This is a genomic window from Flavobacterium johnsoniae, from assembly GCF_001879205.1.
In the GTDB taxonomy this organism is placed as follows: domain Bacteria; phylum Bacteroidota; class Bacteroidia; order Flavobacteriales; family Flavobacteriaceae; genus Flavobacterium; species Flavobacterium johnsoniae_A.
Genome location: NZ_MLFK01000009.1, coordinates 57672 through 115342 on the forward strand (window position 1 = coordinate 57672; position 57671 = coordinate 115342).

General features: G+C 34.5%; 46 protein-coding genes (2 of these 46 cut by a window edge). 15 read left to right on the forward strand and 31 right to left on the reverse strand.

Translation table 11 applies throughout. The annotated features are described in order from the left end of the window. The 3 genes from BKM63_RS16190 to BKM63_RS16200 form a co-directional block, all read left to right on the forward strand. Positions 1-3143 carry the 3' portion of a SusC/RagA family TonB-linked outer membrane protein gene (locus tag BKM63_RS16190; protein WP_071637626.1) on the forward strand. The gene continues 244 nt to the left of window position 1, outside the view, so the window shows 3143 of its 3387 coding nt (coding positions 245-3387); its start codon lies beyond the left edge, outside the window; it ends in the stop codon at positions 3141-3143. 13 nt (positions 3144-3156) lie between these two features. After that, positions 3157-5160, forward strand: coding sequence for a RagB/SusD family nutrient uptake outer membrane protein (locus BKM63_RS16195; protein WP_071637627.1), 2004 nt, complete (start codon positions 3157-3159; stop codon positions 5158-5160). A 693-nt stretch (positions 5161-5853) separates the two neighbouring features. Further along, positions 5854-6642, forward strand: coding sequence for a polysaccharide lyase (locus BKM63_RS16200; protein ID WP_071637628.1), 789 nt, complete (start codon positions 5854-5856; stop codon positions 6640-6642). Positions 6643-6724: 82 nt separating this feature from the next. Here BKM63_RS16200 and BKM63_RS16205 read toward each other — a convergent pair whose 3' ends face one another. From BKM63_RS16205 to BKM63_RS16260, 12 genes are all read right to left on the reverse strand, one after another. Beyond that, positions 6725-8332, reverse strand: coding sequence for a class I SAM-dependent methyltransferase (locus BKM63_RS16205; protein ID WP_071637629.1), 1608 nt, complete (start codon positions 8330-8332; stop codon positions 6725-6727). Between the two features lie 196 nt (positions 8333-8528). Continuing rightward, entirely contained in the window at positions 8529-9041 is a 513-nt protein-coding gene (locus BKM63_RS16210; protein ID WP_071637630.1) for a 4'-phosphopantetheinyl transferase family protein, read from the reverse strand. Further along, on the reverse strand, positions 9038-9292 hold the full coding sequence (locus BKM63_RS16215; protein ID WP_071637631.1) for an acyl carrier protein: 255 nt from the start codon (positions 9290-9292) through the stop codon (positions 9038-9040). Before BKM63_RS16215 ends, BKM63_RS16210 begins: the two co-directional genes overlap by 4 nt. 4 nt (positions 9293-9296) lie before the next feature. Continuing rightward, on the reverse strand, positions 9297-10571 hold the full coding sequence (locus BKM63_RS16220) for a beta-ketoacyl-[acyl-carrier-protein] synthase family protein (RefSeq protein WP_071637632.1): 1275 nt from the start codon (positions 10569-10571) through the stop codon (positions 9297-9299). Beyond that, positions 10568-11005, reverse strand: coding sequence for a 3-hydroxyacyl-ACP dehydratase FabZ family protein (locus tag BKM63_RS16225; RefSeq protein WP_071637633.1), 438 nt, complete (start codon positions 11003-11005; stop codon positions 10568-10570). Before BKM63_RS16225 ends, BKM63_RS16220 begins: the two co-directional genes overlap by 4 nt. Positions 11006-11022: 17 nt before the next feature. After that, a complete protein-coding gene (locus BKM63_RS16230; protein ID WP_071637634.1) occupies positions 11023-12075 on the reverse strand; it encodes a type III polyketide synthase in 1053 nt (350 codons plus the stop codon). Then, positions 12072-12782 carry a methyltransferase domain-containing protein gene (locus tag BKM63_RS16235; protein WP_242661165.1) on the reverse strand — a complete coding sequence of 237 codons (711 nt, stop codon included), beginning with the start codon at positions 12780-12782 and terminating at the stop codon, positions 12072-12074. Before BKM63_RS16235 ends, BKM63_RS16230 begins: the two co-directional genes overlap by 4 nt. Then, on the reverse strand, positions 12779-13906 hold the full coding sequence (locus tag BKM63_RS16240; protein WP_071637635.1) for an NAD(P)/FAD-dependent oxidoreductase: 1128 nt from the start codon (positions 13904-13906) through the stop codon (positions 12779-12781). Before BKM63_RS16240 ends, BKM63_RS16235 begins: the two co-directional genes overlap by 4 nt. Positions 13907-14192: 286 nt before the next feature. Then, positions 14193-14684: an acyl-CoA thioesterase gene (locus BKM63_RS16245; protein WP_071637636.1), complete on the reverse strand. Its 492-nt coding sequence runs from the start codon at positions 14682-14684 to the stop codon at positions 14193-14195. Between the two features lie 53 nt (positions 14685-14737). Continuing rightward, on the reverse strand, positions 14738-15319 hold the full coding sequence (locus tag BKM63_RS16250) for a TetR/AcrR family transcriptional regulator (protein ID WP_071637637.1): 582 nt from the start codon (positions 15317-15319) through the stop codon (positions 14738-14740). Between the two features lie 80 nt (positions 15320-15399). Beyond that, entirely contained in the window at positions 15400-15888 is a 489-nt protein-coding gene (locus BKM63_RS16255) for a hypothetical protein (protein ID WP_071637638.1), read from the reverse strand. 11 nt (positions 15889-15899) lie between these two features. Beyond that, positions 15900-16190, reverse strand: coding sequence for a hypothetical protein (locus tag BKM63_RS16260; protein ID WP_071637639.1), 291 nt, complete (start codon positions 16188-16190; stop codon positions 15900-15902). A gap of 277 nt (positions 16191-16467) precedes the next feature. Here BKM63_RS16260 and BKM63_RS16265 point away from each other — a divergent pair, with 277 nt between their 5' ends. After that, positions 16468-17490: an LLM class flavin-dependent oxidoreductase gene (locus BKM63_RS16265; RefSeq protein WP_071637640.1), complete on the forward strand. Its 1023-nt coding sequence runs from the start codon at positions 16468-16470 to the stop codon at positions 17488-17490. Between the two features lie 76 nt (positions 17491-17566). Here BKM63_RS16265 and BKM63_RS16270 read toward each other — a convergent pair whose 3' ends face one another. Beyond that, the gene (locus BKM63_RS16270; RefSeq protein ID WP_071637641.1) at positions 17567-19054 is read right to left on the reverse strand and encodes a DUF1254 domain-containing protein; all 1488 of its coding nucleotides are present in this window, start codon (positions 19052-19054) and stop codon (positions 17567-17569) included. A gap of 63 nt (positions 19055-19117) precedes the next feature. After that, positions 19118-21496 carry an arylsulfatase gene (locus tag BKM63_RS16275; protein ID WP_071637642.1) on the reverse strand — a complete coding sequence of 793 codons (2379 nt, stop codon included), beginning with the start codon at positions 21494-21496 and terminating at the stop codon, positions 19118-19120. 336 nt (positions 21497-21832) lie between these two features. Between BKM63_RS16275 and BKM63_RS23660 the strand changes: the two genes are divergently transcribed. From BKM63_RS23660 to BKM63_RS16290, 4 genes are all read left to right on the forward strand, one after another. Continuing rightward, a complete protein-coding gene (locus BKM63_RS23660) occupies positions 21833-21988 on the forward strand; it encodes a hypothetical protein (RefSeq protein WP_165608781.1) in 156 nt (51 codons plus the stop codon). A gap of 32 nt (positions 21989-22020) precedes the next feature. Then, positions 22021-22527: a PRC-barrel domain-containing protein gene (locus BKM63_RS16280; protein WP_071637643.1), complete on the forward strand. Its 507-nt coding sequence runs from the start codon at positions 22021-22023 to the stop codon at positions 22525-22527. 424 nt (positions 22528-22951) lie between these two features. After that, positions 22952-23650 carry a DUF1826 domain-containing protein gene (locus BKM63_RS16285; protein ID WP_071637644.1) on the forward strand — a complete coding sequence of 233 codons (699 nt, stop codon included), beginning with the start codon at positions 22952-22954 and terminating at the stop codon, positions 23648-23650. Between the two features lie 96 nt (positions 23651-23746). Next, complete coding sequence (locus BKM63_RS16290) at positions 23747-25108, forward strand: hypothetical protein (RefSeq protein ID WP_242661166.1); 1362 nt, start codon at positions 23747-23749, stop codon at positions 25106-25108. A 113-nt stretch (positions 25109-25221) separates the two neighbouring features. Here BKM63_RS16290 and BKM63_RS16295 read toward each other — a convergent pair whose 3' ends face one another. After that, a complete protein-coding gene (locus tag BKM63_RS16295) occupies positions 25222-25755 on the reverse strand; it encodes a sigma-70 family RNA polymerase sigma factor (protein ID WP_071637645.1) in 534 nt (177 codons plus the stop codon). A 175-nt stretch (positions 25756-25930) separates the two neighbouring features. Between BKM63_RS16295 and BKM63_RS16300 the strand changes: the two genes are divergently transcribed. The 4 genes from BKM63_RS16300 (at position 25931) to BKM63_RS16315 (ending at position 34224) form a co-directional block, all read left to right on the forward strand. Beyond that, entirely contained in the window at positions 25931-27091 is a 1161-nt protein-coding gene (locus tag BKM63_RS16300) for a FecR family protein (RefSeq protein WP_071637646.1), read from the forward strand. A 183-nt stretch (positions 27092-27274) separates the two neighbouring features. Further along, the gene (locus BKM63_RS16305) at positions 27275-30595 is read left to right on the forward strand and encodes a TonB-dependent receptor (RefSeq protein ID WP_071637647.1); all 3321 of its coding nucleotides are present in this window, start codon (positions 27275-27277) and stop codon (positions 30593-30595) included. Between the two features lie 4 nt (positions 30596-30599). Further along, the gene (locus BKM63_RS16310) at positions 30600-32213 is read left to right on the forward strand and encodes a RagB/SusD family nutrient uptake outer membrane protein (RefSeq protein WP_083572259.1); all 1614 of its coding nucleotides are present in this window, start codon (positions 30600-30602) and stop codon (positions 32211-32213) included. Positions 32214-32517: 304 nt separating this feature from the next. Next, the gene (locus tag BKM63_RS16315) at positions 32518-34224 is read left to right on the forward strand and encodes a polysaccharide lyase (RefSeq protein ID WP_071637648.1); all 1707 of its coding nucleotides are present in this window, start codon (positions 32518-32520) and stop codon (positions 34222-34224) included. Between the two features lie 94 nt (positions 34225-34318). On the opposite strand, the gene BKM63_RS16320 is transcribed toward BKM63_RS16315, so the two are convergent. From BKM63_RS16320 to BKM63_RS16345, 6 genes are all read right to left on the reverse strand, one after another. Continuing rightward, positions 34319-35143, reverse strand: a complete 825-nt coding sequence (locus BKM63_RS16320) for a hypothetical protein (RefSeq protein ID WP_071637649.1) — start codon at positions 35141-35143, stop codon at positions 34319-34321. Between the two features lie 26 nt (positions 35144-35169). Continuing rightward, positions 35170-36651, reverse strand: coding sequence for a hypothetical protein (locus tag BKM63_RS16325; RefSeq protein WP_071637650.1), 1482 nt, complete (start codon positions 36649-36651; stop codon positions 35170-35172). 5 nt (positions 36652-36656) lie between these two features. After that, positions 36657-38195: a T9SS type A sorting domain-containing protein gene (locus tag BKM63_RS16330; RefSeq protein ID WP_071637651.1), complete on the reverse strand. Its 1539-nt coding sequence runs from the start codon at positions 38193-38195 to the stop codon at positions 36657-36659. A 32-nt stretch (positions 38196-38227) separates the two neighbouring features. Further along, entirely contained in the window at positions 38228-39511 is a 1284-nt protein-coding gene (locus BKM63_RS16335; RefSeq protein WP_071637652.1) for a hypothetical protein, read from the reverse strand. Between the two features lie 79 nt (positions 39512-39590). Then, on the reverse strand, positions 39591-41105 hold the full coding sequence (locus BKM63_RS16340) for a transglutaminase-like domain-containing protein (RefSeq protein ID WP_071637653.1): 1515 nt from the start codon (positions 41103-41105) through the stop codon (positions 39591-39593). Positions 41106-41154: 49 nt separating this feature from the next. After that, positions 41155-42783, reverse strand: a complete 1629-nt coding sequence (locus tag BKM63_RS16345; protein WP_165608782.1) for an O-antigen ligase family protein — start codon at positions 42781-42783, stop codon at positions 41155-41157. 540 nt (positions 42784-43323) lie between these two features. Here BKM63_RS16345 and BKM63_RS16350 point away from each other — a divergent pair. The 3 genes from BKM63_RS16350 (at position 43324) to BKM63_RS16360 (ending at position 45914) form a co-directional block, all read left to right on the forward strand. Next, on the forward strand, positions 43324-44421 hold the full coding sequence (locus tag BKM63_RS16350; RefSeq protein WP_071637655.1) for a tetratricopeptide repeat protein: 1098 nt from the start codon (positions 43324-43326) through the stop codon (positions 44419-44421). A 109-nt stretch (positions 44422-44530) separates the two neighbouring features. Further along, positions 44531-45253 carry a hypothetical protein gene (locus tag BKM63_RS16355; RefSeq protein WP_123907084.1) on the forward strand — a complete coding sequence of 241 codons (723 nt, stop codon included), beginning with the start codon at positions 44531-44533 and terminating at the stop codon, positions 45251-45253. Positions 45254-45518: 265 nt separating this feature from the next. Beyond that, positions 45519-45914 carry a response regulator gene (locus BKM63_RS16360; RefSeq protein WP_071637657.1) on the forward strand — a complete coding sequence of 132 codons (396 nt, stop codon included), beginning with the start codon at positions 45519-45521 and terminating at the stop codon, positions 45912-45914. 497 nt (positions 45915-46411) lie between these two features. Here BKM63_RS16360 and BKM63_RS23665 read toward each other — a convergent pair whose 3' ends face one another. The 10 genes from BKM63_RS23665 to BKM63_RS16415 all read right to left on the reverse strand — a co-directional run. Further along, positions 46412-46912, reverse strand: coding sequence for a TlpA family protein disulfide reductase (locus BKM63_RS23665; protein ID WP_071637658.1), 501 nt, complete (start codon positions 46910-46912; stop codon positions 46412-46414). Between the two features lie 262 nt (positions 46913-47174). Beyond that, entirely contained in the window at positions 47175-47486 is a 312-nt protein-coding gene (locus BKM63_RS16370) for a DUF4369 domain-containing protein (protein WP_071637659.1), read from the reverse strand. A 109-nt stretch (positions 47487-47595) separates the two neighbouring features. Beyond that, positions 47596-49203, reverse strand: a complete 1608-nt coding sequence (locus BKM63_RS16375; protein WP_071637660.1) for a vitamin K epoxide reductase family protein — start codon at positions 49201-49203, stop codon at positions 47596-47598. Between the two features lie 14 nt (positions 49204-49217). After that, on the reverse strand, positions 49218-50276 hold the full coding sequence (locus tag BKM63_RS16380) for a TlpA family protein disulfide reductase (RefSeq protein ID WP_071637661.1): 1059 nt from the start codon (positions 50274-50276) through the stop codon (positions 49218-49220). A 383-nt stretch (positions 50277-50659) separates the two neighbouring features. Further along, positions 50660-51037, reverse strand: a complete 378-nt coding sequence (locus tag BKM63_RS16390) for a helix-turn-helix domain-containing protein (RefSeq protein WP_071637663.1) — start codon at positions 51035-51037, stop codon at positions 50660-50662. A 385-nt stretch (positions 51038-51422) separates the two neighbouring features. Next, positions 51423-52718 carry an HlyD family secretion protein gene (locus BKM63_RS16395; protein WP_071637664.1) on the reverse strand — a complete coding sequence of 432 codons (1296 nt, stop codon included), beginning with the start codon at positions 52716-52718 and terminating at the stop codon, positions 51423-51425. 2 nt (positions 52719-52720) lie between these two features. Continuing rightward, entirely contained in the window at positions 52721-54913 is a 2193-nt protein-coding gene (locus BKM63_RS16400; protein WP_071637665.1) for a peptidase domain-containing ABC transporter, read from the reverse strand. A 9-nt stretch (positions 54914-54922) separates the two neighbouring features. Beyond that, complete coding sequence (locus tag BKM63_RS16405) at positions 54923-56137, reverse strand: DUF6625 family protein (RefSeq protein WP_071637666.1); 1215 nt, start codon at positions 56135-56137, stop codon at positions 54923-54925. A 198-nt stretch (positions 56138-56335) separates the two neighbouring features. Beyond that, positions 56336-57580: a lanthionine synthetase C family protein gene (locus tag BKM63_RS16410; RefSeq protein WP_071637667.1), complete on the reverse strand. Its 1245-nt coding sequence runs from the start codon at positions 57578-57580 to the stop codon at positions 56336-56338. A gap of 9 nt (positions 57581-57589) precedes the next feature. Then, positions 57590-57671: the 3' portion of a carboxypeptidase-like regulatory domain-containing protein gene (locus tag BKM63_RS16415; protein WP_071637668.1), read on the reverse strand. It continues 782 nt past the right edge of the window; only the last 82 of its 864 coding nucleotides appear in the window; the start codon falls outside the window, past its right edge — the gene reads right to left on this strand; the stop codon is at positions 57590-57592.

Sequence of the window (57671 nt, forward strand, 5' to 3'; positions counted from 1 at the left end):
CAACCTTAACAGATTTTGACGGAAAATTTACTTTAAAATTAGAAAACGAGAATTCAGTATTAGTATTCTCTTTTTTGGGTTATGTAAATTCAGAAGTTGCCGTAAAAGGAAAAACTACAATTAATGTAAAAATGCAAAAAACTACAACTTCATTAGAGGAAGTAGTTGTTGTAGGGTATGGTAAAATGAAGAAAAAGGATTTAACGGGAGCTATTGTTCAGGTAACACCTGATAAATTAGCCAACCAAAATCCGCAGACGGTTCAGGATATATTAAGAGGGACTCCGGGTGTAAGAGTAGGTTATGACCCTTCTGCAAAAGGAGGAGGAAATATACAAATTCGAGGGCAGACTTCTGTGTATACAGGTACAGATCAAAAAACAGGCGGACCTCATAATTCACCGCTTATTATTTTAGACGGAATGCAGTTTTATGGAGAACTTTCGGAAATCAATCCTGATGACATTGCCCAGCTTGATATTTTAAAAGATGCATCGGCTGCATCTGTTTATGGGTCTAGAGCGGCGGCAGGAGTTATTCTTATCTCAACCAAAAAAGGTAAAACGGGTAAACCAATGGTTAGTTTTACTACCAATACAACGATTAGCAATAAGAGTGCTTATCGTGGTGTGTATTCTCCACAAGGATACTTAAAATATCGTGAAGATTGGGAAACTGCCCAAACTTACGGCGTTAATACAGCAACCGGGCAATATGAAGCATGGATATCAGGGACCACTGCTGCAGGTAAACCGGGGTATTTTTCAAATCCTAATGATTTAGGCAAATGGGGGATTACCGAAGCGCAATGGTTAGCTTATCAACCCGCTGCACAAACAAACGGAAAAAGTTCGAAAGAAGTATGGGGAGCACGTTTGGGATTAAATTTTGATCCTTCACTAATGGCTAATTTCCTGGCAGATAAAACACACGATTGGAGTAATAGTTCTTTTAGAACAGGAATTAATCATGACAATAATTTGAGTGTTTCCGGAGCAAGCGACAAAGTAAATTATTATATGTCTTTTGGTTATTTAACCTCAGAAGGGGCTATTGTGGGCAACGATTATAAAGCATCCCGTTCTAACATGAAAGTCGATGCTAAAATTACAGATTGGCTTGACTTTGGAATAAATGTTAATTTCCAGGATCGATCAGATGGAGATATAACTCCCTCTTTAGGAACAAACGCCGGGGATAATAATATGATGAGAACCAGCCCGTTTGGAACTTTTAGAGATGCAAATGGCAACTATGAGAGACAGCCAATGGGAAAAAATGTTTCAGGGCAGAATTATAATTATTATTACGAACGCCAATTTATTGAGAAGGAGACAGGATATACGACATTGAATACCATTTTTAATACAAAGGTAACTTTGCCTTTGGGTATCACGTATACCTTTAACATTGCGCCTCGCTATCAATTTTTTCACGATCGTTATTTCAGATCAACACAAAATCCAAACTGGCCGGCAGCTACCACTGGGGTAAATAGAAATAATGCTACAAGATTTGATTATAACCTGAATAATACAATAACCTGGGATTATACAATTGCTGCAAAACATCACATCGTTGCAACTTTTGTTCAGGAAGCCGAAGAACGCCGTTATTGGTCAGATGGAATGGATGCTTATAATATTCAGCCTTCGGATGCTTTAGGGTTTCACCTTGTAAACACGGCAACAATGGCGAATAGTGCGCTTAGATCAAACGACACACACGAAACAGCAGATGCATTAATGGCTAGACTTTTCTATTCGTTTGATAATCGTTATATGCTTACAGCGACTGTCCGCAGAGATGGATATTCTGCATTTGGGGCTTCAAATCCTTACGCAGTTTTCCCTTCTTTTGGAGTGGCATGGACCTTTAAAAATGAAAAGTGGTTTACATGGGATGCGATGAGTACTGGTAAATTGCGTTTGTCTTGGGGTAGAAATGGAAACAGGTCGCTTGCAGATCCGTACGTTTCTGTTGCAAACTTAGTAAATACGGGAACAATGGGATATTTAGATCCTTCAGGGAAAGCTCTTGAAATTAAGTATTTAGCACTTGATCGTCTGGCAAATCCAAATTTGCAATGGGAAAAAACAACCTCAACAAATATTGGTCTTGACTTAGGATTTTTACATGATCGTATTACCGCTTCTTTAGACCTTTACAAGGCATCTACTCATGATATGATTATGAGTCAGTCTCTGCCTGGTTTTACAGGATTTTCATCCATTGCAACCAATCTTGGAGAGGTTCAAAATCAAGGTATGGAATTGAGTATTAACACTCTTAATATGAAAAAGCCAAACTTTGAATGGCGTACTACATTTGGAATATCTTATAACGAAAATAAAATAGTGTCATTATACGGCAATATGGTAGATATTAAGGATGCAAGTGGTAATGTTATTGGGAAAAAAGAAGGTGATGATTCAGCAAACGGATGGTTTATAGGAAGGCCGATCACACAAATCTGGGATTATAGAGTTACTGGAATCTGGCAAAAAGATGAGTGGAAAGAGGCTCAAAAATACGGACAGCGTCCTGGAGACCCAAAAGTAGCAAACAGTTATACTGCAGACGATGTAGATGCAGTAGGACCGGATGGTGTTCCTTATAAAAAAGCGGTTTATAACGAAAAAGACAAACAGTTTTTAGGAAATTCAAATTCTCCTGTACAGTGGTCGCTGCGCAATGATTTTAAGATTTATAAAAACTGGGATTTGGCAATCAGTATGTATTCTAATGTGGGAGGTAAATCACTTAACTCAAATTACATGAATACTTTCAATGACGCCAGTTTATATAAATTCAATTTCAACCCGTATGTAAATCCGTATTGGACACTTGACAACCCAACCAATGAGTGGGCGCGTCTTGATGCTAAAGGTCCTGCAGGAACTCCGGTGGCACCAGGAAGATTGTATGATCGCAGTTTTATTCGTTTAGATAACATTTCGCTGGCCTATACGCTTCCTAGAGATCTTTTAGACCGCGTGCATATCAAGAGTATAAAAATTTATGCTTCAGTTCAAAACGTAGCAACATGGGCTGCTTCTAAAGAATGGAAATACTTTGGAGATCCGGAAACAGGGGGATTGGCTACGCGACAGTTTAATTTAGGTTTTAATTTCCAACTTTAATAATTATTCAACAATGAAAAGATATATAAAAAATAAAATTACAAGACTGGTGCCTTTTGTGGCATTGGCTGTGCTGTCTGGTTCTTGTTCAAAAGATTTTCTCGAAGCAGATCCGCTTTCGTTTTACGAACCTGAAACTACATTTTCTACCGAAGCCGGGCTGCAGGCAACCTTAGCTCTTTGCGACAAACAATTGCGTAATAATTATATTCACTTTGGTTATTCGGGGGTGAGTGTGCCTATTGGTACAGAGTATCTTTTCTCTGATATGGCGCAATATGGAAAAACGGATACGGGCAGTAATATTGCTGATTATGCGAATACTATTGTTCCTACCGGAGATTTTCGAAGAGATGCAGGCGGCGAATCGATTTATCTTGGGTTTCTTTGGACTGAAGCCTATACTGGTATTAAGAATGCAAATACCGTATTATCATTTATTGGTAATGTGAAAACTTTATCAGAAGAAGTTAAAAATAAATATATCGGACAGGCTTATTTTCACAGAGCCTACCGTTATCTTAATCTGGTTTATCAGTTTGGAGATATTCCTTTGATTACTAAAATCTTGTCAGTTCCTAAACAGAGTTATTATTCTACTAAAAAAGAAGCTATCATTGAAATGATTACAGCCGATATGGAGAAAGCTGTACAATTTGTACCGGAACAGTCAAAAATAGGATATGTAGGTATGGTCAGTAAAGGTGCATGTCGTCAGTTACTAATTAAATGTTACTTAGCGTCAGGTAAATTTGCCGAAGCAGAAGCACAGGCTAATATTTTGATTAACCAATCAGGTTATTCTTTGGTACAGAATACTTTAGGTATTTTTGATCCGGGAGGGAATCCAACGGCATGGCCTATTACCAGAAATGTGATCTGGGATTTACACAGACCTGAAAACAAGGTGATTTCTGCTAATACTGAGGCTATCCTGGTAGCACCAAATGGAGGAGCTCAATCATTTTTAGCATTTTCTTCAATGAGAATTTTTGGACCTAACTGGAATGATGCCAATTTAATTACTCCTGACGGTAAAACTGCAGCACCGCGTTTTCCATTGACAGATAAGACTAATTACAATGCAAAATACGATTATCAAAGAGCAATAGGCCGTGGTATTGGTACGATCAGCGGTTCTTACTATTCACAGCATCCTATGTGGGTTGTAAATAATATTGAAGATAAGCAGGATCTTAGACACAACAGCACAGTTGGAAACTGGGTGAATATGGAAGATCTTAAATATGCTCCGGGAGCAGGCGGCAGTGCTACGTGGGCTGGACAAAACTTTAGAATGAAGGATGCATCAGGCAAGTTGTTAGCACAGGATTCTATTCGTGACTGGTTTGATTTTCCACATTATAAAATCTTTTATCACGATGTTGTAGCCGAAGCGAATCCGGCAGCAAATGATTTTCAGGGTGCTACTGCAGGAGCAAGCGCGCACATGTACATCTATCGCTTAGCTGAGACTTATTTATTACGTGCAGAGGCTCGTTTTTATCAAGGTAATGCTTCTGGAGCAGCTCAGGATGTAAATGCGGTAAGAGCAAGAGCAAAAGCTTCGCAAATGTATACTACAGTAACTATTGGTGATATTTGTGCAGAAAGAGGAAGAGAACTTTATCTGGAAGAATGGAGAAATGTCGAGCTAAAACGTATTTCGCACTGTCTTGCCATGAGCGGAAAACCAGATGAGTGGGGACATACCTACAGTAAAGACAATTGGGATAAACAAGCAGGAACAGATGCAACAGGCGGAAGTTATTGGTACCAGCGTATTGTACATTATACGCTTTACAACAAATATCCGGCAGGTATTTCTCTTAAACCAGGTGTAAAATTTTATACTATGGACAAGCGTAATAATTACTGGCCAATTCCGTATAGACTGGCTATTGAACCTAATATTAAAGGCCAGTTAAGTCAGAACTTTGGTTATGACGGATATAATCCAGCCGTTAAAGTTTGGGATAAATGGGAGGATGCTGTTGCAGACGAAAGTAAAATTTAAATCTTATAATCAAAGTTTTAAAAACAAAATAGTAAAATAAGCAACTTCTGTTTTAAAAGAATGCTAAAGTAAAAAGCGAGTTAATTTAACTCGCTTTTTTTGTTTTTATGATATTTTATAAAGAGTGAGACAAGTTTAAAGATTGCTTAGCAAAAAAATGCTCCTGTGGAGCATAATATCGATAGGAATTGCACACCCTTGATTTCAAGATCCATAGGAGCGAAACATATATTGTATGAAATATTCCGCTCCTATGGAGCTCTATGTGTATGGAAATAAATTAAGCTATAAAGATGCAGCTCCTATGGAGCTTTCATACCAAAATCTGAAATCAAAAAACGAGTGAGATTTCTTATTCTAAATCGCCATCAATAAAAATCAACTTAAACCATTTGAGATTTATTAAGGTTTTGGTTCTTAGTGTTTTAAATACTACGTAAATTTTTCTCGTTTTTTTTATTGATAACATTTTTTTAGCCTAAAAAATGTACCTAAAACTTAATGATTGGATTTTTGTGTACCCAAAATCGTACGTAATTACTCCCTATGAAAATTCTTATTAATCACCTTTGTAATGTCAATTGATGCTGATTTTGAGTACTATAGGAAGTTTTCTGTTTCAGTACCAATTGATATAACTATCTATTATTTACTAACCATTAATTATTTACTAACCTTAAAAAGTTTTAAAAAATGAAAAAACTATTAAAATTAACAAGTTTATTATTTGTTACAGCATTAGTGTTTAATTCCTGCGAAAAGGAGCAGGATCCAAATGAGGCGCAAAGCGTTAACAAAGAACTCCCTCAAACTGTGGATGAAAATGCAGCCTCAGCTGATGCTCCAAAAGGAGGAAATGTCACGGCAAGAGGTACAGCCGCGGCCAGAACAATTACATTGCAAACCAATACGCTATCGTGTCCCGGCGGATTGTGTACTTCCTATGGTGTTTGGTCAACCGGAGTTTATACCGTTTGGTTCCAAATGAAATTTAATAATGGATTTTATTGGAGCAGAGGCGGTAAATGCGGCTACGGAATCTTAATTGGAGATCAAAATACCGGAGGCGATCCAGGATGGGATGGTAATGGAGGTAGTGCCAGATTTATGTGGTATTGCCCAAGTGGTTCAAACACTGCAAAAGGGAGTGGTGCTTATTTACAGCCTTATGTTTATTACAAAGATCAGCCGGGACAATTTGGTAATGATTTTGGAAAGAAATATTACATCCAGGAAGGTGTGACGTATAACTGTCAAATATCTGTTAAATTAAATACCGGATCAAATACTGACGGATACGTAAAATATTATGTAAATGGCACGGAGATATTAAATCAACAAATTCGATGGGTAACTAACAATTCTAAGAGAAATGTAAATGCAGTAAGTCTTCACACTTTCCGTGGAGGCAGTCAAAATTACTGGACAGCTCCTGTAACAAGTTCTATTTATTATCCTAGTGCCTCTTGGGATGCGCTATAATGACTATATGCTTTAAAACAAAAGGCCCATTTCGAAAGAAATGGGCCTTTTAAGTATTTTGTATTAAGATCGTTTTAAAATATCAATTCCCTTTTAATAAATTGATGCTAACCGTTGCTATATCGGCATCCGGAAATCTTTTAAAAATGGATTGATCCGGAAACAGTCCTGCTTCGGCTGCAACGGCATTAAAAACATCTATTTCAACAATATATTGGTCAGAAAATCCATGAGTGGCATCATAAGCTGTTGCAGGTGTTTTTCCTAAATTATGGGCGGCGAGTTTTGGATTTATGGTGTGTAGTTCTATCAGAAGCAAACCAAATTTGCGCACATAAGGCGACCATTTTTGTAAATGCTCCAAAAGATTATCTTCGACCAGATTATTGCTGATTCTCTTTCCTCTGTAGGCAAATGCTCCTGTAGATTTACTTATCCTGTTTTTGTTGATGTGCTTCGGATCTTCCCAAATTCTATTATGATCTAAAAAAGTCCTTACGTTAAGTAAATCTTTTAAATCAATATTATAATTCTCTCTCAAATCATCCGATAGCAAATCTGGACGGCCAATATCTCCCCAAATTACTTTTGCCCAAATATCTGCTTTTATAAGATTAGCCCGGGTTACTTTCAAAGCTGCCTGATTGTAATCTGCCCCAACCAAAAACAAAGGATAATCATCGAGCATTTTTCCTCTTAATGTCTGTCTGTCAATTACTTCAAAAATATGCTGCAAGAACGCGCCGTTACCGCATCCCATATCTAAAATTCCTTTTGGCTGTTCGTCAATTGGCAGGTTAAAAAGTTTAACAATAATCTCATCTACCACTTTGAAATAAGTATCATGTGCGCCTCCGCTTCCCCAAACGTTCATTTCACGATCAACGTGAATTTCGTTTTCGCCATCAGCTGTTGTTCTTAAAGCAGCCGGATCTCCAAAAATCAATTCTTCAATTTTAGCAAATGTAGGCAGATAAGAAACCGTTACGCCGTAAGCACTGGCTCTTTTTGCAAAAAACAGTCCTACTTCGGTAAATTGATAATTGCCGTTTTTTTCAAGAAACCACCCAAGATGAACAAAAAAGTCTAATATTTTTTTAAAGTTTTCGGGAGATTTATGAAACTCTTCCGGTCTGAAAGAAGTCTCCATAAAATACTTATGAAACATTCCGTTCATTGCCAAACGCACTATTGTCGGCCCAATTAAATATCCTTCGATATGTTTTAAAATTTGTTCCTGAATGCTATTGGTCAGGATATCATCCGAATGTTTGATTCCGTAGCTGTTTTTGTATTTTTCAAGAATAATGTTGAGTTTTTCAAATGGTTTATCATCAAAGAGACGAGCATGAAACTGAATAGAATATTGTAATAAATCGACAACATCCTGATAGAGATGAAACATCGAAAAAGCGATTTGGGTATTTTCATTTACTGAAATTACAATTTCCTGAGTGCGGTTATCGACTTCATAATCTAGAAATCCCTGAGAAGCCAAAATTCTCAAACCTACATTCAGATAACCTTCATTTGCTTTAAAAACAGTTATAAGTTCACTTAATTGTACTTGTTTTTGATTCAGAATAAATTCTAAAACAGCATTGTTCTTTAACGCTATTGCCACAGGTGCAACAGCTAAGCCATCAAGATGCCTGAAAATGGAACTTCTAAGTTGAGATTTATCGGTCATAGTAAAAGAATGAAAGTTTACTAAAGATAACGATTTTTTTTATTGAAGACCAATTGATAATCCAGCTGCCTTTTAGTTCTGCTGTCTGCGATCGAATTTTCTGTTATTGACTTCTTTGGAATAGGGAAGAAGATTGCTCCAAATACTTTAGCTTCTTCTTTTGATTTGAAGTAATGGAAAGGAACCCCCTTATAGTTTAACTAATGGTAACCACTTTTTCAAAACGACCGTGATTACTTATTGAGACATCCTGTTTTTTATTTTGTGAAGAAATTAAAAAAGGAATTCCATTTTGATCTTTTATAATCGATTGTTTTTCTATTTCAATTACTTTGTCTAGATCGTCTAAAATGCTGACAGCTATGGTATGAATGCTGTTATTCGAGAGAATGGTTTTGGTATAATAGAGATCTTCGGAACAAATTACATTTCCCTTAATAACATTCCTGTTGATATAATCGAGATTTTTCGACTCCAGTGAACAAACCAGTTTTTTTGGAATATATTCTCTTATTTTGGTTTTACGATTATAGACTTTGTACGCCGCTTCCTTCATGCTCCAAAGTATCCAGACCATAAGCTCAGGATCTTTTGCATGTGAAATGAGCAGCTGCTCGTTAAGGGTAAACAGTTTTTCTATAAATCCTTTGCGCTGCCAATTGCTTTCCCTGCGAGATTGCAGTAAGTCGATGACATCATTGCCAATCATTTTTGGGCTAATTTAGTTTCTATAATTTCTACAGCGGTTTTAACATCAAGCATGTGTTCCATATCGGCATTGTCAATTACAACATCAAAAGCTTCTTCGATATCGAGCACAATATCTACAAGATTAGCTGAATTGATACTCAGATCGTTTATGAAATCTGTTTCTTCTGTTAAGTTTTCATACGCTTCTGTATTAGTCGTATAAGGCTTAATGATTAACTTTAATTTGGCGATAAGTTCTTCTTTGTTCATAGGTTTATTTTTGAAATTTTTTAAAGATTACACAGGCATTTACATCACCAAAACCAAAACTGGCTTTGGCAATTATAGTAGGATTAATATTTATTGTTTTTAAAGGAACTTTTGAAGAATCTATAAGAGCCGTAATTTCCGGATGAAGATCTTCACAATTGATATTTCCAAACACAAAACCTTCATGCAGCTGTAATACAGAGGCAACACTTTCTACACTTCCGGCAGCACTTAAACAATGCCCGGTCATGCTTTTTAAGGAATTAATATAGGGAAAATCAATTCCAGTTCTGTTTAATGCTTTGGTCCAGTTTTCTATTTCAAGACTGTCTTTTGTAGTAGCAGTTAAATGTCCGTTTATGGCATCAATAGCGTCGGCAGTAATACCCGAATTTTGAATTGCATTTATAATACAGCGTTGTACTGCAGTACTATTTGGCGCCGTCATGCTTCCGTTACCGCGTTGTCCGCCTGAGTTTACACTTCCGCCTAATATTTCGGCATAAATAACAGCTTTACGTTCTAAGGCACTTTCTAAATCTTCGATCACTAATGCTCCCGCGCCGCTTCCTGGTACAAATCCCGATGCTGTGGCACTCATAGGCCGTGAACCCTGCTCCGGATTATCATTGTGTTTGGAACTGCAGACGCGAAGCGCATCAAATCCCGCCCAAATATAAGGTCCGCTGTCGCTGGTACTTCCGGCCAATATTCGTTTTGCCTGTCCTGATTGTATTCGGTCGTAAGCCATCAAAATAGCTTCAGTTCCGGTGGCGCAGGCCGAGGAGTTTGTGGTAACTTGATTTCCAAGTCCTAATTTACCGCCCAGATAAGCACTGATACCGCTGTTCATGGTTTGTGCTACAACGGTGCTGCCTAATCTCCTAACTTGTAATTCGTCTATTTTATAAATGCTTTCGCGGAATTTATCAATACCCGAGGTTCCGGAACCAAAAATAGTACCGCTGTCCCAATCTGGTTCATCGTTTACTTCTATAGGCAATCCGGCATTTTTCCAGGCCTCCATTCCGGCAATGACACCATACAAAATACCTGTGCTGTTAAAACCGCGCAGTTCAAGTTCTGTAAAATAAGAAGCTTTTAGTTCATCAGATATTTGCGGCTGCCCCGCTATTTGACAAGAAAACTGCAATTCCTGTAATTGAGGATCATGCCGAATTCCGGATATTCCGTTTTTTATGGCATGGCTGAAATCAGAAATTCCAACTCCGTTTGGAGCCGCAACGCCTAAACCTGTTATAACAACTCGTCTGCTCATAATTTATTTGTAATCATGCCCGATAAAATGCCTTTACAGACCTCTTGTCCGGCTTCGTTTTTCATTACTACATCGCACTTCAATTTCCCAAATCTGAAAAATATTTTTTGAGAAATTACCGTGACCTTTTCGTTAGGATAAACGGGCTTTAAAAACTGCATATCTGCCGATGTAAAAGCGACAACGGTATCTTTATTAAAAGTATCACTTAATAAATAAATACCCAGACAAACCAAACCAATCTGAGCCATGGTTTCGGTTAGGATAACGCCCGGAGTTACAGGATTATCTTTGAAATGACCTTTATAAAAATCCAGGTCTTCCTTAAAAGTGTAAGTTCCGGAAACGCTGTTTTCATCTACGTGCAGTAATTCATCAACAAATAAAAAAGGTTTGCTGTAGGGCAGAAGTGCTGTAATATCGGTTAATTTCATCTTTATTTATCTAATAATTACCATTGAAGCAAAACTCTCTGTGCCGAAAACCCGGGGCCAAAACTAAGCATGAGTCCTTTTTCTCCGGCTTTTGGTTTTCTGTCCATAATTTGCTCTAAAACATACAAAACAGTTGCGCTTGACATATTGCCATATTTTCTAAGCACTTCTTTAGTGTCGTCGATATTTTTCCCTAGTCCTGAAAAAAGCGCTTCAACTGTAGTGATTATTTTTTTGCCGCCAGGATGAAATATCATGTAATCTACATCTTTAATCTCTAAATCATTCTTTTTAAGAAACGGATGGATAATATCTCCAAAATGGGATGCAATCGTATCCGGAACTTCAATGTCTAATACCATTTGCAAACCTGAATTGGTAAGCTTAAAGCCCATCATGTGTTCCGCCTCATAAAAATGATACATTTCTTCGTCTAGAATTTCAGGACCGTAATCGTCTTCGTATGAAGATAATAAACAACAGGATGCTCCATCTCCAAAAATAGCTGCACTTACAATATTAGGCATCGAAAAATCGTCAAGCTGAAACGTAGCCGTTGGTGATTCTACGGCAATGACCGCTGCCCGTTTTCCCGGATTGGCTTTAAGGAAATTTTTAGCATATATAATACCCGATATTCCGGCGGCACAACCCATTTCGGTTACTGGAAGACGCACAATATCCTGTCTCAGTTTCATTTTATTTATGAGATAAGCATCTAAGGAAGGAATCATGATTCCGGTGCAGCTTACGGTAATAATATAATCCAGTGTCTCAGGATTCCAATTGGCTTTTTCCAGTGCTTTCTTTAGTACTTGTTCTCCCAGAATAATAACTTCCCGGGTATAAATATCATTTTTTTCTTCAAAAGATGAAGCAGTAAAAACTTCTTCGGGATCCATTATAGAATACCTTTTGTCTACGGCTGCACCTTCAAATATTTTTTTGACTTTTTTGATAAAACGTTCGTCTTGTCCGTCCAGCCAGCCTTCCAGCATGGGAATTATATCGGTTGTTTCGCGCGAATATTTCGGCAGTTGTTTAGCGGCAGTTATAATTTTTACACTCATTTTTTGGTAATTATCCACTGGTAGCGAAATGCCCATTTCCAGTTTATGGTATAGTTTTTTATATTTAGTTTTTTAGAGAATTCCTCCAGTTCATTTTTCTTAAATCCTCTCAAAATAGAGACTAATCCATCTTCACGCGACATTTTTTTGAGATTAAAAAGAAAACAGATCAATTCAAAAAGCCGATAGGCTATTTTACTGCGATGCAGGTCGTTAATAATGATTCCGGTTTCGGCATTCTTATTAAAGGTAGTAATTATATTTAATATTTCCTCATTGCTAAAATGGTGCAGGGTAAGGGTGCACAAAACAATATCGTACTTTAATGTTTTAAAATCTTCACTAAAGATATCCACGCATTTGTATTCGATATTTGAATATTCATTGGATAATTTTCTGGCATAATTTATAGTAAAATCATTTGCATCGACACCAATGAGCTTTAGTTTGAGATTGCTTTTTTTACCGAATTTGGCCAGCATCCGCAGCATATCTCCATTGCCGCATCCTATATCTGCCACCGTAATTGTTTTTGAAGTATCAGTTTGTTTTAATAATCTTTTTATTCCATGCAGAGTCAGATTGTTACCTCCCAATAACTGGTTTATACGGGCAATTTGATCAAGTGCAGCCCGTAATTCTTCTCCTTTAAGAGAAAAATCATCCATTATTTCGGTTTCTTGTGTCCTGTATTGTGTATTGATCATTTGATAGCTATAGGTTTACCGTGCGTTTGTTTAATAATGGCGAGAAGCAGTCCCGGAAATGATGCTGTAATGGAAACAAGCATATTGGTAATGTTTTTATGGGTTAAGATCCTGGCCAGAATTCTTCCCATAAATAGTCTTTTCCCAAAATGGCGTTTCCATTCTTTTTGATAGTTTTTTTCTAATTTTTCACGGGATAAGGTTTCATCAGCATAAAAATCTAAAATTAGTTCTGAAACGATTTTTGCGCTGTGAATTGCCATTGCCATTCCGTTGCCGCAAAGCGGATGAATAAGGCCGGCTGTATCGCCAATCATTAAAATATGATTTTCTACTGCTTGTTTTTTATCAAAAGAAATTTGGCTTATGGTTAAAGGTTTATCGAATAGAAGTGTACTGTTTTCAAAAACAGATTTAAGATGTTTGTTTTTATAAAGTACATGCTGCTGATAATCTTCGATGTTTTTGTATTGTTTGAAAGTGGCGTAATCAGCAAGATAGCAAATGTTTATAATGTCGTTCTCCACTTTAGAAACACCGCAGTAACCGCCTTTAAAGTTGTGCAGTGCTACCAGATCGTTTTCTAAATTACCGTAATAATGTGCTTTAACAGCTAACCAGGGCGATTTTTTAGTAAAGAAATCCCGATTTAAAACCTGATCTATATTTGATCTTTTGCCAAAAGCACCCAAAACTATTTTAGCAGTTAAGGTTTGACCCGAAGTCATAACCGTGAAAATATCATTATTGAAAGAGATATGGGTAACAGTTTCTTTAAGTATTGATACATTATCTGCTACTGCTTTTTGGTATAAAAAATGATCAAGTGTATATCTGCTTATTCCAAATCCGCCCAGCGGTAATTTTGCCGCTGCATTTTTTCCGTCAGCCGAAGAAAATTCAAACTTAGAAATACGGGTGGGATTTAGCTGCGAAATATCGATGCCCAGCCACGAAAGATAGGGCAGAATTTCATTCGAAATATATTCGCCGCAAACTTTATGTCGGGGATAGTCTGATTTTTCAATCAGCATTACTTTTAATTTCTTTTGAGATAGGTGAATAGCTGCCGTTAAACCAGCCAGTCCGCCGCCAATAATGAGTACATCCCAATTTGTTTTCATACAACCAATTTAGGGATTAAATCTCAAACAGGAGGGGTTACAGCTGTACAAAATTTATCTCAATTAAATAAAATGTTAATCTGAAAAATTGAAAAAATCCCAATTTCGAATGGTTTGAAACTGGGATTAATCATCAAAATATTTAACACTTAGAAACATAGGTTTTTATGTATGCAAAAGAATACGAAAAGAAACTAGTTTCTAACATTTATGTTTGTTAATATATGTAACGCATTTCTTGTGAATTTTAATCTATATTTCTATGTGTTAAAATAATACGCCTCTTTTATGCATTTACTTTTGCTTTTAAACTTTGGATAATTTCTAAAAATCTATTTTCAAAAACAGGCTGATCAACTGGTAAAACAACGGATTGAAATAATTTCATCAAATCATCAGAATGTGCTGCTGTTTTTTTAGCCTGAATATCATAATGGATAAATTTAATCCAAAGAATTGCTTTTAATTCTGTTTCGTTTTCGTTCCACATTTTCATTTCAACCAGCAGTAAATTATCGGTAAACTGAATCAATTGTGACTCAACCAATACTGTTTCCATTGTAAAAGCTGGTTTTAGATAACTTATCTGATTGGAAGCTACAACCCAGCTGAGCCCGGTTGTGCGCATATATTTAAAAATATCCAGATCATAATGCTCTGCGATTTGGTCTTCGCGTACATTAATAAAATATTCCAGATATTTTGAGTTGTTTAAATGATTGAAAGGATCACAATCCTGAAATCTTACTTTTCTTTTGGTTTTTAATATTTTGTCCATTTTTGAATGTATTATATCAAATACCGATCGGTATTTGACGGGTTAAAAAATTTTTATTTCTTAATTTGATTAATTATTGTACTGTCTATGAAGTCCATAGCATTTGTCATGTATGTCTGATCATTATGAGTAAAGGCCAAAAGAGAGCTTCCCTCAATAAGTGATAAGATTAACTTAGCATATTGATCCGGATTAGTGTTTTCCTGAATTTCGTTATTGATTATGCCTTCTTTAATAATACTGCTAAGGCCTGCGGCAAATTTTTGAGATAAGTTTTGCGCTGTTTTAAACAATAACGGATTTATGAATTTAGTATCCACTCCGGCTCGAAGCATAGGACAGCCTCCACGGTCTTTAACTAAATCATAGTAGCTGCGCTGATAGTTTGTTACAGCATACAGTTTATTTATGCTTCCCTGGGTTTGGGCTACCAATTTAAATAATGGTGAGATGGTTAAATTTATATTTAACTGGAAAGATTTTAATGCAAGATCTTCTTTATTAGAAAAATTACAATAAATAGCGCCTTTTGTCAAACCTGTTGCCTTTGTTATATCGGTTAAACTTGTTCCAATATATCCTTGCTTGTTAAAAATAGGAGCTACTTTATCTAATATAAATTCAGCGGTATTCATGATTATTTAAGATGAATAATTTCAGCAAATATAATGATAAATACCGATCGGTATTTGATAAAACGAAATATTTTAAAAAACTATTCTTTTTTACTTTCCAGTTCCACTCTGAATTTGCCCCAATAAGGATTATCAGCCATAAGAGAATGGGAAATCACAAAAATATAATTTCCCTTTTGTTTAAGATGAATTTTTAAATCCATTCCAAAGGGGCCGTCTGTGCTTTTATCAGGAAAAATAATTTGGTTAAAACGAATGTTTCCGCCGCCAGAGGGTGTTACAATTCTTGCTTTTAATTCGGCCCGATCTTCAATTTTAAATTTCATATAAACTCTTGGATGAATAGAATCAACCACACCTTCAGCAATAAAGATATCTTTTTCATCTTTATAATTCATGAAGATGGTGTCGCCAACTTGTTTATTTTCAGCTTTATTTTCTGTTGTATTTTCTTCTGTGTTTTTCTTTGTAACAGCTGAATCTGATTTGCTTACAGAAATATTCTTGTTTTCTTTTTGCTGGCATGAAAAAAAGAAAATTGCTATTAAAAGCATTGAAAAGTTTTTCATAACGTTGTTGCTTAGTTCCTCATTTCAAAAGTTCCGGGTGTTTCTTCGTTTTCGTCATATTCTCCTGCCGGTTTTGTATCAGAATCCTCTTCTTCCCAGTCATTTTCATCATATTCTGATTCGAAATCATCTTCTAAGTCCTCTTCCAGTTCTCCAAGTTCTAAATTGTAGTGATTGTGGGCACTTGCATTTGCAAAGCTTCCCTCTAAATAATCATCATAATTTAATAAAAGCTGTTCTTCATAAGATGTCATATCACCTGCAGATTCTTCTGGTGTATAAAAGTAATTTTGGAATGTCATAATAAATCATTTTTAGTTAATAGATAAAGATCTGTCTCTTTTGAAATTAGATCAATCTAAAAGTACAATTTATACTATGTGCTGATTTTATATAATTCTTGAAATTGTTTGTTGAATTTTCATTTGGAATAAAATCAACCCGTAGAAATGATTTACTTCCGTCATTACTTTTTATCTCAAGAGTAAGCATTTTTTAATATTTCTTTATTAGAAAGGTTGTGGCCGCACTCAATAATGATGCGTATATTTGGGATTGTAAATAATAATAGTGCTATCTATGAAAAAAATAGGATTTTTATCGTTTGGGCATTGGGCGAATCATCCTTCCTATAAGGCTCGTACAGCAAGTGATACCCTTCTTCAGTCTATTGATTTGGCCGTTGCGGCAGAGGAAATAGGTTTGGATGGTGCTTATTTTAGAGTGCATCATTTTGCACGACAGCTTGCATCACCTTTTCCTTTACTTTCGGCTATTGGTGCAAAAACACAAAAAATAGAGATTGGAACAGGAGTGATTGATATGCGGTATGAAAACCCTTTATATATGGTAGAAGATGCCGGTGCTGCAGACCTTATTTCAGAAGGACGTTTGCAATTAGGAATCAGCCGGGGATCGCCGGAACAGGTTATAGACGGATGGCGTTCTTTCGGTTATGAACCTGCAGAAGGAGAAACAGATGCCGATATGGGGCGTCAAAAAGCGTTGGATTTTTTGGATAAACTAAATGGTGTAGGATTTGCCGAGCCAAACCCATATCCGATGTTTCCAAACCCGCCGGGCTTATTGCGTTTGGAACCTTACTCTGAAGGATTAAGGGAGAGGATCTGGTGGGGAGCAGCATCTAATGCTACTGCGGTTTGGGCTGCTGAAAATGGTATGCATCTTCAGAGTTCTACATTAAAGTATGATGAAAACGGCAAACCATTTCATATCCAGCAGGCAGAACAAATCAGGTTATATAAGGAAGCCTGGAAAAAAGCCGGACACGAGCGCGAACCAAGGGTTTCAGTAAGCCGTTCAATTTTTGCACTGGTCAATGATCAGGACAAATATTACTTTGGGGATCAGGGTAAAGGGTCTGATAGTTTTGGAAATATAGAACAAGATAAACGGGCAATCTTTGGAAAGAGTTATGCGGCTGAGCCGGATAAACTTATTGCAGAGTTAGCTCAAGACGAAGCTATTCAGGAAGCAGATACAATTCTGCTTACAATACCCAATACATTGGGAGTTGACTACAATGTCCATATACTCTCGTCAATATTAAAATATATTGCTCCAGAGCTGGGCTGGCGTTAAAATCTTTTAACTTCCTGCAAAAAAAAGCCTGAAAAGAATAGTCTTTTCAGGCTTTTTTATGAGAAGTTATTTAATTCTAAACTTTTATAACAGCTGGTGGTGTCCAAAGATCTTTCAACACTTTTTCTTCAGGCCAGTAGCATCTTATGTAAAGAGAGAAAACTTCTTTTGGTGCAGGAAGCCAGTTGCTCATTTTATCGGCAGCCGGAGGTGTATTCTGCACGTATAAAGTTAGTGATCCGTCAGCGTTGTACTTCAAGCCTTTATTCTTGGTTCCAAGTGAAAACCTATCTACGGAATTAGGCGAGAAAAAATGAAATTCATTATACAAAGTAAGAGACCAGAAACCTTTTACAGGCGGTACTTCGCCTTTGGCAAAAGTTACAGTATAATTGTTGCTGCCGTGTAATCTTGTTCCCGATACATCGCGGTCCTGATAGAAATATTTTGTTTCAAAAGGTTTGTTCACGAAAATATTAGCTTTGGCACAAGAGGTTCTGGTTAGATAATCCAAACCAAATTGAGCCCCGTTAGACTGCGTTGTCCAATAATCTTTTACCGGATAACCCACATTAGAGAATTGAAACAAAGGCTGAATCAATTTTTGATCTGCTTCGATTGCAGTTTGTTTCAGCAGGTTTTTAATTTTAGGATCTTTTGCGGCAGCCGCCAAAACTGACTGGATTTGTCCATAAATGGCCTCTTCTCCTGGCAGCGCCGGAACTTCTTTTAAAATAGCCGGCAGTTCATCAAAAAACACTTCTGGTTTTACCCATTTTGTTTCTTCATTTCCAGTTTTTGGATCAGCAGGCAGAATGGGAGTTTTAGACCATTCTTTTGTTTTTAGTTTTCCGTCAAACTCACTTAAAGTATACATCATTATTTTAGTAAGAACTGGCTGGATTGCTTTTTTGTCTGCAGGATCATCTGATTGAAAAACACGCGGAATTACAACTCCCAGATCTGTATCGCATTTATACACGCCAGAAATTCCATCAGGCACTTTTCCGTTCCATTTTGGGCCGGTCAGCAGATAAAAGCCTGGTTTTGTTCCATACATTTTTCCAATAGTTGCGTAACCGTCTATTCGCTGGTTGCAGATTTGATAGACCCAGAAACGGTCTCCAAAATCCGGAACCTGCACCACAATTGCATCTTTTGTAAAATCAGTGATGCCAAATCCATACACCACATCCTGATTAGGACAGGCGACTTCTCTTTCTCCAGGTTTAATATAATCCGTCAGCATACACAATTGATTTGGAGGGCTTAGAGGAACAATTCCGCCTTTATACATAGGCTGTGGAAGTTTCTCAAAAGTCACTTTTCTGTTGTGAATATTAACCATTGGCCAGCCCCACAAATAAGCTATTGCTCCAATATGTTTTACGTATTCGTCAGTCAAAATAGTGTTTGCCACAGGACCTGCAGGAATGTTTTTATTAACAGCAGACGAATCGCCGGCCGCTACATTATTTCCTTCTGCTTCTTTAACGGAAGTTTCTTTTTTGCAGCTTGTAAATAGTAAGCAGACAGTGAACAGCGAAATAATTATTTTTTTCATATTTTTTCAAATTAAAATTTAAAGACTTTTAATAATGTTGTAATCGTGCTGGTAATACTGCTGTTATTTTAAATCAACTGTAACCTTATCGATCTTACCTGTAAACTCAAAAGGCATTTTATAATTCCAGTCAACAGGGGAACCCACGTCTTGTCCGATATCAAATCCTTCGACTATAGAAAACTGAACGGGTACTGTTTTTTCTAATCGTCCTTCGGCTATTTTTTTACCGTTTGCACTCATGGTTAGTTTACCGCCTTTTCCTAAGCCTCCACCGTCATAAACAAAATCAACCGTAAGTTTGTTTTTACCTTTAGCAAGAGCTTCTTTTCCTTTTAGGTATACCCAGTCTAAAGTGAGGTAATTGTATACAAAAACAGGTTTGCTGTCCTGCAGATATAATCCGTATCCAGCCTGCATACCGCCATGGGTGATTATCATACCATTGGTATTGGCATCTGATATTTGTATATCAGCCGTAATCGTCCATGATTTATTAAGCATTGGAGGTGCTGCCGCATCGGGAAGTCCAAAAGTTCCCGGATAATAGGTCATTGATTTGCGTTTTCCTATAAGACTTGGTCTTCCCATAAGTTCACCATTCATTCTAGGATTAGAGCCGCGCCAGTCTAACGGAAGTACATTATACTTAGAAGCTTCAACCCACCATAAATCCTGCATCTGGCGAAGCTTTTCCGGATTTTGGGCAGCCAGATCATTAGCCTGTGTAAAATCATCATTTATATTATAAAGTTCCCATTTTTGTGTATCAGGGTCAAATGCGCCGCGTTCTGCCATCCAGGGAGGAAAAGACAGGGCAGAGGCCATCCATCCGTCGCTGTAAATACCTCGGTTAACTCCTAATTCAAAATACTGCGTATTGTGGCGGTCTTTTGCTTTAGCATCATTAAAAGTATAAGCAAAACTGATTCCTTCGATAGGTTTCTGCTGGATTCCGTTAAGCTCGGTTGGAGGTGTAATACCTACTGCTTCATAAATGGTAGGCACGATATCAATTACATGTGTAAACTGGCTTCTACGTCCGCCTTTATCTTTAATTTTTGCCGGCCAGTCTATAATCATTGGATTACGTGTTCCCCCAAAGTGGCTGGCTACTTGTTTGGTCCATTGAAAAGGAGAATTCATTGCCCAGGCCCAAGCAGAGGTAAAATGATTAAAGTGTTTAGGACCTCCCAATTCATCAATTACTTTTAAGTTATCCTGCCATTTTTCAGGATGTCCGTTAAAAAATGCCATTTCATTTACAGATCCTTCGATGCCGCCTTCTGCACTCGAGCCATTATCGCCCGCAATATAAATTGTTATGGTATTATCGGCATCAGGTAATTTACTGATTGCATTTGTAATTCTTCCCATCTGGTCATCGGCGAAAGCCCCATAGGCAGCAAAAACTTCCATCATGTGAGCATAAAGGCGTTTTTGGTCGGCATTAAGAGAATCCCATGCCGGCAGACTTTCCGGTCTTGGGGTTAATTTTGCATTGGCAGGAATAACCCCCAGTTTTTTCTGGCGCTCAAAAGCCTGCTCTCTGTATTTATCCCATCCCATATCGAATTTTCCCTTAAACTTTTCAATCCAGTCTTTTGGGGCATGGTGCGGTGCATGGGTGGCTCCCGGAGCTACGTATAAGAAGAAAGGTTTGTCAGGAGCAATACTTTTGGTTTTCTGTACCCATGCAATTGCTTTATCTGCCAAATCTGTAGTCATATAATAATTTGGATCTTTTGAAGCAGGAACAAGATTACGGTTTTCATATAAAACCGGATTCCAGTGGTTCATATCTCCTCCGTTAAATCCATAGAAATAATCAAAACCTAAACCATTTGCCCAATGATCAAAAGGTCCCACATCACTTGTTTCCCATGTGGGCGTGTTGTGGTTTTTACCAATCCAGGCTGTTGCATATCCGTTTTGACGAAGTACCTCACCAACTGTACCGCAGCTCTTTGGAAGAATACAGGTATATCCTTCATATCCCGTTGCGAGTTCTGTAATACCGGCAAATGCGGCAGAATGATGGTTGCGCCCTGTGATTAATGACGCGCGTGTAGGACTGCAAAGTGCAGTGGTGTGAAAACGGTTGTAGCGAAGACCTTCGGCAGCCAGCTTGTCCATAGTTGGAGAAGGAACCCCGCCGCCAAAAGTACTGAATTGTCCAAAACCGGCATCGTCAATCAATATTATTACAATATTGGGAGCGCCTTTCGGAGCCTGTACAGGTTGAGGAAACTGAGCGGGATCTGAATCCAGATACGTTCTGCCTACGTGACCGTTAAAATGAAAATCCGGGCGGGGTAGTACTTCCGGGGTTTCACTTTTCCGAGGTTCATTTTTGTCTTTTTTTTCCTGTGCGGCAGTCAAATTAATTGAAAGCAGACTGAACACAAGACAAGCGAATTTTAAACGTTTTAAGTTTATCATAATTTTCTGGTTTAGATTTATAATAAATTTCCGACCTTAAAAATAATAAGCTTTATTTTACTTACAGAAAAGACAAGTGCTAAAGAGGTTGCATTTTATAATTTGAAACCTGTTTGTTTCTAAATGAAACCAATTATTGTATTATAGTCTGTTAAAATAAGATTGATTAAAGGTTTTAAATATAAAACTAGAGCAATATCTAAAAATAATCTATCGAATTAATCTACTGGGAATTGTGTAACAAACTGCTGAAATTTAATACTTCTTGACGCTGTACTCATTTGTATCTTTAATAGTAATAAAAAAACTATTTTTTAATCAAAAAAAGAATGTGTTATGGCAGAAATTAAAATTGAGAAAAAGAAACCGATATGGCCATGGATCGCCTTAGTGCTGATCCTGGGAGCAATTATATACTATATCTATTTTACAGATCATGAAACTAGCAGTGAAAGCACCACACAAACCGAAACTAGTACAACTGCACAATAACCAGAAAGCAGATAATTATTTATAAAGAAATTATGGAAAATAAAGACAAAAACTTATACAGACTGGACGAACTATCTAATTATAAAATTGCTTCAAATTATTCTGATGTAAGAGGATGGACGATCGTAGATGCTGACAACCGTACAATAGGCAAAATTGATAACCTTTGGGTCAATAAAGATATGCAGCGCGTGGTTTATCTGGATGTAAAATTAGATAAAAGCTTAATAGAAGACAAACATACTGAGGTTCGTGATGTTATAGCAAACGACACCGGAAAAGAGTTTGTCTATAAAGAAGGAGACAGCCATATTATCATACCAATTGGATCTGTAAACATAAATAAAGACACCAAAATTGTTATGGCAAATAGTATAGGATATGATACCTTTAGAAATACAAGCCGATATAACAGGCAGCACAATTTTGACAGGGAATATGAAAGAAGAGTAATGAAATCTTATTATCCTGAAAATGATCCTAACTATGATAGTAACGATGATGCTTTTTACAACCGCAGGGAATTTGATAATCATTAGTATTACTATTTTTACTATACATGCAAATTGTATTTTGAAATATAAAATCGATTAAATAGGCAAAAAAAAATCCCATTTCAAATGGGATTTTTTATGTCTATTACTTAAAGAAACCACGATCGCCCGGATATGCGCAACGATAGCTTGGAAATTCTTTCCATACTCGCCTAATAAAAACTGGATTTTCTTTTTTTAATATACTTTGCGGGTACAGATTTCAAATCCGCTCAAGCGGAAAATTTCTTGAAATGGAATTTGTGACAAAGCTGACAGTACATATTGTTCAAGTATTTTAATAAAACCACAAAATATTTGGATTTTGAACTAAAGGACAATTTGTAATTCATAATAAGAAAATGTTGGCCGCTGGCTGTTATTACATAATTTTGTGATGCACGAAGTAATAGTCTTTATAATATCATATATGAGTAATACATTTTATGACAGCAGACAGATAGGAGTGGTGTCTTCTTTTTCTGAGCTAGTACATACTGAATTTAAAGGAGAAATGAATGCGCTGTGCTGGTGCAGAAATTTGGATGGCGATTTTAGTGAGATTGCGTCCAAATTATCTTTAAAAGAAAATATAACGCAGGTTTATCCTGAAGATCTAATCGCACTCCAATTATCAGAAAAAGGAAATATAGCAAGGGAAATAATCTTAAACGACTTACAATTATTAGCAGATTTTGGAGCTTTACCCTCTCTTAATTTACTAAAATGTTATGAACGGGATGATGAATTTGATTTCATATCGACTGATGTGTATTCATTTCATGTTGATCGTTCACCTATTGCAACAGATACTTTTTTATGTACTTATCACGGAGCGGCAAGTGATATCATTTCTAATTCGCAAGCTGAGCAAAAGATTTTAATTCCGGAAATCCGAACAAAGCTAAAAGAGCTGTATAACGGACCATCGGAAGAATTCGAAAACTTTTTGGAGGAAAATTATTTTGATTTGCATTATCAGGCAAATGCAGATGCAGAACCTGTTAATTTAGGTTTAGGAAATCTTTGGCGTCTGGCTGTAGATCATCCAAAACAACCAGTACAGCCCTGTATTCATAGAGCACCAATAGAAAATGAAGGCGAATATAGGCTGCTGCTGATTTGTTAGGGAAATTGCCGGAATAATAATTTTATAACCATGAAATCAGGTATTGTTTTCTATATTTGACGTTAGTAAATTTGTTGTTTATCAAAAAAAATCACAATGATAAGTAGTAGTAGTATGAACGGTTCTTTAGTAATGAAATTACCATTTTTAAAAAATAAAACGGCAAGTTGGATAAAACAACTTTTTTATATAATGAGTATTCTTCCATTTGCTGCGTTCTCTCAAAAAACGGTTGCACCTGGAAGCAAGGACATCAACACCAAATACATTAAACCCGAAAAATCACTTTATACTGTCTATTATGTTAAAGATACAAGCTGGACCAAGCAGGGATTATTAACCTATGATATTACTGTGGCAAATAATCAGCTTAGCTTGACCAATTCCTATACTCCAAAAGACAATTCAAGAACCAGTGCCCGCACCAGTGTTGCTGATGCTCAAACACTGAAGCCTATTAGTTATTCCAGCGACGGAAAGGAGACAAAACTAAATCTCACCTTTGGTGAGACTGTAACAGGCAGCTACTATTCTAAGAAAACTAAAAAGGATAAAAAACTGAAATTACATCCCAAAGAGGCATTTATTGACTGGAACTGGACCGATCATCTAATCGTAACATTGCCTTTGGATGTAGGTTACAAAGCACGTATCCCGCAATTCTACTATAATGATGGGTCTGATGTTCTTATTGAATATTATAGCATTAAGGAGGTAAAAAGCTTTATCTACAATTCTCCAAGAACCGGCAAGCACGAATCATGGCTTGTTACAGTTTCAGAAGAAAGCACCGGTGCCATTTATAATTATATTGTAGACAAAAAAGACCATCGTCTCTGGCAGAGAGAAATGTCAATGGGCAAGGGGATGTGGGAAATTACAGTAAACGAAGAATTGGACTATCAGCCTATTAAAAACAAATTCAACAAAGAAGAAGCTGCGCAGCAGATTTCTAAAGGCAGCAGTGTCATTATTGGTACAGCCTATGCAAGATCGGATTCCGGTAAGAAACTGGGCGGTTTGGTCAATACAGCTAAGAAACAATATGCGCCGAAGGGTACCGAGATTACGCTTTTTCCAAGTTCTGCTTATTATGAGGAATGGGTAGAGGTCAATAAGAAAATTCGTAAACAGAAAAAAATGCCGGAAGTGCCTTTGAATGCTGATTTTGGTTATTCGATCAAAAAAGCCAAAGTTTATGATGATCAGGGGCATTTTGAATTCTCGGATCTTATGCCGGGCACCTATGTGGTGATGGCCAGCTTTGATTTTTCGAACTCTTATAACTATTCTTATGTATCTGGCTATACAAACTATTATAACTACTGGGGTTATACAGGCTCTTCAACAAATTATAGCACAGCAAGACAATCCTATATTGATAAGGCTAATATAGAGAAGCGTGTAACCATTGATAAGGATGGAGAGAAAAAAGAAGTCAACTTAAAAGAAATGTAATATAACTGAAGTATTATAAAACGGAGAATTGCCGCGGCTTAATGCTGTCATGAAAAATATCTCTGGCCAGACCAGGGATAACTATATTTAAATCATTCTTTTAAATTGGCGGACTAACTTTTATTGAATAATAATAAAAGCAGCACTAGTAAAGTATTGCCGTTCGCTTTTTCCCGTATAAAAGCATAAGACCTTTTCATTTGGGTCTTTACAGTATTGATAGATATATTGTATGTTTCGGCTATTTCAGAATAACTGAGATCATTTACCACGTGAGAAATAAAAATATTTCTTCGGGCTTCAGGAAGTAAATCCAATAACTTAAGGACGGCAGCAATTTTGCTGTCGTCTTTTTTTTCTAGATTTATAATGTCTTCATATTCAGGAATCGATAAGTCACCCTTTTCTACATCAATTCTTTTTATTTTTTCTACATATTGAAGGCTCAGATTTTTGATAGCCTTAGCCCCATAAGCCCTGAATGATTTGTTAATGGTGGTATTCTGATGTTTATTCCAAAAGTAAATAAAAAAATCCTGGACAATATCTTTTGCAGCTTCTCTGTCCTTTGTTATTTGGAAAGAAACCAAGCATAAAAAAGTAAAATTTTCTTTGTATAAAGTCTCTATTTCTTTGAATTGTTTCACATACAAAAATTCTTATATTATTATTAAAGCTAATATTTTATTGCATAGTTAGTAAAAAATATATTAAAAAAAAACACTTTTAAAAAAATATATTTCAAAAGACTGTCACCCTAAATATCTTTTTTGATAACATAACTATAACAACTGAATAATTATCACAAAACATAAAACAATTATGGGGATTTCACCAAACGTAATTACAGTTCTTCGAAAAATAAATTCTAAAGGAAATTTAGATGTTGAAAAATTCAAGGAATTAAGCGTTGAAGAACAAGATCTTATCAATAAACTATTTGAAGATGGATTGGTTGATGAGGCATTGAATTTTATCGATTCAATGGACGTAGATAAAAATTGGGAAGAACTACAAGCCATACTTAAACAGCAAAATGGTAAACCGGTTATACCACTATGGAAAAAAGCATTAAAGTATGCGGCTATTTTTATTGTTCTTATCGGGATAGTTTTCATAGTACAGCGCAGTTATGTAAATAATCCTGAAATAAAATTATCAGACGACCAGGTACAATTAGTTTTAGAAAACGGAGACATTCAAATTCTTAATGCAGATGGATCGGGTGAAATTGTATCGAAGAGCGGTCAGGTTCTGGGTACTCAAAAGGGAACGGAATTAAAATACAATGCATCTAATGGAATTCAAAAGACAGCATACAATCAGATAAAAATTCCAAACGGAAAGACTTTTAATCTAACCTTGTCCGACGGAACGCACGTTTACCTCAATGCAGGAAGTTCTCTGCGATACCCCGTGAATTTTATAAAAGGAATGAAAAGGGAAGTTTATCTTGAAGGAGAAGCTTTTTTTGATGTAAGCAAAGACAAACTGCATCCCTTTATTGTAAATGCTAACGCGGTTAATGTAAAAGTTTTAGGAACGAAATTTAATGTTTCTTCTTATGCAGAAGACAAAGAAGTGAGTACAGTATTGGTAGAGGGTTCAGTGAGTTTGAATAACGACGCGAAGCCAAATGAAAAAACAATGCTTAGTCCGGGATACAAGGGTGCCTGGAGTAAAAAAAGTGATAAGATTTCATTAGAAAAAGTAGATACAAGTTTGTATACGAACTGGATGAAAGGAGAGCTGGCCTTTAAAAATGAAGCTTTTGCCTCGATTATAAAAAAATTAGAGCGTACCTACAATGTGAAAATTAAAAATTATGATGATGAATTAAACGGTATCGAAATTAATGCCTCTTTTAATAAAAATATAGAAGATATAAATTCGGTAATGAACGCACTTAGCAACGTTCGTTCATTCAACTACAAAATAAACGAAGACAAATCAATAATAATAACTAAAAAGCAGCCTATATGATATAAGTGAAATAAAACTGAAGACACTTCAAAAAAACCGGAAAATAGGATCAGTATTTCCCGATTTATAAGTGAATCAAACGACGTATAGAAATTAATCATTCAAAACAACTTAAACAAAATTATGAAAAAAATAATTCTGAAGAAATTTACATGCCCATATTTTCCTAAAATTAGTTTAAAAATGAAGCTCTCGACCATCTTATTATTGGTTTCCTTATTTAAAATCCAAGCCAGTACTTACTCTCAAAATACCAAGATTACGCTCCATGTACAAGAAACCTCTATTGGACAGATTTTTAATAAAATAGAAACGATTTCCGAATTTAGATTTTTATTCGAAAGTGGTAAAATAGATGTCAATCGAAAGATTAGCTTAGATGTAAATAAAAAAAGTATTTCGGAGGTTTTACAACTACTATTTAAAGGAACAGATGTGTTGTATAAAATCAACGATCGTCAGATATTATTAACGGTAAAACTAAAAGTTCCAGCCGTAAGTAAAGAATCGAAAGCCTTACTAATAAAAAAAGACCAGACTTCAGAGATAAGCGGAATCGTTTCAGACCAAAACAAGGTGCCGCTGCCGGGAGTAAATGTTCTTGTTAAAGGCACAACAATTGGCACCCAAACAGATTTAGACGGTAAGTTTACCATCAAAGCTGCAGAAGAAAACAGCATTTTAGTATTTTCTTATTTGGGGTTTATTAATCAGGAAGTAGCGGTAAAAAATAGAGCAACAATTAATGTAACCTTATTAGAAGATGTCGCTCAGTTAAACGAAGTAGTTTTAGTAGGATATGGTGCTGTTAAAAAGAAAGATGTTACGGGAGCGGTATCGACTATAGGCAACAAGGAATTGAATCGGGTTGGAGCCACAAGCCCTATGCAGGCATTACAGACAAATGCAGCTGGGGTAAATATCTCGCAAAAATCAGGATCGGTAGGAAGCGATTTTAACATCCAGATTCGAGGCGCCAACTCACTCACAGGAGGAACACCTCTTTATGTGGTCGATGGAATAATGACTGACAATATCAATTTTTTAAATCCCAACGATATTCAGCGAATTGATATATTAAAAGATGCTTCGTCAACAGCTATTTATGGTTCTCGTGGTTCTAATGGGGTTGTAATTGTGACCACATACTCCGGAGAAGGTATGAAAAATAAAAAATCAAGCATAACTTATGCCGGTTATGTTGGACTTCGTACTATAACTAACATGCCGGACTTTCTTAATAGTTATGATGAAAGTATAACATGGACCAGAGACAGACAAGTAGCTAGGGATTTAGTTCAGGCTAATCCTATTGTAGACTCACCTACATACGGATTCCCGACAGTAATAGGCACTGACGGTACAAATTATTGGCAAGATGCTTTAGCAAACAGAAGAGGAACAGACTGGCTGGATGATTTTCTTAAAACAAGTATACAGCAAAATCATTTTATTTCCGCTAATGGTAGTAATGAAAACACAAGCTATGTAATTGGATTTGGATATCAGGGCGACACCGGTAATGCCGAAGGACAGTCCTATGAAAAATATAATTTTAAAGCCAGTATAGATGCTAGTCCGGGTGATAAATTTTCAATTGGAGCCAACATAAATTTAGCTTATTCTGACCGTGAACTGGTTTCGAGACAAGGATACACACAGCAGTTATTCAGGATGCCTTCTTATGCGGCGGCAAAAGATGCAGATGGAAACACCATTCAATCTCCTATGATTGGAATTTCAAGTAATGTAAATCCGTATGCTTTTTTAGAATCGAATTCCCAATATAATGTAGAACAATTTAATGTTTTATCTAATTTTTACTTAGGGTACAAACCCGCTAAATGGATTAGTTTAAAATCTACTTTTTCGCCTAGTGCTGTATTTCAAAGAACAGGAGAGTATTTAGACAGATTTGCGTCACGCTCTATATCAGTAGCCAGAATGTGGAACGATAACAGACTGTCTTACATTTGGGATAATCAATTGAATATTAATAAAGAAATAGGCAGACACTCTATTTCGTATGATTTTATACAATCATCCCAATACGATCGTTTGGTATCATCTTATGTATTTGGAAGGGATGTACCTTTTCAATCGCTTTGGTATAATGTGCAGAGCGCACCGCAAAGAGACGCTTCTTCAGGATTTAGCAAAAGCACTTTGCTTTCATTTACCAATAGATTTAATTATTCATTCAATGATAAATATTTGGTTACGGCTACCATTAGATGGGATGGCTCCTCTAAACTGTCACCCGGTAACAAATGGGCTTCATTTCCTTCAGCAGCGGTAGGGTGGAAAATAAAAGAGGAATCTTTCTTAAAAAATGTTTCTCAAATAGATAATTTGAAATTACGGGTAAGTTTTGGTTATACAGGAAATAATAATATTGCGCCGTATTCTTCACAATCGGCTTTAAATTCACAAACATATTACGATTGGGATGGCACATCGGCTAATGGTTTCCTTCCTAATACACTTTCTAATTCTAAATTAACCTGGGAACGAACAAGAGAATGGAATTTTGGAACTGATTTTGGTTTTTTTGGAAACCGAATTACAGGCGAGATCAATTATTACGATCGTCTTTCTGAGGATTTATTAATGAATCGCAAGTTAGCCACACCAACAGGCTGGGCAAATATGATTGACAATGTAGGTTCAGTAAGCAACAGAGGACTTGAAGTTCAGCTGAAAACAATAAACATTGATAATCCTGATTTTAAATGGGAAACCAGTTTTATATTTTCTACCAATAAAAACAAAATTGTTGAACTTTATGGTGCCAAAAAAGACGATGTTGCTAACAGATGGTTTATTGGCCAGCCTGTAAATGTCGTTTACGCAATGGTTTTTGATGGAGTTTGGCAGAAAGATGAATTGGCACCGGCTGATCAAAGAACTCTGGAAGGAACAGCAAAAGTAAAAGATTTAAATGGCGATGGCAAAATTGATATTGATCATGATATGAAAGTATTAGGATCTCCTTCACCTGATTGGATTGGGACGTTCTCTACGACTTTCACCTATAAAAACTGGGACTTAACCGGCGTTGTATTTACTAAACAAGGGGTCTACGTTTTTAGTCCATTTCATAAAGAATTTACAGATTTTAACAGTAAAGTCATTTTGGATGTGCCTTACTATGTGAGAGAAAACCCTATAACACCAGCCAGAAGCTCAAATACCTATCCTCAGGCTACCTTTACGGGACAATATTGGGGTGAAAGCGCCCAGGCATATGGGTATCCGGGATTTAATAAAGATGCCTCATTTGTTCGAATTCAGAACATAACATTAGGATATAATTTTAATTCTAATTCATTATCAAAAATTGGTTTATCGTCACTAAGAGTATATGCTAATGTACTGAACCCTTTCACATTTACTAAATATGATGGCTTTGACCCTGAGTGGGCAGGTGCAGAAATGTCTGGCGTAGACGCCACAAATACTGCTTATGTAATCTATCAGCTTGGTGTTAACGTTAAATTTTAATAAGATGAAAAATATAAAAAATATAAAAACGATTGTAGTTCTTTTAGTGCTTATAGTCACAGGTTGTTCAGAATATTTAGAGGAAGACAATCTGGGTAATACAACTGCAGAAAACTATTATACTACAGAAAAAGGATATGAAGGACTGGTAAATGCAGCTTATGCATCGTTACGCAATGTATATCAGCCCACTCCGTATATGTTTTGCGCAGGTACAGATTTATTTTTTAATGCTCATGAAGAGGTTCCGGCAGGACTGGCATCTTATCAGAATTTGACACCCGGAACAGCAGAAGTTGATGTGTTTTTTAGTACTTTGTATCAAAGCATTCAAAAGACCAATATGGGATTGGCCTATGCTGAAAAAACAGAAGATTTCTCGGCACTAAAAACGAGAGTTGCGGAGTTAAAAACAATTAGAGCCTATTATTATTTTCTCTTAGTTCAGAATTTCGGCGATGTAACTTTGGTAAAGAACATGATAGATGAACCGATAACCCATTTTGAGCGAACACCTGCCAAAGAGGTGTATGAGTTTATTATTGATGAATTAAAACAAGCTATCGTCGATTTGCCTCCAACTCAAACTGATTTTGGACGAGTAACGCAGCGTGCAGCCCAGCATATTCTGGCTAAAGTATATTTGACGCGTGGATATGAATCATTTGCTGCTCCTTCAGATTTTAGTGATGCCGCAGTGCTTGCAGATGCTGCAATTGCCAGTCAGGGGCTAAATTTAACTTTCGACAAATTATTCGAATATAATAAAGACAAAAACGAAGAGGTTTTATGGTCAATTCAGTATTCCCCGGAATCTACTCAAAGCGGAGGATTGTCGCATAATTGGGATTATCCATGGGGACCATTAGTTCAGGGAGCTAATGATGGAGTTGTAAAGAAAAGTACACTGCATCCAACCCAATATTTATTGACATTGTTTGAAGATAATGATACCCGATTTGAAGGAACATTTTTAAATATCAAAACTACCCCTTATTCGGGCTGGAGATTAAATCCTGCAAACACTCCTGTTGCTTATTATTACCCGAGAACGGCGGCACAAATTGCTGATGTACCGGCATGGAGAGCAGCAGATCCTCTTAATCGTACAAAAACTATTATATCTCCAATTTCAGATCATTGGTGGGATCGTTTGAATACTACGGATTATCCGGCTCTGAAAAAATATGACAGAGTACAAACATCATCACCATCTATTCAGTACACCCACGATTTGTATTTAGCAAGATTAGGAGAAACCTATTTAATTGCCGCGGAAGCCTATTTTAAATCAGGAAATACTGCAAGCGCGTTGGCACGTATCAATACTGTAAGGCTGAGAGCCGGTGCTTCTGAAAAAGCAAGTGTAGATTTAGATTTTATTTTGGAAGAAAGAGCGAGAGAATTGGCAGGTGAAGGTTTTAGATGGCTTGATTTGAAACGCACCGGAAAACTTATGGAATATACCAAGGTGAGAAATCCGGATATTAAGGCACTTTTTGACAGCGGAATTGATCCATTTTTAGGAAAAGGAGGCAATTTTAAAATACTTCGTCCAATTCCATTATCAGCGATAGCATTGGATTCTGGAGAATATGCCCAAAATCCGGCATATTAAAGATTGTTAGGTTAAGTTCAGTTAGTTTTTTTTTTGCTGCATAATACCCATATACTCCAAAATAGGATGTATGTGGGTTTATGTATGCTGTTTCTTTTAAAAAAATCTGCCTGCAATTGATTATGTAATGGATAATAAAATGTCAAAATCCAGCAATTTCGTGATCTGATTGCAATCCAAACAATTTTACGACTCACACCAACATTTACCACTTGGTATAAATGTGTTGAATAATGTGAAATCATAATAGAAAAATAAATAGACATGACCTTAAGTGGTTTAATCAACAAACTATAAAAAATATATGCAAAATATTCTGGTAAATATCATTTTTAAGCGCGCTATTACGGCTGTTTGCTTTTGTTTCGTTTTTTCATCAGTGTATGCACAATATCCTGAAATTCCTAAACCGCTTCAAGATAAAACAGACGCTGTTTTAGCAGATGAAGAAAAAAGACTGGATGAAATATGGAATGCTAACTATCACATTATAAAAGAAGAAGCCAGACAAGGACGTCCTTATGTTCCGTGGGCTTCTTATCCAAAAGATTTGGTACAAGCCGACATTCCTGCATTTCCGGGTGCCGAAGGCGGAGGTGCTTTTACTCAGGGAGGCAGAGGTGGTAAAATATTTATAGTGAACAGTTTAGAAGATAGCGGCAAAGGAACTTTTAGAGAAGCCTGTGAAGCAGTAGGGGCAAGAACTATTGTATTTAATGTTTCGGGAATAATTAAGTTAAAAAAGCCTATTAGTATGCGCGCACCTTATGTTACCATTGCCGGGCAGACAGCTCCTGGTGACGGTATTTGCATAGCTGGAGAAACTTTAGAAATAAATACTCATGATGTTATCATCAGACACATGCGTTTTAGACGTGGAGCTACCGATGTTACCCGAAGAGATGATGCTCTTGGCGGGAATGTTATAGGAAATGTTATTATAGATCACTGCTCGGTAAGCTGGGGACTCGACGAAAATATTTCGCTTTACAGACACCTTTTTCAGGTTAATAAAAAAGCGGTATTAGAAAAATTGCCAGCCTGTAATATTACTATTCAGAATACAATATCTGCTGAAGGATTAGATGTCTACAATCATGCTTTCGGAAGTACAATTGGAGGACTAAACAGTACTTTTCTAAGAAATTTATGGGCCGATAATATTTCGAGAAATGCTTCGATCGGAATGTACGGCGACTTTAATTTTGTAAATAATGTGCTGTTCAATTGGTGGAATCGATCTCTGGACGGGGGAGACCATCGCTCTTTATTCAATATTATCAATAATTATTTTAAACCAGGACCAATCACGCCAACAGATCAGCCTATTCGTTATAGAATCTTAAAACCGGAATCTCGCAACATGGAACCTAAAACTTTTGGCAAAGCGTATGTTAATGGGAATTATATAGTGGGGTCTCCGGAAGTAACGGCTGATAACTGGAATGGCGGAATTCAGTTGGAAGATCTTTCATTAGAAGATGCTAAAGACGATTTAGCTTATATCAAACAGACAAAACCATTTTCAATGCCGCACATTACCATTATGAAGGCAGAAGAAGCATACGAGTTTGTATTAAACAATGTGGGAGCGACTCTTCCCAAAAGAGATGCCGTTGACGAACGCGTTATAAAACAAGTCCGTACAGGAAAAATTGAGGTGAAAGACGGTTTAGAAAATGCAATCGGTTCAGAATTCATAAAAAGAAGACTCCCGGCTGATTCATATAAGAAAGGAATTATAACCAGTCCGGATCAAGTAGGAGGTTACCCAGACTATAAAGGGAAAGCATACAAAGATTCGGATAATGATGGTATTTCTGATGCTTGGGAGAAAAAATACGGTTTAAATCCAAATGACGCTTCTGATGCGAACAAAGATTTAAATAATGACGGTTATACTAATATTGAAAAATATTTTAACGGTATCGATCCAACACAAAAAACAGACTGGACCAAAATCAGTAATAATACGGATACACTGGCTCAGTTAAAGGGATTACTGCAGTAATGATTAAAATAGAATACGAGCCATTAAAAATGGCTCGTATTTTTTTTAGTGTAAAACACTTTGTTCAAGTAAACTTAAAATATTGATTTTGGAATCAAGGTTTTTTTCTTTTACTGCCAATTACTGTTATTCCATTACGAGTGGGTTTGTCAGTTTCAAAAAAACGTGTACCATCTGTTATGTAACTGCGAATGTAGCTGGATGAATTTTTTAACGTCTTTAATAAATGATCGAATCTATTTCCGCTAAGCTCGAAATTACTGTTTCCGTCCTTAATTATATTTAAGTAAATTTCACCATTATCGCCTTCCTTATAAATACCGTCTGAATCCAAAACATAGTAATTAATATGTGTTGGAGCGTCATATAATGAAGCATAAGCATCATTACCATTTTTAGCCGATTTCATTCTCTGATCTTTCGGGATTTTGAATTTCAATGTGTCCAGTTTGTTTAACTGTATATTCGAAATTTCCTTATCTAGTTCATAAGATAACACCATCAGGTATTGTTTCTTTGTCTTTTTATAGGTAAAATATATTTCAGAATAACAGTAAACATGAGGGCTAGGATAGTCCTGAGGTTTAAGGTTTTTGAATTTAGCCTCGTAATCTGTCAGCTGTTTTTCAGAGAATGATTTAGGAGGAAGGATGTAGGCGTTAGCTTCCTTAGCATAGTCTTTAAAAGCAGGTGGATAGTTTTTGGCACAATATCCCCAGTACCAGGCCGGCTTATAGGCAGTTTCAACTGGTTTATGAGCGTATATGTAATAAGGGCTATCGTAATAAATAATTTTATCTATTGTTAAATGCTCTAGTTTTTCGTAACTTTTAGTTTTTTTATTGTTCTGTGTTTGTGCACATAAAATCAATGGTAGTAAAAAAAACAATTTTAAGAGAATTGCATATTTGAGTTTCATAATGACTTTTATTTATGTTTTAGTATTTATTCAGTACTATAAATTATCCATGGACTGAATGGAATGTCCTGTTCGTTCCATATTGGAAAACTTCCGGCAACTATTTCACATTTTTCTTCTAAAGTACCAATATTGACTTTTACGGACAAACTGTAATCAGCACCAACTTCACCGATCTTGAGGTGAGGAGTTAAAAGTATCACTCTTCCCAAATTATTAGCCAGTAATGTACCGCCTACTTTAAAATATCCGATATTAACTGTTCCTGTAGCTGCGGCGCATAATTTATCTTCATCTCCAATAACAGCAGAGACTCCTCCGGAAAATGCTGTAAAACCCAGTTCAAATCCGCCTTCAAATTCTGCCGTGGCCTCTGTAGAATCATCAAAGATACCTTTAATATTTGCAGAGCCCGTACCAGTGCCTAAATCAATTGTCGCGTATAAATGCGCAATCCCAGTTTCGTAGATAGGAATTTTGATTTTTGGCATTGTCATGGTGTATGTCCCTTTTAAGTCTATAGATGTTGCCTTACCTGTTCTCGTTCCATCGTTTAACATGTCTACATTCCATCTCTCTATAGTTCCAGTGAAATCTAAGGCTTTTTGTCCCTCGGTAACTTTAGTTCCCTTTGCCTCCACAAAATTTCTAAAGACATCACTTACGTCGTTAATTTTTTCTTTTATCTCATTAATTTGAGCTGAAAAATTAGCTTTACCTTCATTTACAATTTCAATCTTGCCACTTGTAGATAATGCTTGAGTAATTTTCATGTTAAAATTAGAAGTAGAACTTCCGGAATACGAAGCAGAAATTCCATTACTGGTTATGCCTGTGCCGGACCATATTGGGTAATTTGATCCAATGGCAGGTGTGAACTTGTCAAAGGCCAGAGAAATATTTGCAGTTCTGTCAGAATCTTTTTTTACCATAACCAAAGCTTTGCCATTAGTTGCTACTCTATTTGGATTATTTCCGTCAGTAATAATAAAATTAGGACTGCATTGATTGGCTAAGTTGTAATAAGTGTCATCACAATCTTTACCCATCGAAGTGCCTAAATACCAATAGTCTACCGGGTCATTGATTCCTGGACTAATGTCTTCCTTTGTTATAGCTACTGCCGAATGAAAGGCATCTGTGTCCTGGTCTTTGAACCAAAGAAAAAATTGCGGATTTTCTTCAATCTGATGGAGAAGTTCCTCCGCATCGGCTGCGCCGCTTCCTCCTGAAGAAAAGTCATAATCATAAGCTTCAAATGAATGTAATACATTCCATAAATAAATATAGTCTTCTGTGAAATTGTTCTGTACATTAACATTGTCCAGATGATTCATATTGCATCCTGAGCCTACGCAAACTTCGTTTAACCATCCCAAATTCCATAGATAACCTGGGTCGTCCATTGGAGAGCCTCCGTTTCCGCCATTATAATCCTGGGCAAAAGTAAACTGCCCCGTTAATAAACAAAAAAAAGTTAATACTATAAAAATAAATTTATTTCCCATTAGTTTTATTGCTTAATTAAAATTGTTGTTTTTATCTCATTGTTATATTTTAATCTTAGGGGATAATAGCCTCCTGGCAGATTCAAATTAATTGTCTTGCTTTGATGTCCTGCTTTCATTTGCTTCCATTCACGGCTGTATAAATTAACTCCATTCATGCTGTAAATTTCCATGCTGACATCCATATCCTTATCGAGATCAAAGCTTAAATTAAATTCGCTTAAAACAGGATTTGGGTATATTAATACCGAAGAAAGACTTTCCTTTGTTGAATTGACAGCTTCGCTTCTTTCCATTATTAAATACATGGGTTTCTCATTTTCATGCCTTTTGCTGTCATAAAGCTGAATGTTACCTGCGAGAAATAAGGCATCATCGGCCTGTATCAGTTGGATTTGTGCTTCTTTTATGTCGTATGGAGTAGGAGCACTTTTATGGTAATAATCTAAAAGCTCAATCTTAGAATCCTCAAATACAATTTTATTATTCTGCAGTTCTGCTTTTAATTTAACATTTTGACCTGTTTTTTCTTTTATATTACCGACTAGCTTTTTACCATTTTGATTAAAATTTATTTCTAAAGGAATACTGGAAATGATATTCTGCCCGCTCCAGTCGTAACGGATTAAGCTTCCCCTATAATTTCCAGTAAGGCTATTATTTAGAGGCAGCTGTTTAACTTTTATGAAAGTTTTTGGAGCTTCGGTACTGTTAATATTTGTTACCTCTTCAAATGGTCTTGATACTGTTTTAGCTTGGTTTGGCTCAGCATTTTCTGGCTGAGATTCAGCTAATTCACGATCTGAAGATTTAACTCCCAGTGCTGCTGATTTGGTGAGCCAGTATTTTGCTTTTTCATTATCTATAGATGTTCCATAACCGTTTCTATAGCATAATCCAAGCATATACATCCCATATTTATCGCCTTTCTGGGAAGCAGATTCAAAAAGCTCCAACGCTTTAGAATAATTCTGCTGACAGCCAAATCCTTTGTAATATAAATAACCCTGAGAATAAAGACAATGTACATTTCCATTTTCTGCACCCTGTCTGAATATATCCATGGCGGCTGTGTAATCCTGAGGAACGTCAATTCCGTCTTTGTAAATCTCAGCCCATTGCTGCCATGCTTTATTGTATCCAGCCTTAGCAGCTTTTTCAAAATATGAAACTGCTTTGGCTATATCTTTAGCTTTTCCAATTCCTTCCTTATAAAGAAGAGCTAAATTATACCAGGATTTGGCATATCCGTTTTCTCCTGCTTTTTCCAGCCATTTTATTCCTTCTGTTTCGTTTACAGGAGTTGTTATTCCCTTAAAGTAAATTAATCCGAGTCCATTCATGGCTCTTGCACTACCCTTAGAAGCCAAATGAGTGTAGGTAGCTACAGCTTCGCGTGGATTATAGCTTAGCTGACCTTCGATAAGCTGTTTTTCTGCTTTATACAAAGCATTTCTGTCAGCATGTGATTCCTGCGCGTCGCATAGAATGGTTCCCATACCGCAGAGCAGTAATGAAACTGCTTGTTTAGTAATTCTTTTCATGGTTTATATTTATGGTTTAGATAATTCATATTTTACCAGGTCAGCTCATTTTTGGTAGCAATGCCTTTGGATTTATTTCGTGCGATTAAATCCAACTTCTTTAACAGGACTGGTTTTTTCTGTTCTATATCTCTCCTGTAAAATGAGTATTCTGATGTATTATACATTCTTGCTTTCTCATCAGCTATTAAAAATTGAAGCTGATAAGCAGCAAATTCCTGTATTACAGCATCCTGATTGAGACCTTTTATCAATCCTTCCATTTCCAGTTTTTTCCAGTTTTTCTGCGCTACTTTTAGGGACTGGTTTTTATTTTTGCTTGCGAGCCAGATGTCTATTTGTTCAGGAGTTAAAATCTTGATGATATTATCATATTCTGCAGGCTCTTTAATTGGTAGTTTGCTTGTGAGATCCCTTTCTTCATTTTCAAATCTTATTGCTACAAGCTCCTTGTACTTCGCTAGAATAGTATCAGTTTGTGAAGCAGTAAGTTTTACATCTTTTTCATATTTTATGATAGTTGAATAGGTGTTATTTTTATAATCCCCTGCGGATAATATATTGGCTCTAATTAAAAGCGGAGTTTCCTGAAGAGCAATTTTTTCAGTCTGTAATGCAAGTTTCTTTTTGTCGTATTGTTCCGAATCTATATCCAGATAACCATTTTTAATGAGATGGTATTTTTCCAGTTCGGCATACTGGCTGTCGCTGTTTTTATCTGTAATTAGCTTAAGTTGTTTAATTCTTTCCCAGTCCTTTTTTGCATCTGCCTTTGATTTATCACTGTAAACAATCTGAAGTAACGAGACATATTGATCTTTGTTAAGTATTTCGCTAAGTTTGGTGTTATAAAAAGTTATAATTTCTTTTTTATCGGTAAGATGTTCATTAAGTAAAAAATCTTTTTGTTTTCGGAGTTTAGTTATCTGATCGGGATTAAGTTTTAAATCTGATGCAAATTTTAATGCAGTTAAAAAACGGTTGCTTTTATCATTTTCAAACTCATAAATATCATATTGATATGATGTTAGTATTGGTTTAAGAGTCTGGCTGTCATTATTGTAAAAAGATTCAAGCTTTGAGAAAGGCTGTCCGCTGGCAAGGCTTTTATTAGCAAGGCTGTCTTTTATAAAAAAGCTTCGTCCTATTTTTAACTGCTGTTCTTCACTAAGATTCACTACTGATGACAGCTGCTGTACTTTCCATACAATGTGTGCGGGAAGGTTTTTAACTGCTTTATCACTGATTTGAGCGCTAAGAAATACCGGATAGATCAGCAGTCCAAGCATTAATGCAGGTAAGGTTTTGTTTTTCATTTTTTGATAGTTAAGTAATTATTTTTTTTTTGTAATCGATTACATTTTTTAAGAAAAAAAAGTTTTATTCCGGCATAAACTAATACCAAGTTCTGCTGCCGTCATCTTCAATTGTAAAAGGTCTTTCTAAATGTTTGGTATCACTTGCCACAAGGAGAAGTAAAGCGTTTTTTGGAACTTTCTCAAACTTCAATTCTGACAAAGCAGTGGTAACATTATGAGCACCTGCTATTTTCCAGCCGTCCTGCCAGTAGAACAATTTGTATGAAACCCCCAGTTTAAATTTTAAGTATTTCTCTTTTTCTGCCAGAATAATATCTCGTCTTTGATTAAGATCAGGAATCAATACTTTATTATCATTTTGACCTATAACCAAAGGAGGACCGGCAGGAATGAGTTTTCCATTAGTAAAATACTGGGGAATGATTACTGTTTCTTTACATAAAGAGGTGAAAACGGTTTCATTATTTATAATTGCACCCCACCAGAAAGGCTGCCATATTAATCCGTTAAAGGTTGTGGCATAAACAATTTTTGATTGTTTTTGCGTTTGATAAAGAGAACAGCTTACATCTCTGGTGTCCCAGAAATCTTTAGTTACATCAATATAGTTTTCCTGTTGCAGTATTCCAGGGGGAATGTTATTGCTGTCTTCAAATGCAGCCAGTGTATTTGGATTTTTAGAGTAGGTTATTCTAAGCACTTTCGAAGGTTCTCTTTGTAGTTTTTCATCAAAACTTTTGGCTCCGTAATCACAATAGTACTCTTTCATTTGATCTCCAAAGAAGGTATTCATAAAATGTCCTCCAGTGGAAGTGGCCCAAAAGGGAATTACATTCACTGTGGCAGGAACACCTTGCGATCGCATAATAAATACACCCAGATCTGCTATATCGGGACAAGGGCCCTGTTTTCTTTGCAGCAATTGTAAAGCACTAAGCCTCGGTAATGGTTCTTTTCGCTGCTCACCCCACGTGTTGGTAAACCATTTCTCATAATCATCTTTTACATAAGGAAGTACCTGACTGAATTCTTTTGAGGATATTTGTTTATTTATCCATTTAAATTTTTCTGAATATATACTTCGCCATTCCTGAAGAGGTTCCACATCTATGCGGTAAGGAAGTATATATTCACAAAAGTCCGTAAAGGAAATATTTTTCAATTCAGTCTCTTTCCAGGCTTTGAATGCATTTTCTAAATTTTTTATGAGAAAATCTGCTTGTATGGTTTCTATATCTTTAGAAATAAAAGATTTCGGTTTTATTCCTGGATTTTGTTCTTTCAGTTTTACAAAAGCATTCTTAGCCTCTTCAAAATCAGGATATTTTAGTTCACTGTATTCTATTTTCTGGCCTGAAGCATCTTCCCAGTAATAATCGGAAGTATTGTGAATATCCATATTTGTTATCAGAAACTCCATGGCTTTCAATTTAAGCTCGTTTTTTGTGTCTGAACTGTATTTCAGGGCTTTTTCAAGTTGAGGTCTGTTGTTTCCTGCTTTTTTTAAAGCGGCTTCGATCTGGTCTGGATATTGTGCAAACACAAAAGCAGGAGATAGTATGAAGATTAATTTAAGTATTGTTTTAAGCATGGTTATTTGTTAGATTTATTAGGTATTTATGATAGTTTTAGGTTTAAAATTAGAAAGGACTTTTCTGTTTTTGGATACTGGCAATTTTTAGTAAATTATGGCATATGTTTTTATAACTATTAACTTTTTCAGAAGGTATTTTAGGTTTCATTTTAATAATTTGAGTTGCTAGATTCAAAGCTTCTTCAGTATTCCTGTTTTTTAAGTAAACTTGCAGTAATGCCATTCGATAAACAAATCTGGAAGGATCCAAAGCAGTTAGCATTTCATATTCTTTTATTGCCTGTGGATATTGATTCATTTTTTCATAGCATACACCGCTGCATGAATAAAGTTCAGGAAGTGAGCTGGCTTTCTTTGCTTTTTCAAAATAATAAATGGCTTTTGAATACTCACCCAGGTCCATGTAAATCCTGCCATAATTTTCCCAGTAAAGGCTCTGAGTACCAATTTTTTTCTCTAATCCGGGCATAACTAAAAGAGCTTCTTTGGAGCGTTTTGCATTTCTCAACGTTGCGGCCTTTTGATTAAGCCTGTCTGAATAAGCTGTGGAGGTAATAGTGTAAAGAAGATAAACACATAAGCAAATGACCGAGAACATAGAAAACAACGAAGCAATTCGGTTTCTTTTCAGAGTTATGTTTTGAGAAATTACTTGTACAGGCTGATGCATACTTGAAATTATAGAGCTATAAATAATTAGCATAAAAATCAATGGAATTATCTGCAAGGTGGAATTTACCATTGACATAGCTATGAAAGAACCCGCGCCGGCATAAGCGACACCCATAATTTTTTTGTTAGAAGATCTCACAGTTTGTACTGGTATTGAATTTTCAATATTTGTTTTCTCATTTTTAAATCTTAGAAACAATGAAGTAAAAAAAGAACAAGCAAGAAAAAGTCCTATGATACCTCCTTCAGCGAGATTATGTATAATCTCATTGTGAGGCATTATTACAGGTCCGGCATTTCTAATTTCCTCATCTGATGCAGCTCCTTTTCTGATATAATCTGCCTGAAATAAATTATATTCTTTTTCAAAGTTACCGTAGCCGTATCCTGTTAAAGGCTTTTCTAATGCCATCTCAAGAGACAGATTCCATATAAATTTTCTACCATCGGCCGATTCTTTTTTGGCATTATATAGACTAATGCAAGTTGGAGTTAATACGAGAATTGCAAGAACAATTAATGCCTTAAGCGAGTTTTTATTTTTTTTATTTCTGGTCCAGTCCAGTAAACGGAATTCTAAACTGTAATAAATTAAAGAGCAGACAAAAAAACCTATAAAAGCTGTTCTGCATTTTAGCATTAGTAGGACAGCGGCAAGAGATACAATATTTAGAATAATTAGATTTCTAAATCTGCTGCGAAGAAGAAAGAAATTTACCGGTAAGGTTAAAGATAAAAATATGGCTGTTACATTTGGATTATTCCAGGTTCCTGTCACTGTATAAAAATTATTTTTGCTCTCCACAAAGCCAAAGAACTGGAGTATACAGAAAACAGACTCTAATGCTGCAATAACGGCTATTCCATATAACAGTATATTAATATTAATGACCTTGGTTTTGAGCAGGCTGGTGCTAACATTCAGGAGCAGATATAATGTAATCATCTGGATTGTAATCTGAGCAGATGCCGCATTGTCTGCAAAACGTATTAGGATATACATACACCAGATTCCAAACAAAATATTTATAGGGTTTAAAAATGTGTTTTTATCTGATTTATATATAGTTGCTGAAATAATAAGCATTAGAGAAAAGAAAGTGAAAGCGTAATATGGCGAGCTCTGAGGTTCATAAAAATAATCTGTTGTAACCAATGTCGCTAATAAAATGTTTAAAAGCAAGAACGTTAAAAATAAATTCACAGCCTTTGTTGAAGAATTCGTAAGTTTCAATTTTATGGTTTTTGTGTTAAATAGGAGACAAATCTATAATATAATGTTATTGTTTTTTGTTATATTGTAATTTTTAGTGAATTATCTTATAAATGTATTTTTTACTGTTTTTTTTTAAAAGAAACGTGGATTAAACACTTGTTAAAATGTTTATTTGTAAGAAAATAGTAATTTTACTGCTTCTGTGATTTTAAATTATGAGAACTTTTTGACATAAAAACAGTAAAAAAAAACTGCTAAAAAGGATTTTTTGACCTATCGAAAATTTAGTTATAGTTAAAATGACTATTTTTGAAAAAATTGAGGATAATGAAATTATTGAAATTTTTATTTGTGCTGTTTTGTGTATTGTTAAGTACTGCTAAAACTTTTGCAAAAAAATATATTCCGGAAAGTGAGATTGAGTTTGAGTCCACTACAACGTACAAACTGCTCAAGATGGACACTGTTTTTTATGGAAATAATGAAAAGGAAATAGCCTCCTACAAAAAAATGTTTAATAAAGCTGTGAATAGGATTAAAAATAAATTTACGCTTGACGATATTAAAAATGGAGATTCACTGACAGCGGTGAGCGTACTTAAAATAATCGACAGTATATTAACTGAGGAAAAATTTCTTTTTAAAACCGGACAAGAAAAGCACTTTGATTTTTTAACCGGTGCTATGAGGGAACAGTTTTATTTTGAAAGCGCAGGGCTGAGAAAGAATAATTACAGAGAAAAATACTGGTTTGCCGGAAAAGAAGAATTCTGTCGATTTCTTGACTGTGATCTCTATTGTGAAATTTATGTTGGAATAGGGCAGATGGCAGGACTTCCGCTTAAAATGGTCGAGATTCCAAGCCATAATTATATAAGATGGCTATTCAAAAATGGAGATTATATTGTATGGAATGGAAATGACGGTAAAGCTTATGTTGAAAAAGAGATGGAATGTTATTATAAGTTAACGGATAGCAATCAGCGCCATTATCTTTTTAATTTTAATGAAAATAATATTTTAGGATACTATCAGTTTTTGATAGGAATGAATTTCCATTTCCGAAATACCGTGAATCTCAAACGGGCAAAAGAGTTTTACAAACGTTCTATTGAGCTTGACAGCGATAGACCATCGACACTTAATAACTATGTGTGGCTGCATATTATGAATCCCCAATTGGATAATAGTTTCAAAGATGAAAATATGATGAAATATATTGACAGAGCCATTTTTCTGGAAAATAATTTGAATTTTTATGATGCAAAAGCTTGTCTTTATGCACTTCAAGGGAATTTCGATGAAGCGTTAAAGGTAGAGAGTGAGGGATTAAAGCTGTCGTATGATCCCTTTTTTAAAAGAAAAAAGGCTCAAATGCATTTTCAATGTTTTTTAAATAAAGAAATATGCAGAGAGATATTATAATAGGCACTTTCCATGCTTATAAGCATTCTATTTTTTTACATAACAGCTAATAGGAGCTAAGGTTGAAATTACTATATTTGATTTTAGGTCAAACCCTATATAACAGTTAATGATTTATAATAAAGAAAATTTCCCAAGAATATCTTCTCAACGCAATCTAACCGCTACCATATTGGTTTATATCATGTTTGGATTTTTGTGTATGGCGATGCTGGCTTTGTTTATTGGGATTCCCTTAAGTATTCAGCTGGAGCATAATAGCCATTTATCTAATGGTGAGATGATTTTCAACTTAATTTATTTCCCTATTCTGCTGTGGGTTATTTGGGCCTTTTACAAGAATTCGTACAAGCGTCAAAAACTTAAAAAAATTATCCTCATTTCTGTAGATCAGTTTGGCATACATTACCATCAATATGATGGCATTGTTCAGACTCTTTCATACAAACAGCTCGAACACAGCACTGAAGCCTATGTAAGTGATATCGATAGGAAAATTGGAACAAAATATTCTCCTGGATATATTTTCGGTTTTAAGGATGGGAAACAGATTCCTATTCATTTTTCTAAACCGGATAATGGGATGACTTATATCCCAAAAAACAAGTACGATTTAATAGGCCATTTTTTGAAAGGCGTTACTTTATTTTGTCCCCATATCAAAATTTCTCCGGCTGTCTATGCTGATTATTTTATAAATCCCGATACTTTTGAATTCAATAAAAAAGCCCAAATAATTACCTATATCCTAATTTTTTTAGGATTTCTTATCATTCTTATTGCGGTTGATTTGTTTACAAAATACACTAAAGGGTTTTCGATATTGTTTTAAATAAAGGAATGACTAAACAAGCAAAAAAACAACAGAGAAAGTCATCTTATATTTTAATTTAAAAATAAAAAAATCAAAACAATCGCTGCTTGCATTTATCAATTTAAAAGGTAGAATGTAAGTTATTACAAAGTTTTTCAGAGTTATTACAAATTAGCATTCCTGCTCTTTGATGTAGTTTTATTTTGTTATAAAATTGTACCGAATTTAAGGCAGTTACTGCCTTATTATAGAACTTTTTTTTACTAAAAAAATTAGTTGAGGAATGAAATACAAAAATATATTACTAGTCAACGATATAAATGATGATGCAGAGACTTTTGTATTAGTCCTAAATGCAATTAATAATAAAATTAAATCATCAGTAGAAAGTAGTGCACTTGAAGCTCTAAAAAAGCTTCAGGACTCAAGATTATCACCAGATATAATTTTCCTGGATTATAACATGCTGTATCTTGATGGAACTGGATTTCTTAAATTACTTCGTGATATTAAAGGGTTGAAAAGGATTCCGGTTGTACTTTATTCCCGAAATTCAGGACTTATGCTGGAGGAAGCAATAACCAAATTCAAGAGAGTGAAGTTTTTAAAAAAGAGTGCAAATTTCAGTAAGCTTTTTAAATCCCTGCAAAAGATAATTATGTGTGAAAAAAGGATATAATAGCTTGAAATCATTTTTCACATTTCTTAAGTTTATGAATTTGAGATAATTTTGAAGAAAATACTAATAAAATACCCCTTAATCATTATAAGTTTAAGGGGCGTCTTTTTTGAGAAACTTTGACAAATATTTGCTAGTAATAAATTATTTGTCACATAATAATACTGTTACTAAATTATAACAATACAAAAATAAAGTTGTCTATCAAAGACAATATTTGCCACTAGGGCAATTTGGCTGATTAATAGCGCATACAGTGCTTCCACAGTCAGATCCTCTATTGCAGCTAATACATTTCGATCCGTACTCGTATCCTCCAAAGATTTCTCTTAATTCTGATCTTTTTAGGAACTTAGCTCCTTGGCTTAAACTCATTTTTTTCATGGTTTTATTATTTTTTGTTTGCCTACTCTAGTTTACGTATTTTCGGTTTCCTACGGTTTTGTTAATTTTTCAATATCTGCTTATTTTTTACATGTATTATGCGGCCTTTTTAATCAGTCATATTGATTAATTAGTAAAGATTTTAAAGCGTCAGGTTCAATATTAATTGCAATAATTTTTCCTTGTTTATCAATTAGAAAATTTGATGGAATTGACCATAGATTGTATTGTCTGGCAATAATTCCAGAAAATTCACTTTGATCAATAACATTAATCCAAGGCAAATTATCTTTTTCTAAAGCTGTTTTCCATTTACTTTTACTTTTATCGAGGGAAACTCCTATAATTTCAAAAGAATGTTTTTTAGAAGATTCATATACTTGTTTAAGTTTTGGAAATTGTCTTCTACATGGAGCACATCCGCTTGACCAAAAGTCAATTAAAAAATATTTTCCTTTAAGATCACTGGAATTAAATAATTTATTATTAGAATCTAAGAGTTCAAAATTGAATACGTCATCTCCAATTTTAACTTTATTTTCGATTAAAAGGTTTTTTTCAATTACTTTATTTGTTGTTTCATCTTGATATGCTTTGTCAAGTTTGCTATACAATCTGTAAAGTTCTGATGGATCAAGATTTTTATTCCATGAAAGACCTGCTAGTAATGATCCGCTATATAAATTTTGTGGATTTTCTTCGATTATACTTTCAATTTTTTTAATATTTTTTTTATCCCAATTTGGATCATTTTTATATAATAATTCAAAATTTTCGTAATCATTTTGAATAATTATTGTTTTAGTTCCTTTTACAAATTCGGGATTAAAAAAAGTGATATCATTGTTGTTTATTCTTTTAACAATTTCATTTAACTTAATTGCAATATTTGTATTTTCTAAGTAAAAATTCTTTCTTCATTGCAGTAATTTTTCCCTTACTGCTAAATGTTGCTATCGCTTCATTTGATTTAATGAATCCCTTAAAATGAAAGTGCTTATTTTGAACCAGACAGCTGTCAATTATGTCTTCATATTGTAAATAAAGATAGCCCTGATAATTATTTTTAAAATGTCCATCCAGACAAAATGTTTTGTTAGATTTTTCCTGAGCAACACTGTAATTGGATAATGATAAAAAGGTATAGAAGAGTATATATGAAATATTTTTTGATGTATTAAATTTCATTTTTTGTAATATATAAAGTTATTTTATCTAACTAATGACCAAATTATCACAAGATATTTTTGTCTTGTTTTCTAGATCTAAATTTTAATGCCAAGAATGAAGAAACAATTTAAAATTCGTTTAAAACTAATGATGGATTTAAGAAAAAATTGGAGTCATCTATTAAATCATTTATAAAATAAGAGAGTTGTTTTCTGTCGAATTCTTTGGGGAATAAAAATGAATTTATAATAATAGCGGGCGTAAAATTTAAATTATTAGCTTGATTCCAAGCAAATTGTTCTTTAAGAATTTGTACAGTTTCTACATTGTTAAGCAACAGATTGTTATCCGTTTTTATTTTGTGTTCATCTTTATTTTCAAACCAATTTTTCATTGCTTCTCTAAAAGCAATTTGCCCTTGATTGAGATAAATTGAAACTAATTTGTGATGTATTCTTGTTGATTTCTCGTCGCTCTCATTTTCATTAAAATTGAATCGCAGATCAAAGTATATACCTTCACGATTTTTATGTAATATTTCTTCCATAATAGTATGCATCTTACTGCAATGTCCACAGAATGGATTAGAGATAACTATTATTTTTAAGGATCCATTTTCATCTCCTAACAGAATTGGTGATGAAATACTTTCTGTATATGCAATTTGTGTAGAATTCAATAAGGTATTTTTAAAGATGGAATAATTTCGCATAAAGCGACTTCCTTCTATTTTAAATTCTTTTAAGTTTTTATGATTTGTTAATAATGCTTTTAGGTTAAGCCACAGAAAGAAAACGGAAATAAAAACGAAACCAAAAAGAATAATGCCATTTGTTGAAATAGGGGCAAAAGTTGGTTTTAAGACAGTAATAAATATATTTTCCAGTATAGTTATTCCAATAATGGTCAAGCATAGGGGGCACCATTTTTTCTCTACAAATTTTTGATAATAAATTGATGCAAATAAAACAGGTAAAGCTGCAAATAGCAAAATCTGCTGGATGCTGAAAAACATGTTGCTTTCATTGTAAAGAAGAAATAACAGTATTCCAATAAATTGAGACGCAAAGAAAACGATACTTAGATCGCTGAAATTTATAATTTTAAAAATTTTCCATTTTTCGGATTCCACTACAGTTGAACACTCTGTAGATGCCGTCATATTGCAAAAGGAGTCAATGATTTTAGCTTTCGTTCCAAATAAATCTTTTAAAGCTGCAATTGAAAATAGAATACCAACTGCAGGGAATAGAAAAAAGAGTTTGGTTGCTATACTTTCATTAAAGTTTGCCAAAAGAAGTAAAAAAGCAATTATTGGTAAGAAATAATAAAACTTTGATTTGCTGCTTTTTTTACTGAAATTTTGAGGTTCTGAATTTTCTATTAATAAGACATACTTGTTCCATCGGCTTTCAATTTCTGATCTGGAAATTTCAAATGTTTTATTATTTTTATTAAAAAAATATCTATTTTCTTTTTTTTCCAGAAAATAATATTGTGGCTGGGTGTTTTCAACTTTTAAAAGAGCAACAAAATAATCTGCCAGATTATCTATTTCTGATGATGGTAATTCAAGGGCTCCATTTGGTATATTGAAGAATGTTAGTGCGTCAACAATTGACAATAATGATGGATAATCAGGATGCGATTGAATCTGAAATAAAAATTCGGTTTTATCAATTGATAATTTTTCTTTCTCTATGTATTGAAAAAGGTAATTAAAATCTTCAGTCATTGGTTAGATAGTTATTAAAGGTTTTCAGATAAAAATTTTTCTAAGTCTTCTGGTGTAATATTTTTTTTAATTACATTATGGTCTTTATCTATTAAGAAGTTAGTAGGGAAGGAGATTATTTTTTCTCTAGCAGCTATTACAGCATTTTCATCGAGATAATTTTTCCAGGGTATTTCATATTCCACGATTCTTTTCTGCCAGTATGGAACTACATTTTGCGTTTTATCAGTTGAAATCGCAATTATATTGAAGCTTTTAGCATAATAACGGTTATAAATTTTCTTTAGAGAAGGCAGTTGTTCCAAACATGGACGGCATCTGCTAAACCAAAATTCGATAAGAGTATATTTAGAATCAGGAATATTTAAAATTTCTGTTTTTAAACTAGTGTTCTGTAAAGACATTTCTGGAAATTTCCGGCCCTTTCTTATTAATGTGTTTTTTAATTCTGCGTTTAAAGTGAGCCATAATTTTTGCTTTTTAATGGAGTGAGAAAATGAGTTTAGAGTAGTTTCATATAAATCACTATATCCCTCAATATTGTATCGTTCAATTAAAAACCAAAGAGCAACGTATGAGTCCGGATTTTTTATTACATATTTATATAGTTTTTTATCAAACATTTCGGAATTGTTATAATAAAAATGTTCGAAATTATCAGATGAATTGGCAAGTATAAAGGGGATGAATTTATTTTGGTATTCATTTCCCGTTTTACCAATTACTTCACCTTGTTTCGTTATCATATCAGATACTATTATTGAAGTGGTTGATTGGTCAATAAAGTATTTTCCGTTTCTAAATAATATAACATCTTTTTCACTATTCATGGAGTATGAATACATTTGCGGGCAGCTGAAAATTCCTTGAATGTTGAATTTATTATTATTTATTGCAGAAGTCAATTTGGTATTGGCATAGTATTTTTCATCTATTATCCCTGCAGAAAAGACTATAGTATCTTTTTCATAATTTTTATCGGTTAATATTTTTCCCTGTATATTGGCAGAATTTTGAGAAAAAAAATTACCCGAGTAAATGAAAAATAGTAAGGTGAATATATGTTTTAGCATTTTTATAGTTCAAAAATTAAAAATGAGTAAATCAGGTGCAAAATCCCTGCACCTGATAAGACCTTTTTATGCTATGCAGCAAGTACTGCAATATCCATGTCCATCGCCTGTAAAAACAGCACAACCCTCTGGACACTCTCTTCTGGTGTTACATAATCCTGGAGTGTACCCGCCAGCGATAATTCTCATTTCAGACCTTGTCAGAAATTTAGCGCGATTGCTAAGACTCATTTTTTTCATTTTTTTGTTTTTTAAATTAAGCCTACTCTAGTATACGTCTTTTCAGCCTACTACGGTTTCCATGTTTGTTGATGAGTAAATAATCTATTTGTTCTAAGAAGTTCTGAGTAATTATTTGTTCATTGAAAAAGCAATTGTTGACTTTAAATTTTTTGAGCAAATTCATTTACAACTTTAGAAAGTTTTGATTTTAATTTTTTGTTCTCAAATTCAAGTTTTTCAATATATTTTCGCATTATTATGAGGGTGAATTCGATGTTATCATTCTTATAATTTGAGAATTCATTGTAAATGTTTTTTTCGGTTTCGTTAAGTAACTGGATATTCTCATCAGATTCATAAATCATAGCTAAATCAGTTTCGAGAATGTTAGCAAGTTTATTCCATTCTGCAGTAGATATTTTGGTGGTGCCACGCTCGCGCCGACTGTATTGAGATTGAGAAATTCCTAAAAGGTGAGCCATTTCTTCCTGGGTAAAATTTTTCTCAATACGCTTAAGAGTCAATTTTTTTTTTAGCATTTTTGTTTGTGGTTTTTTATTATTGTAATTAGTAAAGGGGGTAAGAATAGTGTGTTTTATTTTCTGAAAATTATCTCGAAAATAGGGACACTTTTTTCTTAGTTTTCATGTTTTTGAGGTGCTGTATTTAATAGGATTATTTGTAAAAATATATAAATTAATCTTTTATACTATATTATTTGTGCAATAAAAACACTACAAATAACACTACAAAAACACATCATTTCCTGCCTTTTGTAATGATAATAATTTCAATAATTTCTTATATTACTCGATATTTGTGTAAACTATTCCTTATTTCTTGGTAAAAATCAATATTTAGTAAATCATCTTTATAAATAGTAAATTTTTAATACTGTTTATTGAGAATAAGTCATTTGTGATTTTAAAACTGCTCGAAAATGCTTTTGAACTGATATAAAACTCTTTCAAGTAAACGTAAATCTTCAGTGACAATCTGAGCAGTTCCTTTCATTTCCTGTTGAAAGGCAATCTTTTTTTTGTAAGAAGTAGTTAGTCCATCTGGAAGAGAAATATCGATAAGTAGATTAGCATCTTTATCAGGTACTAATGATATGTTTTTAATTTCTCCTTTTAAAATTCCAAATTCTCTATCCGGAAAATTGTCTAATCTTATATTGACGACCTGGCCTATTTTTATCTTTCCTGAATTTAATGCCGGTGCTTTTACTTTACCAATAAAACTATTTTTTGCGTCTGGAATAATTGAGAAAACATTATCTCCGGAATTTATAGTTTGATTTTCTGTCCACACCTGTAAAAAAGTCACGACGCCACTTACCGAAGATTTTAGTGTATAAGTAAGTTCCCAGTCTTTTATTACCTTTTTCAAGTTATAAAATGATTGCAATACACCAGTCTTCAAATTAACTTTGTCTTTAGTATTATTTATTTCTAAATTTTGACGCAATTTTGAATTGTTTACCAAAGAAGACTTTAATTGAGAAATTGAGGATAAAAGGCTTCGGTAATTTTTCTCTGCCTGTAATAGATTTAGGTTTTTAGTCTCTATTTCCTGATCTGAAATAATGCCTTTATCGTGTAAAGTTTCAAAACGGGAAACCTCTTTTTTTTGTAGCTCTAACTCTCTTTGATTAATCTCTTTCTGCTGTTGAAGTATATCCAGTCTTTCCTTTATTTGAATCATTTCGGAATATTGTGCCTTATTTTCAATTTCGAAAGGATGTAAAGTTTTATTCAACTGTTCAGCCTGATAATCCTTTTTAAAAACTGCAAAAGCACTTTCGATCTCGCCCAATTGCATATTACTCAATAATTCAAAAGGAAATTCTTTCTTTGAGGCGTTGATATTATAATCGTCAATTTTACTTTTTAATAAAAAAACGTCTCTGTAATCAGCTGTGTTTTCTATAATTGCAAGAGTACTGTTCTTTGATACTTGACTTTTGTTTTTTATCAAAATTGCTTCAATTCTCCCAGATGATTTTGAGACAATTTTTTCAGGCGGAATATGAGTTGTAATTACAATCTCAGAATTTACTACATCTGGATATTTTATAAACCAGGATGCAATAAATAACATTGTAATGATGATAAAAATCAAAACAGTTCCCCATCTGATCATCCAATGGGGCACTTTGGTAAGAATGTCCTGAACCTCTTCACTTCTTAATTCAAATGTTGCATTATCTTTTGTCATATTTAATTTCCTAGTTGTAATTGATTTCTAACCAGCTCGAAATAATTTCCCTTCTGTTCTACTAATGCCGAGTGTGATCCTATTTCAATAATTTTCCCTTTATCCAGAACTACAATTTGATCTGCATTCATTACCGTACTCAAACGATGAGCAATAACAACTACAGTTTTATTCGTAAAAAAAAGATCAAGCTTTTGCATAATTTCTTTTTCATTATTAGCATCTAATGCGGAGGTAGCTTCATCAAAGAAAAGTATTTCCGGATCTTTATAAACGGCTCGAGCAATAAGCAGTCTCTGTTTCTGTCCCGTACTCATTCCGGTTCCTTCGGCACCAATTTTTGTATTATAGCTCAGCGGAAGACTAGTTATGTAGTCTTTAATATTGGCCACATCGGCTGCATAAGCCAGCCGATTCTTATCTATTTTATCTACCCCTATAGCAATATTATTGGCAATAGTATCGTTAAAAATAAAACCTTCCTGCATTACGGCTCCAATATTAGAGCGCCAAGCTTTTTGCGAAATATTATGAAGTTGTAAATTACCAATGCTGATTTCTCCTTTTTCCGGCTCATAAAATTTAAGTAATATTTTCATGAGCGTCGTTTTTCCACTACCACTTACTCCAACTATTGCCGTTACTTTGTTTGCAGGAATTATTAAACTTAAATCATTTAGAACTGGAGTATCCGATCCTAAATATCGGTATGAAAGCTTTTTTATTTCAATATTTGAATTATAAGGAACCTCATCTGTTTGATTAGTTTGCTGCTGTATTTCATCTTCTTTGTCATGTATTTCAGATAATCTCGCCAGGGATATTTTTGCATCCTGAAGTTCACGTACAAATTCGATAATTTGGGCAATTGGACCATTTAGACTTCCTACTATAGAACTGATTGCAAGCATCATCCCCAAGGTTATCGAGCCGTCAATGACTAATTTCGCCGATAAGAATATGATGAAAATATTCTTCAGCTCATTAATAACAGAAGATCCTATACTTTGTGTTTGTTCGAGAATCAAACCTTTTATCGAAACCCTAAAAAGTCTTGCCTGCACATATTCCCATCCCCAACGTTTTTGTTTTTCTGCATTATGAAGTTTTATTTCCTGCATTCCATTTATAAGTTCCATAACTTTGCTTTGTTCCTGTGAAACTTCCGAGAAACGTTTGTAGTCCAGCGTTTCACGTCTTTTTAGAAATAAGGTAATCCATCCAAAATAAAAGACGCTTCCTATAAAAAACACAAAAAATATCTGAAGATTAAAATATGCCAATACACCTCCCATTATTATCATATTTGTTATTGAAAACAATACATTAAGTGAGGATGTAGTCAAGAGACGTTCTATTCTACGGTGATCATTTATACGCTGCATAATGTCTCCAGTCATTCGAACATCGAAAAAAGAAATAGGTAAATTCATTAATTTAATAAAGAAATCAGAAATTAATGAAATGTTTATCCTGGTAGAAAGATGTAATAATATCCAACTTCTGATGAGCTCTAAACCAGTTCTTCCTGCAAATAAAAACAATTGCGCAAAGAGTATTAAATAAATAAAATGTATGTTTTGATTCTGAATTCCAATATCAACAATACTTTGGGTTAGAAAAGGAAAAATTAATTGTAATAAACTGCTGGCCAGAAGCCCAATGCTTAATTGGAGTAAAAAAGATTTATAGCGAATAATATACTTCGAAAGGAGCCCAAAACCCAAGCCCTTATTATCTTCTTTATCAATATCAGATTGAAAAAACTTTGGAGTAGCTTCAATTATCAATGCTACGCCTTCTGGTGTCTGCTTATCTGCATTATTACCAATCCAAAATTTTAAAAAATCTTTTAGATTATATTCTATTAAACCAAATGCCGGGTCTGAAATATAATAGGCGTTATTTTTTATTTTGTATAGTACGACATAATGATTCTGGTTCCAGTGCAGAATACAAGGAAGAGGAACTTCATTTAGTTTTTCTGAATTTAATTTTAATCCTAATGTTCTAAACCCGATGCTCTCAGCAGCATCGCTCAAAAACAATAAGTTGCTTCCTTCACGGGTTGTTTCGCTGATATCTCTCAGCTGCTGAATATTCATTGTCTTTCCATAGTGCTTTGAAATGATCTTTAAACACGTAGGCCCGCAATCTTTATAGTCAGTTTGTATATAATTTGGAAAGTTTTTCAAAAGAATGGCTTATTTTTTTAGTTTACTGTAAATATTACCGTAACCAACAGTTGAAATTAAATTGAACCTGGAATGACTGCCATCCTTTTTGTCTTCTAATCTAAAAATAAAAGGTAGATTTTCGGCAAAAAAGTATTTTTTACTGAAAGTAAATTGATACAATAGAGAATAATCCGAATTTTGAAATTTTAAATAATTTTCACCTGTTGATGATTTTTTAGTAACTATAATTTTTATTTTACTTAGGTAGTACAAGTATTCACCTTCTTCAATACAATTGACAGTCTTTTTAAACAATTTTAAAGAAATAAAAGCATCACATCTTTTTAGGAAATTCCAAATTTTAGGTCTGATATTATCATCATACATTGATTTAGCTTGCATTAAAAAGGAATTGTTAGCGCGATAATCGTATTTGTCCAAATAAAAAGTATCCGGAATCTGATCCCATTTCATTGTATTGTTTGAGAATATATTCCCTTTGTAATTAAGGAGATGATAAAGCATTATCTCAAGTTTTCCTTTATAACTAAAAAGTCCATTCTCCCACAATAATTCGCCCGCTGTCCCTTCACATATTAAAAAATCAAAATGTGCTTTTAATCTTCCCTCTCTGTCTTCATTAAGAATAATATGCTGCATGCTTTCGATTTCGCACTCAATTTTAAAAATGTCTTCTTTTTCAATAATGGCTGATTGTTCGAAATTGGATTCATCAAATGCAAAGTTTTTTTCACTAGTAAAAATCATCTGATAGTCTTTACTTTTTTTAAATAAAGTGTTTACATATTCAGAGTTACGAAAGAGCATACAGCAGGCAGTTATAAAATCATGTCTAACACATATAGTGTCATATTCATCAAGAAGTTCATCAGTCATAAACTCTCTGATTCTTCCATAAATTACATCGATGTCTGTGATTCCCCAAAAGTCATATTCCTTTAAATAAGATGAAAATATGACACCAAATGCGGGTTTAAAGTCACAGAGTTTGTATGGTTTAGTCACTTCAATTTTAATGTTTAACTTTTCACTTGCCAAAGCATTAAAATCAGACAAGGTGAAGGGGATAATTTTAACGTTTTGTGGAATTTTATAATCTAATTGATTATCAGTAAAAATAAAGAAATCAACAGTTGGGTTAAATTCGCAGGATTTTATAAAAAATTTAAAAAACCAGGGAAATTTTCCCATGTAACAATTTACTAAAGCAATTTTTTTCATAAATGCAATTTAAAATGATATAATTAAGCGACTCATCTATGAGACTTTGCCTCTGTAGCTTCCTGAATTAAATACTATCAGAAGCTGTAAAAACAAAAAAATGGATAAAACAAAAACATACCTTTTTTACTTTCATGTAAGGGTATTGATGTTATGTTTTTTTATTGAATTAAACTTTAAGTTATAGAAGTTAAATTTCTACTGCTTTTCAATATTGATAAGTAAAAATTTGTCCCATGGATAAGCAAATTTGTTTTTATAGGAAAGGAGACAAAGTAAAACACCAGATAATCCCTGTAAAACTCCAGTAGTTGTAAATTTTTCTATATTTCCATTTTTTTCTATTACTGTCTGATAAACACCTGTCGAATCAAGATCAAAGTCTCTTTTCAGCATTCCTTCTGTAAACCAGTATTCTTTTCGTTCTTTATAAATAACATTCTCGAGTGTTTCGGATAATCTATTAAATAGGTGCATAGTCCCGAAGTAGCCGTGACAAATTCCATGTTCGTCCAGTAAAGCATTATTTGCATCTCTTGTAGCCGATTTTAAGCAGATCTTCTCACCAAAAGACGTCCATTGATCATTAGAGCAATATTTTCCAGCCTTTACTATTGCTAATCCCAATGCGGTATCACCATAGCACCAACCTAAACGGCTTACTTTTTGAAATTGTTCATTCTGATCCCATATTCCGGGGAATTGAGAGATTCCGGTATCATTATAATTTTTCTTTAAAAAGTTAACAGCTCCTTCGATCATCATATAACATTTTTCTACAGCTATTTTTTTTCTGTAAAATTCAGCCAGTATACTTATAATGCCAGACATTCCATGCGCCAGACCGAGATTAATCTTATTTTCCAGATATTCAAATGTATTACCGTTTTCATTGAAAGAATAAAAGACCCAGTGGCAGCACTTATCATCTGTCCAAACCGCCTGATTGTATAATCCTTCAATGTAGTGAGACAAATGTTTTTCTTTGGGATAAAAATGTAATAGATAAGTAGCAATTCCGGATGCTCCTCTTAGATAATCATATTCCTTATCATTTACAAAATATTCTAAACTGCCTGCTATTAAACGGTTCAGATCTTTAAACCATTCTTTATCAATTTTGCTTTCCTGCCCCAGATCATAAGAAGTCTGAAAAGCATAACTAATTCCGGAAAGCCCAAAAGCCAGTGTTGGGTCCAAATGTTTTGTTTCAATATCTAATAGAATATAGTTTAGACAGTCTTCTATCGCATTTTCTATCTTTTCTCTATTTGCAGGATTCAAATTGAATTTATAATAATATGACAGTGCTATTAAAATTCCTGGTTTGCCATGAATCAATGTATGGTCTGCAGTTGGAATACTTACTATAATGTTGTCAATCATTTGCTCCAGTAAAACATCTGTTATTTCTGGTGCTTGCGGATATATTTTTTCTAGCATATAAAAAAACTAATTACACATTGCATTTAAATACAAACTAAGATTTGTATCATCTTTTTTCCAAACATCTAATACTTTACTGCGATAAAAA

Bases quoted from the DNA above. Each gene is read 5' to 3' on its own strand.
- BKM63_RS16195 (WP_071637627.1), top strand. From the start codon at position 3,157: ATGAAAAGATATATAAAAAATAAAATTACAAGACTGGTGCCTTTTGTG.
- BKM63_RS16275 (WP_071637642.1), bottom strand. From the start codon at position 21,496: ATGATAAACTTAAAACGTTTAAAATTCGCTTGTCTTGTGTTCAGTCTG.
- BKM63_RS16380 (WP_071637661.1), bottom strand. From the start codon at position 50,276: ATGCTAAAACATATATTCACCTTACTATTTTTCATTTACTCGGGTAAT.
- BKM63_RS16210 (WP_071637630.1), bottom strand. From the start codon at position 9,041: ATGATTGGCAATGATGTCATCGACTTACTGCAATCTCGCAGGGAAAGC.
- BKM63_RS16335 (WP_071637652.1), bottom strand. From the start codon at position 39,511: ATGAAAAACAAAACCTTACCTGCATTAATGCTTGGACTGCTGATCTAT.
- BKM63_RS16205 (WP_071637629.1), bottom strand. From the start codon at position 8,332: ATGACCGATAAATCTCAACTTAGAAGTTCCATTTTCAGGCATCTTGAT.
- BKM63_RS16200 (WP_071637628.1), top strand. From the start codon at position 5,854: ATGAAAAAACTATTAAAATTAACAAGTTTATTATTTGTTACAGCATTA.
- BKM63_RS16215 (WP_071637631.1), bottom strand. From the start codon at position 9,292: ATGAACAAAGAAGAACTTATCGCCAAATTAAAGTTAATCATTAAGCCT.
- BKM63_RS16340 (WP_071637653.1), bottom strand. From the start codon at position 41,105: ATGCTTAAAACAATACTTAAATTAATCTTCATACTATCTCCTGCTTTT.
- BKM63_RS16225 (WP_071637633.1), bottom strand. From the start codon at position 11,005: ATGAAATTAACCGATATTACAGCACTTCTGCCCTACAGCAAACCTTTT.
- BKM63_RS16315 (WP_071637648.1), top strand. From the start codon at position 32,518: ATGCAAAATATTCTGGTAAATATCATTTTTAAGCGCGCTATTACGGCT.
- BKM63_RS16405 (WP_071637666.1), bottom strand. From the start codon at position 56,137: ATGAAAAAAATTGCTTTAGTAAATTGTTACATGGGAAAATTTCCCTGG.
- BKM63_RS16360 (WP_071637657.1), top strand. From the start codon at position 45,519: ATGAAATACAAAAATATATTACTAGTCAACGATATAAATGATGATGCA.
- BKM63_RS16260 (WP_071637639.1), bottom strand. From the start codon at position 16,190: ATGACATTCCAAAATTACTTTTATACACCAGAAGAATCTGCAGGTGAT.
- BKM63_RS16370 (WP_071637659.1), bottom strand. From the start codon at position 47,486: ATGAAATTTAATACATCAAAAAATATTTCATATATACTCTTCTATACC.
- BKM63_RS16325 (WP_071637650.1), bottom strand. From the start codon at position 36,651: ATGGGAAATAAATTTATTTTTATAGTATTAACTTTTTTTTGTTTATTA.
- BKM63_RS16290 (WP_242661166.1), top strand. From the start codon at position 23,747: ATGATAAGTAGTAGTAGTATGAACGGTTCTTTAGTAATGAAATTACCA.
- BKM63_RS16220 (WP_071637632.1), bottom strand. From the start codon at position 10,571: ATGAGCAGACGAGTTGTTATAACAGGTTTAGGCGTTGCGGCTCCAAAC.
- BKM63_RS16270 (WP_071637641.1), bottom strand. From the start codon at position 19,054: ATGAAAAAAATAATTATTTCGCTGTTCACTGTCTGCTTACTATTTACA.
- BKM63_RS16320 (WP_071637649.1), bottom strand. From the start codon at position 35,143: ATGAAACTCAAATATGCAATTCTCTTAAAATTGTTTTTTTTACTACCA.
- BKM63_RS16300 (WP_071637646.1), top strand. From the start codon at position 25,931: ATGGGGATTTCACCAAACGTAATTACAGTTCTTCGAAAAATAAATTCT.
- BKM63_RS16390 (WP_071637663.1), bottom strand. From the start codon at position 51,037: ATGCTAAAAAAAAAATTGACTCTTAAGCGTATTGAGAAAAATTTTACC.
- BKM63_RS16375 (WP_071637660.1), bottom strand. From the start codon at position 49,203: ATGACTGAAGATTTTAATTACCTTTTTCAATACATAGAGAAAGAAAAA.
- BKM63_RS16235 (WP_242661165.1), bottom strand. From the start codon at position 12,782: ATGATCAATACACAATACAGGACACAAGAAACCGAAATAATGGATGAT.
- BKM63_RS16355 (WP_123907084.1), top strand. From the start codon at position 44,531: ATGATTTATAATAAAGAAAATTTCCCAAGAATATCTTCTCAACGCAAT.
- BKM63_RS16285 (WP_071637644.1), top strand. From the start codon at position 22,952: ATGAGTAATACATTTTATGACAGCAGACAGATAGGAGTGGTGTCTTCT.
- BKM63_RS16395 (WP_071637664.1), bottom strand. From the start codon at position 52,718: ATGACAAAAGATAATGCAACATTTGAATTAAGAAGTGAAGAGGTTCAG.
- BKM63_RS16265 (WP_071637640.1), top strand. From the start codon at position 16,468: ATGAAAAAAATAGGATTTTTATCGTTTGGGCATTGGGCGAATCATCCT.
- BKM63_RS23660 (WP_165608781.1), top strand. From the start codon at position 21,833: ATGGCAGAAATTAAAATTGAGAAAAAGAAACCGATATGGCCATGGATC.
- BKM63_RS16310 (WP_083572259.1), top strand. From the start codon at position 30,600: ATGAAAAATATAAAAAATATAAAAACGATTGTAGTTCTTTTAGTGCTT.
- BKM63_RS16330 (WP_071637651.1), bottom strand. From the start codon at position 38,195: ATGAAAAGAATTACTAAACAAGCAGTTTCATTACTGCTCTGCGGTATG.
- BKM63_RS16350 (WP_071637655.1), top strand. From the start codon at position 43,324: ATGAAATTATTGAAATTTTTATTTGTGCTGTTTTGTGTATTGTTAAGT.
- BKM63_RS16255 (WP_071637638.1), bottom strand. From the start codon at position 15,888: ATGAAAAACTTTTCAATGCTTTTAATAGCAATTTTCTTTTTTTCATGC.
- BKM63_RS16280 (WP_071637643.1), top strand. From the start codon at position 22,021: ATGGAAAATAAAGACAAAAACTTATACAGACTGGACGAACTATCTAAT.
- BKM63_RS16345 (WP_165608782.1), bottom strand. From the start codon at position 42,783: ATGTATATCCTAATACGTTTTGCAGACAATGCGGCATCTGCTCAGATT.
- BKM63_RS16250 (WP_071637637.1), bottom strand. From the start codon at position 15,319: ATGAATACCGCTGAATTTATATTAGATAAAGTAGCTCCTATTTTTAAC.
- BKM63_RS16240 (WP_071637635.1), bottom strand. From the start codon at position 13,906: ATGAAAACAAATTGGGATGTACTCATTATTGGCGGCGGACTGGCTGGT.
- BKM63_RS16245 (WP_071637636.1), bottom strand. From the start codon at position 14,684: ATGGACAAAATATTAAAAACCAAAAGAAAAGTAAGATTTCAGGATTGT.
- BKM63_RS16410 (WP_071637667.1), bottom strand. From the start codon at position 57,580: ATGCTAGAAAAAATATATCCGCAAGCACCAGAAATAACAGATGTTTTA.
- BKM63_RS16305 (WP_071637647.1), top strand. From the start codon at position 27,275: ATGAAGCTCTCGACCATCTTATTATTGGTTTCCTTATTTAAAATCCAA.
- BKM63_RS16230 (WP_071637634.1), bottom strand. From the start codon at position 12,075: ATGAGTGTAAAAATTATAACTGCCGCTAAACAACTGCCGAAATATTCG.